Source organism: Mesorhizobium sp. KR9-304, from assembly GCF_040049215.1.
Taxonomy (GTDB): domain Bacteria; phylum Pseudomonadota; class Alphaproteobacteria; order Rhizobiales; family Rhizobiaceae; genus Mesorhizobium_K.
Window position 1 is genome coordinate 731,026 of the sequence record NZ_JBDZDN010000001.1, and the last position, 55,636, is coordinate 786,661.

The following is a 55,636-nucleotide window of genomic DNA, read 5'->3' on the forward strand; positions in this document are numbered from 1 at the left end:
CGACCTTCTGACGGCGCCTGCCCGGCTGCGGCGGGACCTGCGCGGCAAACGGATCGCGATGATCCTGCAGGACCCGAAATATTCGCTGAACCCGGTGATGACAATCGGCAGGCAGATCGTCGAGACCCTGCGCACGCACGAGGCGGTCGGCCAAGCGGAGGCGCGCGAGCGCGCCCTCGTCATGCTCGAAGCCGTGCAGATACGCGACGTGAACCGCGTCTACGACCTCTATCCGCACGAGGTTTCCGGCGGCATGGGCCAGCGCGCCATGATCGCCATGATGCTGATCGCTGGGCCGGAGCTGCTGATCGCCGACGAGCCGACGTCGGCGCTCGACGTGACGGTGCAACTCGACATATTGCGCATCCTGGACAGGCTGGTTGCCGATCGGGGCATGGGGCTGATCTTCATCTCCCACGATTTGAGGCTCGTCTCGTCCTTCTGCAACCGCGTGATCGTCATGTACGCAGGCAAGATCGTCGAGGAACTGCCGGCCACGGAACTGGCGAACGCTGAGCATCCCTACACGCGCGGGCTCTTGAACTGCATGCCGAAGATCGACGAGCCCAGGCACCCGCTGCCGGTGCTGGAGCGCAGGCCGGAGTGGGCGCTGTGACCGCCGCGCTCGCCATCGAGGATTTGAGCGTCGTCTACGACCATCACTATGCGCTGAAGGAAGTCAGCCTTCAGGTCGAACGAGGCGAATCCTTCGGACTGGTCGGCGAATCCGGATCGGGCAAATCGACCCTGCTGCGCGCCATCGCCGGGCTGGCCCCGGTGTCGGCGGGCACGATCACGGTCAATGGCGATGTGCTCGGCCCGCGCCGCGACAAGGCATTCTACCGCGAAGTCCAGATGGTGTTCCAGGATCCCTATGGCTCGCTGCATCCGCGCCAGACGGTGGACCGGCTGCTGCTGGAGCCGCTCGCCATACACGGCTTCGCGGACGCAGAACAACGCATCGTGCGCGCGCTGGACGAGGTCGGACTTGGCTCGGGTTTCCGCTTCCGCTATCCGCACCAGCTGTCGGGAGGCCAGCGGCAGCGCGTGGCGATCGCCCGGGCGCTGATCCTCGAGCCATCCATCCTGCTGCTCGACGAACCCACATCGGCGCTCGACGCCTCCGTGCAGGCGGAAGTGCTCAACCTCCTGGAGGAGGTGCGGCGCGCACGCAAGCTGACATTCCTGATGGTGAGCCACGATCTCGCGATCATCACCCATCTGTGCGGCCGGCTGATGGTCATGCAAACCGGAGCGGAAGTCGAGAAGCTCGATGCGACGAGCCTTGCGAGGAGGCAAGTGGGACAGGACTATACGCGGAGGCTGCTGACGGCGAGCGCCGGCTTCGTCAGAACTGACGAGCCAGCCGGGTAGCGGCACCCGATTGCCCTATGGACGGAAACGCTCCATATCAGGGCCTCGGTGGTAGGCCGAACGAGAGCGGAGAATACGATGAACAAGCTCACCTACGAGATCGTGGAGCATGACGGAGGCTGGGCCTACAAGCTCGGCGGCACCTATTCGGAGACGTTTCCTTCGCATGCCGATGCACTCACCGCCGCGAAGATCGCGGCCGCCGAGCAGCAGGTGGCTGGCAGAACCGAGGGAATCGAGTACGAAGATACCACGGGCAAGTGGCATGGCGAGGTTTCGCAAGGCGACGACCGCCCGCAAACCGAAGTTTCCGACCCCACCAAATCAGACTGACACCAACGCGATCGAGCAAACATGCACGTACTTGTCATCGGCGCCGCCGGAATGGTTGGGCGCAAGCTGGTAGAGGCGCTCGTCGCCAAGGGCGAGATCAACGGCAAGCTGGTGGAAAGGCTGACGCTGGTCGACATCGTCGAGCCGACGGCGCCCGCGCGCTTTGCCGGAAAGGCTCGGACCATTGCCGCCGACCTCTCCGACGATGGCGTGGCGGCCAGGCTGGCCGCCGAACGGCCGGACCTGATCTTCCACCTCGCGGCCATCGTTTCGGGAGAAGCCGAGGCCGACTTCGAGAAGGGCTACCGGGTCAACCTCGACGGCACCCGCGCGCTGCTCGAGGCGATCCGGCTGGAGGGAAAGAAATCGCCTTACAAGCCGAAACTGGTCTTCACTTCATCGATCGCCGTCTTCGGCGAGCCGCTGCCGGATATCATCGGCGACACGCATCACCACACGCCGCTGACCAGCTACGGCACACAGAAAGCAATCGGGGAATTGCTGCTCGCGGACTATTCGCGGCGCGGCTTCCTGGACGGCGTCGGCATAAGGCTGCCGACCATCGTGATCCGGCCGGGCAAGCCCAACAAGGCCGCGTCGGGCTTCTTTTCCAACATCCTGCGCGAACCGCTGGCAGGCCTGGAGGCCGTGCTGCCGGTGAAGGAGAGCGTCAGGCACTGGTTCGCCAGCCCCCGCGCGGCGGTGCGCTTCCTGATGCATGCCGCGGCGCTCGATACATCGGTACTTGGCAGCCGGCGTTCGCTGAGCATGCCCGGGCTGAGCGCCACCGTCGGCGAGGAGATCGAGGCGCTGCGGCGCGTCGCCGGCGACAAGGCGGTGAAGCTGATCCGCCATGAGCCGGACGAAACGATTGCCAAAATGGTCGACGGCTGGCCGCGGAATTTCGATGCGAGCCGGGCGACAGCGCTCGGATTCGAGGCTGAAAAGTCGTTCGACGAGATCATCCGCGCGCATGTCGAGGACGAACTCGGCGGCACCATCCCGGCATAGAGCAATTTCTGGCAAATCCGGATCACTCTGCCGGAGGGCATTTGGCCCGAATCAGCGACAGCCGAAATGCCCGGCCCTCGCCGGCTATTCGGCCGGCGAAGGTTTCTTCTTGAACATGGCGATAAGATTGTCCCACAGCTCGATCTTGGCGCCCTGGCGCTTCATGATCACGCCCTGCTGGATGATCGACAGCGTGTTGTTCCAGGCCCAGTAGATAACGAGACCGGCCGGGAAGGACGCCAGCATGAAGGTGAAGATCACCGGCATCCAGGTGAAGATCATCTGTTGCGTGGGATCGGGCGGCGTCGGGTTCATGCGCATCTGCAGGAACATGGTGACGCCCATGATCAACGGCCAGACGCCGATCATCAGGAAGGCTGGAACGGCGAAGGGCAGCAGGCCGAACAGGTTGAAGACCGAGGTCGGATCGGGCGCGGCAAGGTCCTGAATCCAGCCAAAGAACGGCGCATGCCGCATCTCGATGGTCACGTAAAGCACCTTGTAGAGCGCGAAGAAGACCGGAATCTGGATCAGCACCGGCCAGCAGCCGGCGAGCGGATTGATCTTCTCGGTCTTGTAGAGCTCCATCATCGCCTGCTGCTGCTTCATCTTGTCGTCCGCGTATTTCTCGCGGATCTCCAGCATCTTCGGCTGCACCATCTTCATGTTCGCCATCGACTTGTAGGACTTGTTGGCGAGCGGGAAGAAGATGGCCTTGACGATGACCGTGGTGGCGAGGATCGCCAGCCCGAAATTGCCGAGCGCCTTGTAGAGCCAGTCGATGAGGTAGAACATCGGCTTGGTGATGAAATAGAACCAGCCCCAATCGATCAGCAGGTCGAACTGGCGGATCTTCTGGTTGGTCTCGTAGGCCTGGATCTTGCCGACTTCCTTGGCGCCGGCGAAGACGCGGGTTTCGACAGTCGCCGACGCACCGGGCGCCACCGTGATGGCGTCGGTGACGAAGTCAGCGCGGTAGCGCGGCCGGCCGTTGTCATCGAAATAGGCATAGCCCGGCTGGAACGGCTGCGCGCCCGACGGCACCATGGCGACCGCCCAGTATTTGTCGGTGATGCCGAGCCAGCCGTCGGTCGACTTGCCCGGCTTGATCTGCTTGGATTCCTCGACATCGGAATAGTCGATCTCCTGCAGGCCCTCCTCGCCGGTAACGCCGATCAGGCCTTCGTGAAGCACGTAGATCGACGCGGTCGCCGGCTTGCCGAAGCGCATGACGCGACCGTAATTGTGGAGCGTGACCGGCGCGCCGCCGGCATTCATCACTGAATCGGACACGGTGAACATGTAGTCGGAATCGACTGCGATGGTCCGCCTGAAGGTCAGGCCCTTGTCGTTAGTGAAGGTCAGCACGACGGGGGTGGTTGGCGTCAGCGTCTGGTTGCCTTCGACCGTCCACACGGTCTCGGCGCCCGGCACCGTTCCGGCCTCAGCGCCGCCGACAAAGCCGACCTCGGCGAAATAGCCGTTCGGCAGATTGGACGGGCTGAAAAGCTCGATCATGGGAGAATTGTCGTCGACCGTCTCGCGATAGCGCTTCAGCCTGACATCGTCGAAGCGTGCGCCGGTCAGGTTGATCGAGCCCGAAAGGCTCGGCGTGTCGATCTTGACGCGGGAGCTGGCGGCGATCGCCGCTTCGCGGCTTTCGGCGCTCGGCGCTCCACCGGGCGCTCCCGGCACCTCTGCCCCGGGAACCGCACCGGCCGGCGGCGCCGGCGCATCGACCGCCGCTCCCGGATTTTGCGGCGTCGCCGTCTTCTGCTCGGCGGCGACCCTCTCCTGCTGGATGCGGGCGGCCTCGCGTTCCGTCTCGATCTTCGGATTCATGTAGAAGACCTGCCAGAGCGTCAGGATCAGCACCGAAAGCGCGATGGTGATGAAGAAATTGCGGTTGGTTTCCATCGTAGGCCCTTGGGATCCTATAGCGCCTTGCGCAATCGCCGCGACAGTTCGGTCTTGATCTCGGCAAACGGCGCGGCCAGCAATTCCTCGCGCCCGACGATCACATAGTCGTTGCCGGGCTGCATGTCACGTGCGGCATGAACGCGGACGGCTTCCCTCAGCCGCCTGCGGATGCGGTTGCGCACCACCGCATTGCCAACCTTCTTGGTGACGGTAAAGCCGACGCGGGGTGCGTCCTGGTTACCGCGGTCGAGCACTTCCAGAAGGAAAAACCGCCCGCGGCGCTTCTCACCGCGCCGGACGGCCAAAAATTCCTTCCGCTTACGCAGCCGCACTGGGGTAGCGGGCTGCCGGGGCTTGCCGGTCTCCGGCAACGGAGCGTTTTCGCTCAGGCGGAAAGCCGCTTGCGACCGCGATTGCGGCGGGCTGCTACGACATCGCGGCCGCCCTTGGTGGCCATCCGGGCACGGAAGCCATGCCGGCGCTTGCGGACGAGTTTCGACGGCTGATAGGTACGCTTCATTTGTTTTAATACCGCGGCGTGCGGCCCTTCTTGATTCTGTCACCGATGCAACAGGAGCTTGGCTGGGCGATCTTAGCGCAATCGAAATCGCGCCGGACTGAAGACCCGAGCGTGCGCGGGGCTTATAAAAACAAGGCGGCGCGGAGTCAACCGGACGCGTTTTTGCCAATCCGGGCAGGCGCGGATCATCATTACCCGGCCTCGGGCATCACGCGGGTAGGCATCCGGAATAGCTTCCTATATGAAGCCCATATGGACCCGAACCGCAAACTGGCTAGGCAGCCGGCCGCCGGCGGGCCGGCCAACCCCTTCGCAAGCAAGAGCTATCTCCGTTTCGCGCCGATCGGGGTCATACTCGCCGGGCTGATCCTGGTCTATGCACTGGGTTGGCATGAACGCCTGTCGCTGAATACCCTCGGCGAGAGCAGGGAAACGCTGCAGGAGATGGCCGCCGACAACCCCGTCATGGCGCCCGTCGGGTACATCGCCCTCTACGCGCTCGCAATAGCCTTCTCCCTTCCGGCGGGCGCGGTGCTTACCGTCATCAGCGGCTTCCTGTTCGGCTGGCTCGCCGGCGCACTCTACGCAATAGTCGCCGCCACGATCGGTGGCGCCGCCCTGTTTCTCGCCGCTCGCACGGCGCTTGCCGGATTCTTCAGGAACCGTACCGGGGGCATGGCTGCAAGGCTCGCCGAGGACTTCGAGAGGGGCGCATTTTCTTACATATTGGTGTTGCGACTTGCGCCATTCATCCCTTTCTTCATGGTCAGCGTCGCCCCAGCCCTCTTCAACGTGCGGCTCAAGCCCTTCCTCGCAGCCACCGTGATAGGCGCGCTTCCCGGCGCCCTTGCCTATGCATGGCTCGGACGGGGTGTCGACAGCGTCCTCGTTGCCGCGCAAGCCGCCGGCGAGGATATCGGCATGTCGGATTTGATCACGCCCGAGATAACCGTCGCCTTTCTTGCGCTGACGCTTGTCGCGGCGCTTGCCGCGATTGTAAGGAAGGTCCGGAGGCAGCAAGCGTCCTGACCTTCGCAGCCTGCCGCGAAGACGTCGGGTTGCGGGGAAATTCATGGCAAAGGCACTTACTCCCGACATATGCGTCATCGGGGCCGGCCCCGGCGGCATCGCGCTGGCGACCGGGGCCGCCGCGTATGGCGTCAAGGTCGTCCTGGTCGATAACGGTGCGACCGGCGACCAAAACCCCAACCGGCGCGCCCTCGCCGTCTCGGCATTGATCGCCGCGGCAAAGCAGGCGCAGGCGGTGCGCGGCGACCGAGAGTTCGGCATTGCCGAAGTCGAACCGGAGATCGATTTCAAGGCGGTGATGGCCCGTGCCCGAGAGGTCGCGGCCGACGCCGCACCTGCGTTTTCCCCGGAGCGGCTGGCTACGCTCGGGGTCACAGTGATCAACGCCCAGGCCCGCTTCACAGGCCGACGAAGGCTGGCCGCCGGCGACACCGAGATCCGCGCGCGGCGATTTGTGCTTGCAACCGGCTCGACGCCGGTCGAGCCTGCCATTCCCGGGCTGAACGAGATCGGCTGCCTGACCGCCGACACTGTATTCGAGCTTGGCCGGCGGCCCGGGCACCTCGTGATCATCGGCGGCGAGGCGAGCGGACTGGAACTGGCGCAAGCATTTCGGCGTCTCGGGTCGCAGGTTACCGTAATCGAGGCCTCAACGGTGCTCGCCGACGAGGATCCCGAAATGGCTTCGGTCGTCGCCCGCAGGCTGCGCGCGGAAGGCGTGACCATCCGCGAGGGCGTCAAGGTCACCGGGGTCGAGCGGCGCGGCAAGACCAGCGTCAGGGTCCTCATCGAGACCGGGACCGGCGCCGGCGAGGTCGATGGCAGCCACCTGCTCGTGGCTGTCGGGCGGGCGCCAGACATCGGGACGCTCGACCTCAAGAAGGCGCGCGTCGCGCTCAAGGGCGATGCCGTCGACGTCAGCGCCATGTTGCGCACGACCAACCGCAGAATCTACGCCATCGGAGACGTCGCCGGCGCGTCACCATCCACACAAATGGAAACATACCAGGCCGCCCTCGTGCTCAAGGCGCTGCTCTTCCGCCTGCCGGCCAAGGACCGCGCGATCGTGCCGCGCACCATCCATACCGATCCCGAACTGGCCCGTGCCGGGCTGACCGAGGCACAGGCCCGCAGGCGGCACGGGCGGCTCACCATCCTGCGCTGGCCCTATGCCGAAAACGACCGGGCCCGCGCCGAGCGCCGCCAGGAAGGCCATATCAAGCTTGTCGCCTCGAGAAGGGGCGAAATTCTCGGGGTGACGATCGCGGGTGCAAACGCCTCCGAACTGATCGGCATCTGGGCGCTCGCCCTGTCGAAGGGTCTGTCGCTCAAAGACATGGCTTCTTCCATACCGCCCCACCCGACAATGGGCGAAATTGGCAAAAACGCCGCAATCACCTATTTTGCTAAAAGGGCACGCAGGCCGCTGGTGCGCGGCATGGTGCGCCTGCTGCAACTTTTCGGCTGAGGCGGACGAACGCCCGGTCGAGGACATCTGGATGGGCGAGAGAGTTTCCGAAGCAACGTCAACAGGTCCCGAACCGGCAAGGACCGTGCCGCTGGCGCGCGGCCTGTCGACGAAGCTTCTCGTGCTCACCGTGCTCTTCGTCATGATCGCGGAAGTGCTCATCTTCCTGCCCTCGATCGCCAATTTCAAGCTGCGCTGGCTGGAAGAACGGCTCGGAACAGCCGCAGCCGTGTCGGTCGTGCTGGTGCAGCAGGATTCCGCAAGCCTGCCGAGGACACTGCAGGACGATGTGCTGATGGCGATCGGCGCCAACGCGATCGCGGTGCGCGACGGCGGCGTATCGCGGCTTCTGGTTATCGCGGAGATGCCGCCCGAGGTGGACGAGCATATCGATCTCGCCCGTACCGGGCCGGTCGCCGCCATGTCGGGGGCGCTCGACACGCTGTTTTTCGGCGGCAAACGGATGCTGAGGGTTTTCGGCAAGGTCGGCGAAAGCGCTACCGAGTTCGAACTGGTCATTCCCGACAAGAGGCTGCGCGAAGCGATGTTCGTCTATTCCGGAAACGTGGCGCTGCTGTCGCTCGTGATCTCGCTCTTTACCGCAACGCTGGTCTATGCCGCGATCGACCGCATCATGATCCGGCCGATCCGGGCGATGACGAGTTCGATGCTCGCCTTCGCGCGGGCGCCCGACGATCCAGGGCGGATCATCGCGCCCGAGGACCGCTCCGACGAGATCGGCGTCGCCGAGCGCGAACTTGCGGACATGCAGCAGCGTCTGCAGCGGACCATCGGCGAGCAGAAGCATCTCGCCGATCTCGGGCTGGCGGTCTCCAAGATCAATCACGACATGCGCAACATCCTGGCCTCCGCGCAGCTCTTGAGCGATCGTCTGCGCGGCGTGCGCGATCCTTCGGTCCAGGCATTCGCGCCCAAGCTCCTGCACGCGCTCGACCGCGCGGTCTCCTACTCCGAAGGCGTGCTCGCCTACGGCCGCACGCAGGAGGCGCCGCCCTCACGCCGGCGCCTGAGGCTCCGGCGGCTGGTCGACGAAGTGCAGGATCTGCTCGGCCTGGATGCGAGCGGCGGCATCGACTTCATCAATGCCGTCGATGCCGGTTTCGAGATCGATGCCGATTCCGAGCAACTGTTTCGCGTGCTCACCAACCTGTCACGCAACGCCATCCAGGCGATGACTTCCGACAATGGCGCCGCCGTGGTGCGGCGGCTGACGATCTCGGCCGAGCGCATCGGCAGCGTCAGCCGCATTCTGGTGACCGATACCGGTCCCGGCCTGCCCCGGAAGGCACGCGAGAACCTTTTCGCGGCGTTCCGCGGCTCGGCACGCAGCGGCGGCACGGGACTTGGGCTGGCCATCGCGCACGAACTCGTGCGTGCGCATGGCGGCTCGCTGGAGCTGGTCGAAAGCCTGGGCGGGCGCACCGTCTTTTCGGTAACGATCCCGGACCAGCCGGTGCGCCTCGACGAGGCGCGCAGCGGGCTGCGGCGCCCAGCGTGATGCGGGTGTCCGGCGTGAAAAGCCGGACAACCGGTGCCAGCGCTCCGACACCCCCTTCCGATCACGCGGCAAAAGTTTTGCCGCAATGCGGCTTGCTTTTCGCGCGCGTCGTCGCTAGGTAGCAGCTCACGTCGCGGCCGGACGAGTACCGGCCCGTGGGCTTGTCTGCCCGGTGCGCGCCCGTAGCTCAGCTGGATAGAGCACCAGACTACGAATCTGGGGGTCAGGAGTTCGAATCTCTTCGGGCGCGCCATCTAAACGACTGATTTGGTTGGAAATTCGTAACAACCCTTTACGAGGACGTCCCTCCGAAAATTGCCGGGTCGTCACGGGGTCGTCACCGCCCTTCGAAAGGCGATGCAAGATTCCTTGCGAGCAGGCGGCGATCATTCTGCGTGAAGTATCGGTCAACCTCCACACCGTTGATCGGCGGACTTCATTTGAGTAGCGTTCGTGGATAGATAAGGCTGGGCGACTGACGAATCGGGACCTGATGGCTCTTGTTGTCAGGCCTGTCCCGAATGCCGACATGAGGTGCACGGCCGACAGGCAGCTTTGGGCCGGAACCGGAATGTCCGATCTCAACACGTGCGTAGAGGAAGGCCCCCAGCGTTGCGTCCAGTGACAGCGATCGGCCGCCCCGCCTCGGCAAACGTTTCGGGCGACGCGCCGTGCCGTGTTTCAGCGAAACTGGAATCTGTGTATCTTTCCGGCTCGGCATCGAGATGAGACACTCGCTCGATGCAAGTCAGCCACTAAGCGCGCCTGCCAGAAGCGGCGCAAGTTGCACGACATTCGTCGGATGGCGCACGCTGTCGGTTGAAACGATCCGGGTCGTGCCTGCGTCATACAGCGCCGCTGTGTCCTCTATGGAACTGAGCATGTGCGTGACATAGAGGTCGGCGCGGGTCGCTCCTGCATCGAGCAGAAGACGGGTAGCTTTGCGAATGGTCGAGCCGGTCGACACCATGTCGTCTATGAGCACGACCGTCCTTCCTCTCACAATGTCGAGGCGCTCGATTTCGATCTCTACGGCGCGGTCTGCTCTGCGGACCTTCCGGCCTACGAGTGACGAGCAGGCCGTTATTCTTGCTGCCGCTTCAACCCAAGGACGCGATTCCTCGTCGGGGCCGACAAGAACTGGCTCTTCACCTGGATTGTCGCTGGCGATGGCGGCGCCAAGAAGCGGCGCGGCGCTCAGTTGCATGACAGGAATGCTGAAGACGTCATTCAGGTCATGGGTACGATGCAAATGCGGATCGACTGTCACGATGCGATCGAAGGCGCCGGACAGCAGCCGTGCCACCACCTTCTGACTGACGGCCTCTCCCGGACGAAAAGCGATGTCCTGGCGCATATAGCACAGATACGGTGCTACAAGCACGACCGGCTGGGCGCCGGCGTCGCGCAATGCTGAGGCTGCCAGCAGCAGATCGACCAGCCTTCCATTCGGGTGATCGAGTGGACAGTAGACGACAGCCGTACCTTTCTGGGGCACGATCCGCACCAAGCTTTCCTCATCCGGGAACCGTCGTACGTTTATCGGGCGCCATGGCGAATCCAGTGCTGTTGCAAGCCGCCGCGCCGGTTCCTCGTGATCGCCAAAGGAATGGACTGAAGCGACCATCATTCGGGGATGGCTAAGGACCATTGGTCGCGTCCACCCCAAATCCAGGATTGCGCTCGGCCGCCTCGGTCGCCAGATCGAGATCGCCCGTGCGGGCGGCGTGTATCCGGTAGACCGCTTCCCCCTTTTCGACGAAATCGCCAGTCTTGCGAAGAAGGTCGATTCCGGCACCCCGATCAAGAGGGGCTCCCGCCAGCCGTGCAATCCGGGCCAGCCGATAGCAATCCATGTTTCTCACCCTGCCACTGGCGGGCGTCAGGATATCCTGCGTCAGATCGCCAAGGCGGAAGTCCATCGGCGGGGGGCCTTGCAGCGCCATGATCCTTTCCATTGCGCGCAACGCCGCTCCCGTATCCAGCAACTCTCTCGCACGCGCATAGCCGGTTCCACCCCGACAGGCCGGATCGAGCTCGATGATACGCGCCGCAAGCTGGAGCGACTTCTCGCGCAGGTCCGAAGGGGCCCCGAGCTCGCAGCGCAGCACAGCCATCACGTCGCGCGCCTCGAGCACGGGTCCGATGCCTCGTCCGATCGGCTGGTCTGCCTCGGTCACAGCGACATCGATGTGCAGCCCCAGCTTGTCGCCGACGAATTCAAACAGCTTGCGCAACCGTACCGCGTCTTCCGATCCGCGTACCTTGGCGGTTGGTCCGACCGGGATGTCGACGACGAGATGCGTCGATCCTGCCGCCACTTTTTTCGACAGGATGGAGGCCACCATCTGCTCGCGCGTGTCGATGCCGAGAGGGCGCTGCACCGAGATGATGATGTCATCGGCAGGCGAGAGGTTGACGTTGCCGCCCCAGACTATGCAGCCACCACACTCGTTCACGACATGCCGCATTTCCTCGACGGACAAGTCCACACGTGCCAGCACTTCCATCGTGTCCGCTGTCCCAGCCGGCGATGTGATCGACCGGGACGATGTCTTGGGAATGGTCAAGCCGTGGGCTGACACGATTGGAACGATCACCATCGAGGTGCGATTTCCAGGGATGCCGCCGATGCAATGCTTGTCCACGACGATCGGCTGTCGCCATTCAAGCCTGCTGCCGACCGCAATCATCGCTTCGGTAAGCGCCAGGAGTTCGTCCGTCGTCAGGAAGCTCGCCGAGCCGATCAGGAAGGCCGCCAGCTCCATTTCGCTGTATCGGTGGTGGGCGATGTCGACAACGATGTTGCGGATATCCTCCGACGAAAGCGTGGCGCCCCTGATCTTCGCACGCACGCTTTCGAGGCTCCGGGGCGGCACTGCCGGGGCGATCGCGACGCTGGACCCTTCCGGAAGGCCGAGGTTTGAAAATCCCTGCTCCGAGAGGCCTAGCTCGTCATCCGCCACGATGCCTTCGTCGTCGGCAATCGCGAGCGAGGCGAGAATTTCGTGGCCATCTTCGCCAGTGATACTGACCTTCTTCAGCGCCCGATGCTGATCAGGCCTGAATGCCTGGCAGTGCCTATAGACATAGGCGATGCTTTCGTTGTGTGTATCGATCCCGACGCGCTTTAGCTTCAACAACCCGGTCAATCCCAGCGATGGGCGCTGCGCCTTACGATTAACTGAAAGACGCTTCGAAGCTAGGCTGGTAACACAAATCGCGACCGTCCCCGTCGCTGATTTCAGCGGAAGCTGCACATCGGTTCGATGATGCCCGGCAGAACGACCGGGCCGTCGTGCCTCAAGATCATCCTCCGCTTGCGCATCAGCAGCCGCATGTGTCCAAATGGAAGAACGGTAAGACCCTCCGTTTCCGTGGTCACCGAGGAAGGAAACCATGCACCCGATTCTGCGTTTTCACGGCGCCGCCCACGGCGTTACGGGCTCGTGCTACGAAATCGAGACCGGCGACTGTCGGGTCCTTGTCGACTGCGGCCTGTTCCAGGGTTCGAAATCCGAGAAGGAGCTGAACTACGGCGATTTCCCGTTCGACCCCAAGACGATCGATGCGGTCATCCTCACCCACGCCCATATCGACCATAGCGGCCTGCTCCCCAAATTGGTGAGACTCGGCTTTGAAGGTCCGATCTACGCGACACTCCCCACCATAGACCTCTGCTCGGTCATGCTACCGGATTCGGCGCATATTCAGGAGATGGAGGTCGAGAACCTCAACCGCCGCAACGCGCAGCGGGGCCGCCCGCAGGTGTCCCCGATCTATACGATCGCGGATGCTGCCGCCTGCATGACGCAGTTCCGCCCTGTGCAATATGATAATTGGACGAACGCCGGTACGGGAGTGCGCGCGCGCTACTGGAATGCGGGGCATCTGCTGGGATCGGCCTCGGTGGAGATCGAGATCGATCGTGGCGAAACGAACGCGCCGCTTCGTCTGCTGTTTTCCGGCGACATCGGGCCTGGGCAGAAGCTCCTGCAGACCGAGCCGGAGGGACCAATGGGCGTCGACTACCTGATCTGCGAATCCACGTATGGGGACCGCGATCGGCCGGAGGTTTCGCGCGACCAGCGCCGTGCGATGCTGGGCGAGGAAGTGAGCCGTGCTGCAGCCTCCCAGGGGCCGCTCATCATCCCGTCCTTCGCTGTCGAGCGCACCCAGGAACTGCTGGTCGACCTCTTCCTGCTCACCCGCAGCGGCTCGATCCCACCGGGTCCGGTCTTCGTCGATTCCCCGCTTGCAACTCGCGCCAGCGCCATTTTTGAGCGCCATGCCGGCGAGATAGAAGGCGGCAGCGTGCTGCTCGATGCGCTCAATTCGGGCGACATCCGATTCACCGAGAGCGCCGAACAGAGCAAGGCGATCAACCGGCTTTCGGGCTTCTACATCGTCATCGCGGCCAGCGGCATGTGCGATGCCGGCCGAATCCGCCATCATCTCAAGGCCAATCTCTGGCGACGCAACGCCACCATCATGATGGCCGGCTACCAAGCGCAAGGGTCGCTCGGGCGCATCCTCGTCGACGGCGCCTCGCGGGTGCGCATCCAGGGCGAGGAGGTCGATGTCAAGGCGCGCATCGTCCAGTTCGACCTCTACTCGGGACACGCCGACGCCGCCGAACTCGTTTCCTGGGTGGCAAGCCGCTCGCCGGTGCGCAGCGCCATCTTCCTTACCCACGGCGAGGAAGCGGGCCTTACCGGCCTGCGCGACCGGCTGTCCTCCACTTTTGCGTCCGACCGCATCGTCCTGCCGCTCATCGACGACGCCTATGAGCTCGGGCTTTCGAGCGCACGACAGGTCGACCTCAACAGACCGCGCCGACTGAAGCCCGAAAAGGTCGCGCGGCTGGACTGGCACAACGACCTGTCGAAGCTGCTCATCGAAGTCACCGATCAGGTAAACACCGCGGCCGACGAGCGGAGTCGGGCGGCGATCATCCGGCGCCTTCGCCGCGCGCTAGGCTCTACATCATCTTGATCGTGACCGTTCTGGCCACGCATGTGAACAACTAGCTCCCCCGATTGCTCAATCGCACATCCAATTGTGCCCTCAAGAGCCGAGACGATCGGGTCGGCGCGAGCCTGAGCGGGACAGATCCCAACAGTCGGTCGTCACCGTCGGATGATGATGAATCCCTCAAAGGGGGGCGACCTTGCCGGTACACACCCTCGACCACCGCGTTGATATGCGTCAAAGGCACAGCGTCACAGTCGGTCTAAGTTGGGTCCCTAATCAGCATTGCATCCCGACGAGAGAAATCGAATGCCAGCTTTGAAGCAAGGCACTTTGGCACTCGCCGAAACAATGGCTCCTGCAACGCCGATTTCGCTTGGTCATAAGCGTTCGTCGCCACTCAGAACGTAACGGGGCCCTCCCGCTCAGACAGGAGGACCCCTGGAGATTGTCGTTGGCCTGACGCCTAGGCTGCTGCTTTCTCGCCACCCACTGTTGCGCCGTGCCTGATCTCCGTGCCGAGTACCTTCAGGCATTCGCGCATGAAAGCGGCCAAGCCGGTCCAGCCTTTGGCCGAAACCATCGTGCCGTCGACATAGGCTTCGGTTGGCTTGACGTCGATATAGGTGCCGCCAGCAAGCCGCACCTCCGGCTCGCAGGCGCCGAGCGCGGCGACCTTCTTGCCGCGCACAACGCCATCGACCGCGACGAGGATCTGCACGCCGTGGCAGATGGTGAAGATCGGCTTCTTTGTGTCGTGGAAGTGCTTTACCATCGCCTGGATCCGTTTGTCGGTGCGGATGTATTCCGGGCCGCGGCCGCCGGCGCAGTAGACAGCATCGTATTCATCGAGCTTCACTTCCGAGAATGTCTTGTTGATGTCGGCAAGGTGACCGTAGCGCTCGATATAGGTTTGATGACCTTCGAAGTCGTGCAGCGATGTCTGGATCTTTTCCCCAGCCTTCTTGTCCGGACACACCACGTGCACGGTGTGGCCGACGGCCTCCATCCCCTGCTGGAACACGAAGATCTCGTACTCCTCCGTAAACTCGCCCGTCAGCATCAGAATTTTCTTACCAGCCATTTTCCATTCCTCCGTTTGCGCAGAGCCTGACGCTCCGCATTTCTTCAACTATTCGAAAGCCGGCAGCAACCGGTCGCGCGAACGTTCGATATGATCGTTCATGGCGCGCTTCGCCGCCCTGCCATCTCTTGCCGCGAAAGCGGCGAGCAACGCTTCGTGCTCGTCGAGCGCCTCTTCCGTGACACGAGAGTGAAACATAAGACGGAAAATGTGGAAGTGCGTGTGCTGGTTCGCAAGCGTCTTGCGGATCAACTCGTTGCCTGCATACTCGAGGATGCGGTCGTGAAAGACGGAGTCCTGGCGCGCGAAGGCGGAATAGCGAACCCGCTCGTCGCCACCCTGCCGGCGAGACATGACGCCTGCCACCTCTTTCAGGACTGAAAGCCTGCCTTCATCCATCGTTCGCGCGGCGCGTTGCGCGGCGGCAGGTTCGAGCAGCAGACGCAGGTCGTACAACTCGTCGAAGCGCCGGCGGGTAATCTGCGGCGCCGCACTGTAGCCTATCAGATGCGTCTTGATGACCAGCCCCTCGCCTTCTAGCCGGCCGAGCGCCTCTCGAATAGGCGTCTGCGAAACGTTGAGTTCACGGGCAAGGTTATCGACCGTGATGCGCGACCCAGGCGCAATCCTGAGAGCCATGAGCTGGGCGAAAATCGCCTCATAGGCCTCCTCGGCAAGACCGTGATGGCGATTGATCGCCCGCATGCCGGTGTGAGACCCCGACTCATCCACAAGGTCAGCTGAAAGCAGGCTGTTCATGTTCGCCCCTTGACATGACGCATGCCTAACGCGATGGTCCTCCCAAGTCAATCCTATATCCTATATGATTTCCTATTGGGTTGAAGAGAATTGTTACGTTTTGAGGGACTCTGATGGGCCTTTTTGCAGCGTTGCGGCCACCGAAGGAGATTGTGTTTGGCAAGGGTCAGTCGGACGCGATCGGAGCCATTGTCGCGCGTCACGGCTCGAGAGCGTTGGTCTGCACGGATTCCCGGTTCTCATCGACGGCCGCATTTTCCAGGATCTCCAACACCCTGAAAGCCGCGGGCATCATGGTTCACGTCCACGACCGCGTCGCACCCGATGTCCCCTATGAAAGCGTGGCGATCTGTGTAGAAGAAGCGCGGCCTTTCGCGCCTGACGTTGTGATCGGCGTCGGCGGCGGCAGCTGCCTGGACATGGCAAAATGCGCTTCGCTGATATTGACCCACGGCGGCGCGCTGAGAGACTACTACGGCGAGTTCAAGGTGCCAGGTCCGATCCTGCCGGTGATCGCCGTGCCGACCACGGCAGGCACCGGTTCCGAAGCAACTCCGGTTGCGGTCATCTCCGATTCCAGCCGCACGCTCAAGGTCGGCATTTCCAGCCCTCATCTGATTCCGGCGGCCGCGATCTGCGATCCGAACCTGACCATGAGCTGTCCCCCTTCCCTAACCGCGATCGCCGGCGCGGATGCGCTCACCCACGCCATCGAGGCTTTTACCGCCGCACGTCGCAGCGCGGACGCGGAGCTCGCACAGAGACACGTTTTCGTCGGCAAGAGCGTGCTCACGGATCACTTTGCCTTGCTGGCGATCAGGCTCCTCGGAAGAAGTCTCGAACGGGCTTATCGAGACGGTGCCGACGAAGATGCTCGCGCCGACGTCATGATGGGAGCGCTCGCGGCTGGCTGTGCATTCGGCACCGCGGGTACGGCGGCGGCCCACGCGATACAATATCCTGTCGGAGCGCTGACCCACACGCCGCACGGCTTGGGCGTCGCCACGATGCTTCCCTATGTCATGACGTACAACCGCCAGGCATGCCTCCAGGAAATGGCGGAGATCGCCGACGCGCTGAACCTGGCGATAGGCGGCCACGCGGCGGAAGAAAAAGCCGACGCAGCAATCGCCGAGGTTGCGCGTCTATTCGAAGCGATCGGTATTACACCGACGTTGGCCAAGCTCGGCCTCCCCGAAGACAAGCTCGACTGGACCGCCGAACAGGCGGTCGGCATCGAGCGCCTGATCAAGAACAATCCTCGCACGATCGATCTCGCCGCGATGAAGAGGCTCGTCCGCGCTGCCTATGACGGCGACCTGTCGGCCGCACGCTGAAAAGACGAAGGGAAAATTCCATGAACATCGCCACCCGCCCCAGCGCTCCGGATATCGCCGGACTGGACCTCGAAGCCTGCTCAAGAGGGCTCTTCATCGGTGGAGCATGGCTGGCAGGCCATGGCCCGCACCCCATCCCTGTGGTCGATCCTTCGACTGAGGCAGTTGTCGCGCATGTCGCCAACGCAGACCTCACAGACGCGGCTGCTGCTGTCGATGCCGCATCGAAAGCCGCCCCGGGTTGGGCGGCGACGGCACCCAGGAAGCGCTCCGAAATCCTGCGACGTTGTTTCGAGTTGATAACCGAGCGTGCTGAGATGCTGGCGAAGCTCATCTCGCTGGAGAACGGCAAGGCTCTTCGCGACGCGCGCGGTGAAGTCGCCTACGCCGCCGAGTTTTTCCGCTGGAATGCAGAAGAAGCGGTTCGCATCGTGGGCGACTTCGGCCTCGCGCCGGCAGGCGCCAATCGCATCATCGTGGAACATCATCCGATCGGCATCTGCGTGCTGATCACCCCTTGGAATTTTCCTGCCGCTATGGCGACCCGCAAGATTGCGCCGGCGCTTGCCGCAGGGTGCACCGTGGTGCTCAAACCCGCCACCGAGACGCCCCTGACCGCCTACGCATTGGCGGCGCTTTACAAGGAGGCAGGCGTCCCAGATGGTGTGGTCAACGTCATCACCACGTCGTCGCCGGGGCCGGTTGTGTCCGCGATGCTCGCCGATCGTCGGGTGCGAAAGCTCTCCTTTACTGGCTCAACAAGCGTCGGTCGAACGCTTCTGGCCGAAGCGTCCAAAACCGTCCTGAGCTGCTCCATGGAACTCGGCGGCAACGCGCCCCTGATCGTGTTCGACGACGCAGATCTCGACATCGCGATCGAAGGCGCGATGGTGGCCAAGATGCGTAATGCGGGCGAAGCCTGCACGGCTGCCAACCGTTTGTACGTACAGTCCGGCATCTACGACAGATTCGTTGCCGCCCTGACCGACCGAATGGAGGGACTTGCCATTGGTCCGGGAACTGATCCCGTCACGGAATGCGGGCCCATGATCACGGCAAAGGCCGCCAACAAGATCGACGCGTTGGTGAAGGACGCGGTCGGTCGCGGTGCGAAAGTGCAGTGCGGCGGCGCAAAGCCGGCAGGAATCGGGTTCTTTTATCCGCCGACAGTGCTGACCGGCGTGCCGGCCGATGCCGAAATGACGCATGAAGAGATCTTCGGGCCAGTCGCAGCGATCACGCGATTCGACACCGAGGATGAAGTGATCGCCAAGGCCAACGACACGGAATACGGGCTGGCGGCCTATGTCTTCACCAAGGACATCGGACGGGGCCTGAAGGTTTCGCGCCGGATCGAAGCCGGAATGGTCGCGCTGAACAGAGGACTCGTCTCGGACCCTGCCGCACCCTTCGGGGGAATGAAGCAGAGCGGACTTGGCCGGGAGGGCGGTTCGCACGGCGTACTCGAGTTTACCGAGCCGCAATATGTTGCAGTCACCTTGTAGGACGAGTTCATTGTCGATCGACTTGTTCCGCACGCGCGATCACGTTCCCGATTTCGACGACAAAGTGCTGGAGTACAAGCGTCTCAGCGCCGAGACGCGAAATGAACTCCAGGTGATTGCGGATGTGACCTACGGTCCGGCCCCCGGCCAACGGCTCGATGTGTTCGTGCCGTCGTCAGCATCTTCCGCCAAACGTGCGGGCCTTCCGGTGCACATCTTCATCCACGGAGGCTACTGGCGGATGTTCTCGAAGGATGACTTTTCCTATGTAGCGAGAACAATTGTCGGCGCCGGCGCTATTGCAGTTGTGCTTGACCACGACCTGATGCCCTCCGTCAGGCTGGCCGACGTGGTTCGCCAGGTTCGAGACGCGAAGACATGGGTGCTGGAGAACATCCACTTCTATGGTGGTGACGCCTCGCGGCTTACAGTAAGCGGCCACTCGGCCGGGGCGCATCTCGCAACTTTTCTGTTCACCGAGGACGAAGAAGTCCCACCGCGCGCCGCACTCCTCCTCGGCGGTGTCTACAATATTAGACCGCTGCGCCAATCATTCCTGCAACCGCTCATTCAACTGACCGACGACGAGGTCAGCCAGTTCTCGCCGATCGACAAGCACTTCCAGCCTCGAGTGGAGACGGTGATCTTGTACGGCGAACGAGAAACGGCTCCATTCCATGCGCAGGCAGGCGGGCTCGCATGGCAGATAAAGCAGGCTGGCTGCGATGTCTCGCTATCCGCCCTTACCGACGCGGACCACATGAGCAGCGTGCTTGATCTTGGCTTTCCCGACAGAGAAGCTGGGGCGCGTCTTTCGTCGCTGATAGCATGTTACTGAGAGGCTTAGCCTGGGCATCCCCGACTCATGCCCGAAGCGTTTCGATCGCCGCTCGCAAGCCTTCCGATTTTGGCGACAACACAGTTTTCGTTCATCTGAGCAAAGGCCTCCTTGCCCGGATGGCAGCTTAGCCATTGTCGGTCTCCTCATCCATTTCGTGGATTATGAAACCATCTTCGATCGCGGCAACGGCATCGCAAGCCGCGACGATCTCGCGGTGACCGGCATCGACGACCGCTTTGCTTCGGCACGTGGAATTTGCTACCCACAAGCTGCTCTTCCCGGTCCTGAGCTTGCGCCAGTTGCAGACGTTGTATTTTTGCCTACTGCATTAGCTTTGACGACTTGCCAAGCTAAAGACAACAGTCTGCAGCAATCCGCCGGCCGGCCGATTTGCCAAGGTGATGCTTCCGCCGTAGCGCTCGATGATTTCCTTGGCGATGGCAAGACCGAGACCGGTACCCGGCACCGACTGTCGACGGGCTGGATCGACATGGAAGAACGGCTCGAAGGCTTTGTCGAGAAGGGCGGGCGGAATGCCTGGACCGCTGTCCGTGATCGTGATTGAGTTGACGGAGAACCTCGTTCGCTCTTGGGTGTTCGCTTGGGCCATGCCCGACCGCGCCGGTCATCATTGACCGCATCGTCCACTTCGAACAGATCGGAATTCCGATGAACAGGCGGCTTTTTTTGGCAGGCGGCGCCGGGCTGGCTGTCGCTGGTATCGGAGCGACGTATTTCTCGCTCCGAAGCATGGGGTCAATGGAGGAGTACAACGCGGCAGTTGCAGCGACGCGGGAGGCATTGAAGCAGGCGCCCGAGGCAAGCGATCTTATCCGGTACGCGACGCTTGCCGCTAACAGCCACAACACCCAGCCTTGGCGGTTCAAGATCAGCGACGGCGGCATGGAAATCCTGCCCGACATGACGCGACAGATCACGATCGTCGACCCGGACAATCACCATATGTACGCCAGCCTCGGTTGCGCGGCGGAAAACCTGGCCATCGCCTGCAGTGCGCGCGGAAGGCCGGGCGCACTGCGCTTCAACCCGGCCGATGACGGTTCCATCGCGTTCGCTTTCGGAGGCGGATTGCCAGCCGAGCCCATGTTGTTCGTCGCAATCCCCAAGCGGCAATCGACCCGCGGCATCTATGACGGCAAGCCGGTCAGCACCGTCGATCTGCAAAGCCTCGCTGCGGCGGCGGCCATGCCGGGCGTCGATCTGGTTCTAATCACGGATCGGCCCCGGATCGAGCGTGTCCGCGATCTGGTTGTTGCCGGGAACAGTGCGCAGCTGGCCGATCCGGCCTTCGTGCGTGAACTGAAGGCCTGGCTGCGCTTCAGCCCCCGGCAGGCGATGAGGACCGGCGACGGCCTGTTCAGCGCTTCGTCCGGAAGTCCCGCACTCCCGGCCTGGCTCGGGCCAATGATGTTTGATCTCGCTTTCAAGGCCGAAGCCGAGAACGAGAAGTACGCCGGACAGCTCGCTTCGACCGCCGGGGTTGCGGTATTCGTTGCCCACAAGGACGATCGCGAGCACTGGATCCTGGCTGGTCGCGCCTGTCAGCGCTTCGCGCTGCAAGCCACTGCGCTCGGTCTCAAGCACGCCTTTATCAACCAGCCTTTTGAAGTCGCGAGCCTGCGGCCTGAACTGGCGACCCTGGTCGGCTTGCCTGGGCGACGCCCCGATATCGTCATGCGCTTTGGCTATGGCCCTTCACTTCCATACTCGGCGCGCCGGCCGGTCGAAGCCGTCCTCGCCTGAGCTGGCTCATACGCCATCCGGCGATGGGCTACGTCGCACTGACGTTCGGCATCAGCTGGATCGGTATTCCGATGATCCTCGCGACCCGAGGATTCTGCCGCCGGTTCGGATCTTCCGTTCAGCGGATCTGCTGTGCGCCAAGCGTCAAATCGAAAATCACCTTCACCGAGGAAGCGCCGTCCTTGACCATTTGGATGCCGGATTTGAAGTCCTCCAGCGAGATACGGTGCGTCATGATCTCTTCCATCGGCAAAAGCTGCTGTTCCAGCATGCGGATCGCTATGGGATAGCAATGCGGGCTGAGGTGCGAGCCTTTTATGGTAAGCTCCTTGCGGTCTCCGATAATCGTCCAGTCAACGGAGGCGGATTGCGTGAAGACGCTGAACTCCACGAAAGTGCCGAGCTTGCGGACCATCTCCAGGCCCTGAGTTACGCCCGATGGGCTGCCCGTCGCCTCGATATAGACGTCGCAGCCGTATCCTTCAGTCACCCCTTTGACCTCAGCGACGACATCACATTTTCCCGGGTTCAGGCCGATGTCCGCGCCAACCTTGCGTGCGGCCGCGAGACGGTCGTCATGGAGATCGACGGCGATTATGCGGGCCGCACCCTTGAGTCTGGCGGCAGCGACCATGCCAAGCCCTAAAGGACCACAGCCAGCGATGACGACCGTATCGTCGAGTTGAATGTTGCCCTGTTGAACAGCGTGAATCGCGCAGGCGAGCGGTTCTATGAAGGTGGCATGATCGAGGGGTATCGTATCGGGAACCTTGTAGTTGATCGCATTGGCGGGGAACAGCATGTAATCAGCCCACGCCCCGGGTGTATTCTGGCGGAAGCCGTAGACGTCGTTGATGTCGCACATCCAGTGTTGGCCGTTGCGGCAGAACCTGCATTGACGACAGGGCACGATCTGTTCCGATATGACGCGGTCCCCGATTTCAAAACCGTATTTCAAGCCGGCGCCCTCACCCAGCGAGACGACTTCGGCGATGAATTCATGACCCGCTGTGATAGGCGGTTGGCAGTACCCGCCTGGCGCCTGCCCCGTGCCCCAGAACATGGGCGCACCCAGATAGCACTTAAGGTCGCTTGCGCAGATGCCGGCATACCGGATTCGCGTCAGCACCTCGCCATGTCCCGGAGAGGGGACGGGCAGTCTTTCCAGGCGATAGTCCTGGGGACCGTGGCACACGATGGCGCGCATGGTTTTCGGCAGGTCGGGCCTGTTATTGGTCATTGGATGATTCATCCCAAAGAGCCCGATCCTGAGCATGCATTCACGATCCGGCGATGGTTGCGGTCGATGTTTAGAAATTCCCTTACCAGCAGGTGTAGCCGGCATCGGCCGCGATGATCGAGCCGGTGAGCACGCTGGAGGCATCGGATGCCAGAAACAAGACGACCGACGCGATCTCCTCCGGCTCACCGATTCGATGCATAGGCGTCTGGTCAAGCCATTCGTCGAACATCGGCTTGTCCTCACGAGCGAACTCGAGAAGTGGAGTGTTGACGTAGGTCGGCGCGACCGCATTGACGCGCACGCCGCGCGTCGCCCATTCCGCGGCCATGGACTTGGTCAGATGATGTACGCCGGCTTTCGCGGCGTTGTAGTGGGCCTGTGCCTGGGGTCTGTTGACGATCGTGCCGGACATGGAACCGATGTTGACGATCGAACCGGTGCCCTTCTCCAGCATGTGTCGACCAAACGCGCGGCAGCTGCGGAAGACCCCAGTGAAATTTATGTCGATCATGCGCTGCCAGTCGTTGTCGGTCAGATCCTCGGCGGGCGTGCCGGCCTGGGCGATGCCGGCGTTGCAGACGAGGATGTCGGCGCTTCGCCCTGCGGCCGCCAGGTCGCGAGCAACCGCATCGATCGAGGTGCTTTGCGTGACATCCAGTATCCTTGTCTCGACGTCGTAGCCCCGCGCCTTCAATTCAGCGCGGCCGCTTTCGCAGCGCTGCTCGTTCATATCGGTCAAGACGACTGTTGCGCCTGCCTCGCAAAGGGCGTGCGCGCAGGCAAGGCCGATACCCTGGCCGGCGCCGGTCACCACCGCCACACGGCCAGTGAGATCGAATTTGCTCAGGTACATGCTTCCTCCCTGGCTGAACCGGATCGTCCGGGTAGCTCAGCCTTCTACAGTTCCTGATGGATGCCTATGCGCGCGGCGGCATTGGTCAGATGAGCGTTCATGGCCTGCCGGGCCGCCACGGGATCCTTCTTTCGCAATGCATCCAGGATCGCCGCATGCTCCTCCGTCGTCACTGCATTGACTTCATCGATGCTGCTGAATGCGCGCGTCAGTTCGATGCTCTCGCGCAGATGCTCGGCGATGAAGGAGATGGTGTCGAGCATGAACGGGTTGCCGGTCGCAGCCGCGATCGTCCGGTGGAAGGCAATGTCGTACTCGACGCTGTCCTTGCCCCAGCTCATGGTCTTGACCATGTTGTCGTAGGCGCTTTGGATTTCCTCCATATGCGCTTCCGAGCGTCGCATGGCGGCAAGTTCCGCCGCACGGACCTCCAGCGATGCACGCAGTTCGAACAGGCTTTGGTGACGGGCGAGAGAATTCAGGCTGTTGTTGTTGCCTAGACGAAGAATCGGCCGCGGCCGCAAAGCGACGAAGGCGCCGATGCCTTGTCGGGATTCGACGATGCCCTCGTTGCGCAGGCGAGCGATTGCTTCCCGAACCACATTGCGGCTTACGCCATAGGTTTCCGCCAGAAATTGCTCGGTCGGCAAGCGTTCGCCGGGGCCTAAATGATTCTCGTTGATCTCCTGCTTGATCTGGTCAGCGATGCGGTCGGGGAGATAGGGCGTGCGGCCGATTTGCTCTGGCTTAAACGACATCTGGATTATTCCTTGGAGAAAATCCGCCCTGGACTCATGAGACCCTGCGGGTCGATGACATTCTTAAGCTTGGTCATCAAATCTCTTTGCACGCTGTCGACCCGAGCCCTGAACGCACTGCGCTTGGCAATCCCGATGCCGTGTTCGGCGCTGATGCTGCCGTCATACTTGTCGACCAGTTCGAACAGCGCAGCTTCGATGCGATGGATGTGCGGCTGGAAATCGCTTGGCGTCATATCGAGCGGACGCAGAACGTTGAAATGCAGATTGCCGTCGCCGACATGGCCATAAGGGTGCACCTGCGCGCCCGGTACAAGGCGCCCGACCAACTCCGTGCCCTTTGCGATGAAATCCGCCACGGCGGATATCGGCGTCGAGACATCGGTCCTCAAATATACGCCAAGTCGAGCCTGACTTTCAACGATGCCCTCCCGCAGGTTCCAGATGTTGGCCACCTGCTCGCCGCTCTCGGCAATCACGCCGTCGAGTAGCTGTCCTTCCTCCAGATGCTGCGCCAGATATGATTCCAGCCAGGCGCGCAAGGGCGGTCCACCCGTCGCCGACACTTCGACGATGGCGTAGGCGGGATAGAGCTGGGGTAACGGGTTGCGTATGCCCTGTTCGGTCTCGCATACGCGCTGGATCGATGTGCCCAGCATCAGTTCGAACGCCGAGATCAGGTCACCGGCGTCCTGCCTTATCCGGTGGAACAGGCGTATAGTATCTTCGATTGATGCGGTCGCCAGAAACATCGTCTCGCATTGGGACGGCTTCGGCTGGATCTTTACCGCGGCCGCCGTGACAATTCCGAGCGTACCTTCCGCGCCGATGAACATCTGTTTCAGGTCGTAGCCGGTATTGTTCTTGTGAAGACCGCGCAGGTCGCGGAAAATGCGGCCGTCCGGCAGCACCACTTCGAGACCCATCACGAGCGAACGCGCCATTCCGTAGCGAACGACATTGATTCCGCCGGCATTGGTCGAGATTGTGCCGCCGATCTGGCAACTTCCCTGCGAACCGATCGACAGGGGAAAGAATGCACCCTTCTCTTCGACGGCCGCCTTTAGGTCGGCCAGGACGCAGCCGGCCTCGACGACCGCAACCCCATCGGCCGGATCGATCGATCGAATTGAGTTCATGAGTTCCAGGCTGATGATCAGTTCGCGGCCATCACCGGATGGCGTCGCCGCGGCGACGAGACCGGTATTGCCGCCCTGTGGCACCGCGGGAACGTTGTTTGCGCCGCACCAGCGGACGACCGCGGCAACCTCCTCGACATTGCGCGGCCGCACCACGGCGAGCGAACGCCCGACATGATCCCCGGTCCAGTCCTGGTCATACTTCGCCGTCAGTTCCAAGCTCACGATCTGCCGCGGGTCGATTGCCCGCGACAACGACCCGATCAAAGCCTCCGGACTTCGATCTCCAGCGCTCGAACCACCCAGCATCGTTCCTCCCGGCGGACGGTTGACACAACCGAACTGATCCGCATATGTTGAGTTGTCCAACATTATGATGACCCAACAATATTGGCAAGTCTCAAAGTTGGGAAGGCGGTCCGAAGGCCGCCGCTCTGGGAGGAGGCAAACCGATGTACGTCACGGAGAAGGGCGAAAAGGTCTTCGTCATCGACGCGCATGTCCATGTATGGGATGCGCGGCCGGAGAACCGCCGCAACCGGTACGGCCAGACCTTCATCGACACGTTCTACGGGGCTCATGTCGGGCTGACGCCGCCGAACCAGCGCTGGGACAAGGAGCGCTTCGACTATTACGGCGCGAAAGGGGCCGCAAAGGATCTCTTCGAGGACGGCTATTGCGACATGGCCGTCATGCTGCCGGTCTATCTCCGCGACTTTTACGTCAACGGCTTCAATACGACCAAGCTCTGTGCGACCCTCAAGGATCTGCATCCCGAAAAAGTGGTGCTGAACGGGCGCTGCGACCCGCGCGACGGCGCGATGGGCCTCGATCAGTTGGAAGAGGATTTCGAGACCTACAAGTTTCAGGGCGTGAAGCTCTACACAGCCGAATGGAACGGCGTCTCGCGCGGTTATTCACTGAAGGACGGCTTCGTCGAGCCGTACATGGAGAAGTGCCGCTCACTCGGTATCCGCAACATCCATGTGCACAAGGGACCGACCACGCATCCGCTCGACTACGATGCGTTCGACGTGCGCGACGTCGATGTGATCGCCACGAACTTTCCCGACCTCAACTTCATCGTCGACCATTGCGGTATGCCGCGCATCGACGATTTCTGCTTCGTGGCGGGGCAGGAGCCTAACGTCTATGGCGGCCTGGCGCTGATCCCGTCCTACATCCATGCCCGTCCGAAATTTTTCGCCAGGATGATGAGCGACCTGCTGTTCTGGGTGGGTCCGGACAGGCTCCTGTTCGGCTCGGACTACGCGATCACCAGCCCAAAGTGGATCATCGAGAAGTTCATGAACTTCGAGTTCGATGACGAAACAGCGCAGGAGGCTGGCACGCAGCTGACGCTTGACGTCAAGCGCAAGATCATGGGGCTGAACGCCGCCAAGCTCTACGACATCGAAGTCCCCGAGATGTTCCAGCTCGACAGGGCAGCCTGAAATGGCATCAGGAACATCACTCCAGGCGGCGAGCCCGCCAATGCATGACCGCGAAGCCGAAGTGCGGGCCGCGATCTCGTCGGTGCGCGATCCCGAAATCGACGAGACGATCGCCGCGCTCGATTTCATCATCGATGTGCGCATCGACGATGGTGCCGTCGAAATCGCCCTGCGGCTGCCGACCTTCTGGTGTCCCGCGAACTTCGTCTATCTCATGGGCGGCGAAATGCGCGCGGCGGTTCTGGCGCTGCATTGGGTCCGCAGTTTCCGGATGCAACTGGTGGATCATTTCGCCGCCGATGAGATGAATCGCGGGATCACCGAGGGGCTCGAATTCGCCGACGTATTTCCTGCCCAGGCGCGCGGCGACCTTTCGGATCTTCGCCGGACCTTTGCCGAGAAGGCATTCCTGATGCGGCAAGGGGAACTGATCTCCTTCATGACCCGCCAGGGTTTTTCTGGCGCATTCCTGCTGCAGACGAGGATCGATGAGTTCGAACGTCTCGCCGATGGGCAGGGAGGGCGCCTTCGCGAGCTTTGGGACGCTTACCTTGAGAAGCGCGCGGAGATCGGACTGCCCATGACCGCCGATGCCGTCGCCCTGACCGGCGCCGAAGGCATCGCCATCCCGGTCGACGGACTGACGGACCACATGCGCGAACTCCGCAAGGTGACAACTAGCGCACGCGCCAATGGCGAGATGTGCCGCATCCTCATGGCATCCAGGAAAGCGGGCTTCGGCTGCGGCGCAATGCAAGTGGCCCGCGACGAAGGCATTTCAACAAAAGGGAACCGCTGATGGACGGATCGAAATTCCACCTCATGCACACGATGCTTCGTGTGAAAGACCTCGACAAGTCGATCGACTTCTACACGCGGCTGCTCGGTATGAAGCTGTTGCGGCGCAATGAGTTTCCGGATGGAAAATTCACCCTGGCCTTCGTCGGCTATGGGCCGGAAGAGAGCACCGCCGTCATCGAGCTGACCTACAATTGGGACAAGCCCGAGGGCTACGAACTCGGCACCGCCTACGGCCACATCGCGCTTGGCGTTCGTGACATCCATGGCATCTGCAAGCAGCTGGAAGCCGAGGGCGCCAAGATCCCGCGCAAACCGGGGCCGATGATGCACGGCACCACCCACATCGCCTTCATCGAGGATCCTGACGGATACAAGGTCGAGCTGATCGACCTCGATACCATGACCTACGCGTAACTACGGCCAACTGTTTTTGGGAGGAAGACTATGAACCGCGATACAAAACAGATGATGAATGCCTTCGGGAAATCCCTTGCGAACCGCATGGGTTTTCTGGAGGAGGTTTCGACCAGCCGCCGCGAATTCCTGAAGAACTCCAGCATGCTGGCGGCGGGCTTCGCCGCGGCGGGCGTCGGCGGCGGCATCCTGCGGCCGCGCATGGCGCATGCCGAAGGCTGGACCCTTGCCGAGGCCGCCAAGCCCTATTCCGGCGCCACGGTGCGCGTCTCGAACCTTGCCGGCTATCCGCACAATGACTTCATGCGTGCGCTCATCCCCGAGTTCGAGTCCACGACGGGCATCAAGATCCAGCTCGATTCCGTGCAGTATGGCGAAGCCGTCGGCAAGCATATGCAGCTCCTCGCGACCGGATCGGACGAGTACGACCTCTACAACATCGATTCCATCTGGTTCCCCGGCTATGCGCCCTACATGGAGCCGATGACCGATTTCATGGCCGATCCCAAGCTGATGGATCCGACCTTCGACTATGCCGATCTTTCCGTCGAGTGCCAGCGCACCAATAGCTTCCTCGACCAAGTCTACATGTTCTCCAACATGAATACCTTCCCGATCCTGGCCTATCGCAAGGACTGGTATGGCGAGGCAGGCCTCAAGGCGCCGGTGACCTGGAAGGAGCTCTACGACCAGGCGGCGCATTTCAGCAAGGACGGCAAATACGGCTACACCATCCACGGCCAGCGCACGGCCATGATGGAAATGGTGACCATTCCATTCCTGTCGATGGGCGGCACCGTCTTCGACGATTATCTGCATCCGACCTTCTCGCAGCCAGCCGAGAATTTCGAGAATGCGAAGCTGGCGATGCAGCTCATCCGCGACATCTACCAGAACAAGCTTACGCCTCCCGGCTCGCTCGACTTCGAGCTGGGTGAAGCGTCGGCCGCCTATGCTCAGGGCAACATCGCCATGAACCTGAACTGGGCGATGATCTTCGCGGTCCAGGAAGACCCGGCGCAGTCGAAGGTGGCCGGCAAGAATGGCTATGCCTGGGCGCCCACGGGCTACGATAAACCGGCGCCGAACGGAGAGGTCGTCGGCGGCTACACCCGCCTCGCCAGCTTCGGCCTCGGCATGGCGAAGTCGTCGGCCAACAAGGAGGCAGCCTATCTGTTCTCGCAGTGGCTGTCCTCGCCAGGCACGCAGGAGAAGCTCGTCCAGGCCGGCGACGCCGGACCGTCGCGCATCAAGCTCCTGGAGAAGTACTCCGAACGTTACGGCCACTTCCCGATCCTGCTGGAATCCACCAAGCTGGTCGGCAAGAAGCTCTGGGATGCGCCGAAGATCGCCAACGAGCGGCAGTGGGAAGACACGGTCGCCATTGCTTTCCAGGACTGCATGATCGGCAAGATCAGCGTCGAGGAAGCCGTCGTGAAGGCGGACAAGGACGTCGGCAAGCTGATGCGCCAGTACGGCTTCTACAAGGGCGACAAGGAATATCCGAAGTCGGTCACGTCGAACTACAAGGGCACGCCCAAGGTCGAGCTGCTCTGATCGACCGCCCACGCTTCAGGAACTCCGGCGCGTGCAGCGCCGGGGTTCCACCCGTCCGATCCCAATCCGACCCTTGCCGACGGAACCGCGTCCATGCCCGGTGAAAAGATCTATCGCGCGCCGTTGCACCGCCGCCTGAGGCCGCTGTTCTTCCTGTCGCCGACCCTCATCATCCTCTTGTCGATCACCTTCTTCCCGCTGCTCTATTCGCTCTATCTGGCGAGCCACACGGTGATCCTGACCAACCCGATGCTGGAGGGATGGTCGCTGCAGGACAATCTGCGCGAGGTGTTCCTCGAAAGTCCCGAATATTGGGACTCGTTCGTCACCACGCTCATTCTCGTCATATCCGTCGTCGCGATCGAATTCGTGCTCGGCCTGATGTTGGCCTATTTCTTCTTCAACAGCTTCCGGGGCCGCGACCTTCTGTTCCCCTTCTTCCTGATGCCGATGATGCTGACGCCCGTCGTGGTCGGTACGATCTGGCGCTTTCTCTTCAATGGAGAGTTCGGCCTTATCGCCGGCCTGCTGAAGGCGCTGGGGGTGGTCAACTACTCGATCCTGAACGAACCATCGACCGCGCTGATCGGCGTGGTCATCGCCGATGTCTGGCAATGGACGCCCTTCATGCTGCTGCTGCTGCTCGCCGGCATGCGGGCGCTGCCGCAGTCGCCGTTCGAAGCGGCCCAGGTGGACGGCGCAAACAGCTTCCAGATCTTCCGCGACATCATGCTGCCGATGATGAAGCCGATCATCGTCATCGCGCTGCTGATCCGCACCATCGATGCGTTCAACCGTATGTTCGACATCATCTACATCATGACCAATGGCGGGCCGGGGCGGGTGACAGAAACGCTTGCCGTGATGGCCTTCCGGTCGTCGTTCGAATATTTCTTCATGCATCAGGGCGCCATCATCGCGCTGTCCATGCTGGTCCTCATCACCATCATGACGAAGCTGCTCAGCCGATTCATGAACGTCCAGAAGGGGGACTGAGGATGGCCCCGAAAAGCCGCGCCTACTGGATCGCCTGCTACGCCATCCTGGCCGTCTATGGCGTCTTCACCCTGCTACCGATCGCCTATCTGATCGTCTCATCCTTCAAGACGCAGCAGCAGATCTACGACGGGGTCGCCTCGACCTTCTGGTTCACGCCGACGCTCGATTCCTACCGCTTCATCTTCGAAACGAAGCCGATCCTGCAGATGCTCACCAACACGGCGATCGTGTCGGTGGGCAGCACGCTGTTCTCGCTGGTGTTCGGGACCATCGCGGCCTACGGCCTTGCCCGCTACAAGTTTCGCGGACGCGACGATCTCGCCTTCTACATCCTGTCGATCCGGATGTTCCCGCCCATCGTGGCGGCGCTGCCGATCTTCATGATCTTCAACAGCCTGGACCTGCTCGACAGCAAGATCGGCCTGATCATCGCCTATACCTCGTTCAACCTGCCCTTCGTCGTCTGGATGATGACCGGCTTCATCAAGTCGGTTCCGGTCCAGCTCGAGGAGGCGGCGATGGTCGACGGGCAGTCGCAGCTTGGCGCGATCCGCGACATCCTCATCCCGGTGCTGCGGCCGAGCATCCTCGCGGTGGGCATATTCTGCATCATCTTCTCGTGGAACGAGTTCCTCTTCGCGCTGATCCTGACCAAGTCGCAGGCCAAGACGCTGCCGGTGGCGATTCCTGAATTCATCACCTGGACGGAAGTCGGCTGGAACTACGTGGCGGCGGCCGGAATGGTCCTTGTCGCGCCGGTCCTGGTCTTCTCGTTCCTCGCGCAACGATACATGGTCCGCGGCATGTCCATGGGCGCCATCAAGGATTAGGGAGCCGTCGCATGGCCAACATCGAAATCAAGCATCTGAAGAAGAAGTTCGGCGCGCTCGAAGTCATCGGCGACTTCTCGCTGCAGGTAGATGATCGCGAGTTCATCAGCCTGCTTGGGCCATCGGGCTGCGGCAAGTCGACGATCCTGCGCATCGTCGCCGGGCTCGAGGAGCTGACGAGCGGTGAGATCGTCATCAACGACAAGGTCGTCACGCCGCTGGAGCCCAAGGATCGCGACATTGCTATGGTGTTCCAGAACTACGCGCTCTATCCGCACAAGACGGTGTTCGAGAATCTCGCCTACGGATTGCGCATCCGCAAGACACCGGCAGAGCGGATCAAGAAGCGCGTCGGCGAGGTTTCGCAGCTCCTGCAGATCGACCAATTGCTGGAACGCCGGCCGGCGCAGCTCTCCGGCGGTCAGCAGCAGCGTGTGGCGATGGGACGTGCGATCATGCGCGAGCCGGCGGCCTTTCTGTTCGACGAGCCGCTGTCCAACCTCGACGCGAAACTGCGCAACCACATGCGCGTGGAGATCCGGGAGCTGCAGCAGCGGCTGGGGATCACGACGCTCTACGTCACCCATGACCAGGTCGAGGCCATGACAATGTCGGACCGCATCGTCGTGCTCAACCATGGTGCGATCGAGCAGATCGGCAAGCCGCTGGAAATCTACGAGAAGCCGGCAAGCCTCTTCGTCGCGACGTTCATCGGCTCGCCGTCGATGAACCTGATCCGGCTGAAATCCGACGGGAAGGCGCTGGAACTGCCCTCGGGCGATCGGCTTGCGGTCGAGCGCGCGCCTGGCGGCGAGGTCATCCTCGGCATCCGGCCCGAGCGCATCAAGCTGAGCGGCACAAGGAGTGGAAACAGCCTTCCCTATGCGATCTCTCTTGTGGAAGAACTCGGCTCGCAGAAGATCATCCATGGCCGCGTCGGCGACACGGAACTGACTGTTGCATTCCCTGAGGATGTTCCGTTGCCCGCTGACGGCGCCTTCGTCAGTTTCCCCGAGGGCCATCTGCATTTCTTCGATACCGGAGAGGGCAAGCGGCTAAATAGAGGCTTGTAGCCCGGGCGCTCCTGTGGCGGCGGTCCTAAGCCCTTGGACCGCGGCGGTTACCCTTCGGCCGCCGCAGCCTTGCGCTTCACGATTTGGTCAGCGCGCGCAGCCGGGCCTGCTGGTCGGAATCGCGCTGCTTTGGCTTTTGCCATCTCAGGCCGCTGCGCGCTTCAGGGCCTGCGCCATGCAGTGAATGCCGCCGCCGGTCTTGGAGATCTCGCTCATGTCGACGGCGGCGACCTCGAAGCCGCGCGCCTTCAACTGGCCGATCAGCGCCTTCGATACCGTTGGCGCAATCACGCGATCCTTGCCGAGCGACATGAAGTTGCAGCCGAGCGCCATCGTGTCCTGGAACGGCACGTCGATGATCTCGTGTCCCTTGCCCTTCAGCCAGTCGACGATCGCCGGCTCGGTGCAAGCGAGGCAGACGGCGGTCAGCTTCTCGGCGATCGGCACGACCATCAGGTCGATATGCACGTAATATTCGTCGATGAAGGCAAGCCGGGTCTCCCAGCCCTCCTTCTCGAACCACGCCTGCACCTGGCGGGCGCCCTCCTCCTGCGTCCGGGCGCCGCCACAGCCGATCAGGACAACGCCTTCCTCGATCACGTTGAAATCGCCACCCTCGAAGGTGCCGGATGTCACCATGTCGTAGATCGGGATACCGAGCTTCTCGTAGGTGCGGATGGCGGCGTAGTTCTCACCGCGCCGCCACCAGTTGGCCATCGCGGTGATGATCGCGCCGTAGGGGGTCATCACACTGGAGTCGCGGGCATAGACCTGCATCGGCAGTTCCGGCGTCGGGTCGTGCCAATGGATCTTGACGCCGAAATTCTCGTAGGCGGCCACCAGGTCCTTGTGCTGCGCCTGGGCGGTCTGGATGTTGCAGGGCGCCTCGCGCAGATGCTTCCTCGACAGCGAACTGGTCGCGAGATGGCGCAGGAAGGCCGGCGAGCCGAGCAGCACGTCGGTCAGGGGATCTGTCTCGTTGCGAAAACCCCAGCCGGCGAGAGGCGCGGTCCCTCCGGCCGGGTTGCGGCGTTGAAGGGAGAAATGTTCCGCTGCCGTGATGCTTTCATGCCGTGTCATAATGAGTCTCCTCGTTTCATGTGTTCGATACGGTCGGAATCCACCAGTCGCGGCCGCGCGGCGTAGTGACATATTCCGGCCAGCGGAAATGGATGGGCGGTTCGTAGTCGCAGAGCGGCGCGGTCCAGCGCGAGCCGCCTATGCCGCCGCCGGTGCGCTCGACGAATTCGTTGCGGGAAGCCTTGCGGGCGGACGGATCCTCGAAAAGGCGCAGCGCCGATAGCGCCACCGCCTTTGCCGCGCAGACCACCATGGGGTCGATGGTCTCGGCAATGCCGCCGAGCGCATTCATCACCCAGGAAGGATAAGAAAAGCCGGAGGGAGCCTTCAGGGCGGGACGGGCGACGTAGAGGCGCGCGGTGGGCGCATGCCAGGACATGTCGGTGTAGTCGTCGGATGTCGAGTTGACCTGGGAGGGCGGCAGGTCGCGGCGCAGGATCGTCTCGGCCTCCTGCGGCGCAATCAGACGCTCGCATTCGTCGAGGATTGGGGCTGCCATGGGATCGACGCCGGCGTTCTTCTGGATCTCGCGTGCGACAACCCTTGCTGCCTCGTCCCAGCGCGGCGGCCCGACTGCCTGGAGCGCTTCGTAGGCGACCTGCGCCATGGCGTGGTTGGCAAGGCCCGGCCTCGACTTGGAGACCCAATGGCGCTCGAAGCGGCATCCCGCCATGCGCGCGGCGGCGTCGGCATTGGCGTCGAGAACGGCGCTCGCCCGCTCGGCCATCGCCACGGTCGGCGTGCGGATCATGTACTGGATCTCGGCCAGCCCCGCCGGCAGATTGTCGGCGGTCGCCTGCCCCGCGGTCAGTATCGCCTCGCTGATCGACCAGCCACCCTGATGCGGCAGCATCGAATCGCGAAGCGCCTTAGATGCCATGTACATCATCATCAGCGCGTCGTTGGCGCCCGGCGCACGCACCGCCGAATGCGACTGCGGGATCGGCGCGCCATCATCCGCGGAGCGTGCCCATCGTTCGGGCTCGTCGCAGACGAAACGATAGATCATCGCGTAGGCAGCGCCGCAATGCGTGTCCCAGCGCGCGGTGTTGCAGAGCGGCAGCATGTAGAAAGGATGGAAGGAGATCATACCGTCCAGGCCGTCATAGTATCCCTTCGCAGCGTGGATCGGCTTCGACCCCCGCACCTTCTCGGCCGGCTCGCCGGTAAAGCGAAGCGTGCCCGAGAGGCCGTGACGCTGCATGGCAGCCTTGGTCGCCAGCAGCGCGCCGAGACTGGAAATGCCCAGCCCCGAATGCGGGTCGGTGTGACCGCCGGCATGGACGCTGAGCCCGGGTCGCGGGCGTTGTTCCGTCGCAGCATCCTGGCAGTTTCCCGGTACAGCGTCGTATTCCGCGTACATTCCGATCGTCGGCCCGGGACCGTTCGACCAATGCGCGCAGAAGGCGGTGGGCATTCCGCCTGACCCTTCCTCGACCGAGAAACCCTCGCGTTTCAGGAGATCGACATACCACGCCGCCGACTGGTACTCGCGCCATGCGGTTTCGCCGAAATCGAAGATGGTCCTGGTCCAGGCGGACAGGAGGCGCCGGGTCTCGTCGACAAAAGTGAGCGCGGTCGCCTGTGCAGGCGTCATTGCGATTTTCCTCCGTCGGCGAAGGAAAGCAGTGAACTGCCGGATCAAAAAGTGATATGTTTTCCGCTCTTGCGCAAATTCCATTCACCTCAGGGGACACCACTGCGGGTACCGTCGACACAGGCCTTGCGCGCGCTGGACAGTTTCGCCCGCCACGGCAGCGTTTGGCGCGCGGCTGACGAACTCAACCTGACGCGCAGCGCCGTCAGCCACCAGTTGCGGCTCCTCGAGCGCGAGCTCGGCTTCGTGCTTCTGCAGCGGGTCGGCAAGGGCGTGGCGCTGACGCCCCAGGGCCGCCGCTACGCGCTCGACGTTCGCAAGGCGCTGACGGTCATCGGCGAGGCCGGCCAGCGCCACGACAGCTCTGTCATCGGCGGCTCGCTTCACGTCAGCAGCACGCCGGGTTTCGCCTCGCTCTGGCTCTGCACGCACATCGCGAGCTTCCAGGAAATGTATCCGGACGTGGCGCTGAACATCGTGACGCCGCGACGGCTCGATGACGTCAGCAACACCGAGGCCGACGTCTTCATTTCCTTCGGCATCGGGAACTGGCCGAATCATGCGGTCGATCTGCTCTGCGAGATCGAGTTCACCCCTCTTTGCAGCCCGAGCCTTCTCAACAGGCTCGGCGGCCTGACCAAGCCGCAGGACCTGTTGCGCGCCAACCTGCTCCATCTTGTCGATTTCGAGGACTGGTCGCGCTGGTTCGCCGCGACAGGCGTGGAGAATCCCGACCCGGAATGCGGCATCGTCTTCTCCGACATGAACCTCGTCTTCTCCTCCGCGATCGCCGGCCAAGGCGTCGCGATGGGCGACGAACTGACCAGCCGCAAGGCGCTTGACGAAGGCCGGCTGGTGCGCCCCTTCGACATCGCGATCAAGTCGCCGCGCTCCTATTTCCTGGTCACCGAGCGAACGAAGGCCGATCACCCCATCACCAAGGCGTTCAGCGGATGGCTCAAGTCCCGGCTGGCCGAGGCGGCGCCCGGCCGCACCTAGCTCTGCCCGAGGTCGGTAATAGTGAATAGAATTTGCCTGTAAGGCGAAAACTATTCGATTGCGGCGCGCCCAAACCCTGCCTACGATTTTGACAGGACAGTCAGGGATGGCGGTATGCATCAGCCTGGACGGGCCGCGCAAATCGAGGCGATCGGGATCGGCAAGAGCTTCGGCCAGTTCCGTGCGCTGAACGACCTGACGCTGGACATCGGTCGCGGCGAGTTCCTGGCGCTGCTCGGGCCGTCCGGTTCCGGCAAGACGACCTTCCTCATGATCCTCGCCGGCTTCCTCGCTCCCACCGAGGGCAGGCTCTTCAGCGACGGCGCCGACATCACGGAAATGCCGGCTGAACTGCGCGCGGCCGGCATGGTGTTCCAGGGCTACGCGCTCTTTCCCCACATGAGCGTGGAAGCCAACATCGCCTTCCCGCTCAAGGTGCGCAAACGCCCGGCCGCCGACATCAAGGCGCGGGTCGCCGAGATGATCGAGCGCGTCGGCCTGAAAGGCCACGAGCGTAAGCTCCCCTCGCAGCTGTCAGGTGGCCAGCAACAGCGCGTGGCGCTGGCCCGCGCGCTGGTCTTCGATCCCGGCGTGCTGCTTCTCGACGAGCCGTTCTCCGCCCTCGACAAGGGCCTGCGCGGCCAGATGCAGGCTGAGATGAAGCGCCTTCACGAGGAGACGGGAACGACCTTCGTCTTCGTGACGCACGACCAGACCGAGGCGCTGGCGCTGGCCTCGCGGATTGCCATCTTCAATCATGGCGAACTGCTTCAGGTCGGAACGCCGCAGGAAGTATACGACCGACCGGCAAATCGCTTCGTGGCCGAGTTCCTGGGCGAGATCAACATGTTGCCGCTGAAGGACGTCCGGCAGGAGAACGGAGCTGCGACGGGCCTCTGCGAGGAAAGCGCCGTGACGGTGCGCGGCGCCACTGGAGTCACCGGCGATGCCTTGCTGGCGATCCGCCCGGAATACATGTCGATAGGCGCGCAAGCCTCGCCCGGACAGAACGCGATAGCCGCGCGCGCCACGTCGTCAACCTATCTCGGCTCGGCCACCAGGCTGGATCTGCTGACGAAGCAGGGCACCCGGCTTTCGGTTTCCGTGCCCAACGAAATCGCCGCGACCGCATTGGGCGGCGACGGTTCGGTCTGGCTCACCTGGCCGGCGGAAAGGGGCATCCTCCTCGCGAACGGCGCGTAGCGAATGTCCTTCACGATCAACAGCAAACAAAATGGGGAACGAACATGACGAACGAGACAAAGAAGCAGGCAGTGGAATCGTTGGTCGGCCGCGCCGCGCGAGGCGAGATCTCGCGGCGGCAGTTCACGCAGCTGTCGGCGCTAGTGCTGGCCGGCGGTCCGATGCTGCTGCGCCCGACCGGCGCCTTCGCGCAGGCCAAGGAACTGGTGCTGGTCAACTGGGGCGGCGACGCCATCACGGCCTATGACGCTGCCTACGGTCAGCCCTTCACCAAGGACACCGGCATTGTCGTCAAGATGGATGGGTCGGGACCGACCGAGGGCGCCATCGAGGCTCAGTTCAAGAGCGGCAGCCCGTCCTGGGACCTGGTTGATGTCGATCCGTTCTCGGCGATCACGCTCGGCGCAAAGGGCATGCTCGAGCCGATCGACTACGCGGTCGTCGACAAGAACAAGATGCGGCCGGGCTTCGGCTGGGACTACGCCGCCTCGACCTATTTCTTCTCCTATGTGATCGCCTACGATTCCGAGAAATTCGGCGACACGGCGCCGACCGGAATGGCCGACTTCTTCGACGTTGCGAAGTTCCCCGGCAAGCGTTCGCTCTACAAGTGGGGCGTCTCGAGCTGGGAAGCGGCGCTGCTTGCCGACGGCGTCGCGCCGGCGGAACTCTATCCGCTCGACCTCAAGCGCGCGCACGACAAGATCGCCGCCTTCAAGGAGAACGTCGTCGCCTATTGGGGCGGCGGCGCGGAGAGCCAGAGCGTGCTGCTCGACGGCGAGGCCTCGATGGCGATCGTCTGGTCGACGCGTGCTTCGCTGATCGAGCAGGACTCCGGCGGCAAGATCAAATTCATCTGGGACCAGGGCCTGATCTCGCCGGGCGCGCTGGCCGTTCTGAAGGGCAATCCCGGCGGCAAGGACGCGGCGATGAAATTCATCGCCAGCGCCCAGGACCCCGCGAAGCAGTTGGTGATGTTCGACAAGCTCGGCCAGGGACCGGCCAACCCTGCCGCCGATGCGCTGATTCCCGAGGACAAGAAGCGCATCAACCCGGTCGATCCAGCCAACATGTCCAAGCAGATTGCGCTCGACATGGAGTGGTACGCCGCAAACTACGGCGCCGCGCTCGACGAATACACCAAGATCATCTCCGCCTGACCTGCGGCGGACGATGCGGCACCTCTCGAACAAGGGGGGCGCGGCGCTGCTCACGGCGCCGCTCCTCGTCTTTCTGGCAATCGCCTACCTCTGGCCGTTCCTGGGTGTAGTCTCCTGGAGTTTCACGTTGCCCGAGCCCGGTCTCGGGCAGTATGGCGCGCTGCTGACCGATCCGCTGGTGCAGTCGGTGTTCGTACGCACGCTCCGCATCTGCATCGTCGTCACCATCGCCTCGGTGGTCGCGGCCTATGCGATCACGGTGGTTTGGGTGCGCGGCACGCCGACCCAGCGCATGATCGCGGAGTTCTGCATCCTGATCCCGTTCTGGATCTCGGTGCTGACGCGCGCCTTCGGCTGGGTAGCGCTTCTGTCCAACCGCGGCCTCATCAATACCTGGCTGCAATCGATCGGCTTCATCTCGGAGCCGCTCGCGCTGGTGCGCAACGAACTCGGCGTCATCATCGGCATGACGCATTTCCTCACGCCATTCGCGGTATTCCCCTTGGCCTCGGCGATGCGCAACCTCGACGACCGCGTGCTGCTTGCCGCGCGCGGCCTCGGCGCAAGCCGGACTCGGACGTTCTGGACGATCTTCGTGCCGATGACCGCATCGGGCGTCATCGGCGCGGCGCTGATCGTCTTCGTCTTCGCGCTTGGGTTCTTCGTGACGCCGGCCATACTCGGCGGGGGCCGCAGCGTGTTGGTGGCGGAACTCGTCTACCTGCGCATCTTCCAGAGCCCCGACTGGGGTCTGGGGGCGGCGATCAGCGTCGTGCTCGTTCTCTTCGTCGGTCTGCTCATGGCGCTGCTCTTCCGCTATGTGCGGCCAAAGCAGATGGTTTAGGAAGCGCCGCGATGCCGACCTATCGCCCCGGTCCCGTTTCGCTGATCGCCGCCACGCTGGTGGCGCTGTTCCTGTTGATGCCGTTGCTCGCCGTCGTGCCGGTCTCTTTCACGCCGTCGCGCATGCTGGCGATGCCGTCGGGCGAGCTTTCGCTCAGGCACTACCGGACGTTGGTCGAAGACCCGCGCTGGATCGACAGCATCCTGTTATCGATCCGCATCGGCATCGCAAGCAGCGTCTTCTCGACGCTTCTGGCGCTCTGCTTCAGCCTCGGCGTGTGGATGTTCCAGCCGCGCTTCACGGCGCTGCTCGTCGGCTTCGTGCTCCTGCCCATGGTGGTGCCGCCGGTCGTGTCGGCGATCACGATCTATTTCCTGCTGACCTCGCTGACGGGCCTGATTCCGGGCTTCGGCTACGATACCTGGCTCGGCGTCGCCATGGCGCATTCGATCATGACCGTGCCCTTCGCCACCGTCCTCATCCTGGTAGCGCTCTCCCAGGTCGACCGGCGCATCGACCTCGCCGCGCGGGGCCTTGGCGCCAGCACATGGGAACGCGCGACGCAGATCATCATCCCCAACATCAAGTTCGGCATCGCCGCCGCGGCGCTGTTGTCCTTCGTGCTGTCCTGGGAAGAGATCGGCGTGACGCTGTTCATTACGAGCGTCAATGCCATCACGCTGCCCCGCCTGATGTGGATGGGACTGCGCGACAACATCGATCCGGCGATCGCCGCGATCTCAGTCATCCTGATCCTGGTGACGGTCACGGTGCTCGTCCTGCGCCGCGTGAGGCTCCGCCGCGAGGAGCCGGCCGGCTAGTCCTTGCCGAACCTCGCCCGCGCCATCAGGAAGCGAAGCGTGGGCCACAGCCAGAATGAGATCAGGCCGATGACGATCGACCGCGTGTAGGACGACGCGTTGATCGAAGGTGCTGGTTCACTCCTTCGGGCAGCAGGAGGATTCGGCGATGTTGGTTGTCGGGGGCAACCGACCGTCGTTTCCGCAGGCGCCAAAGGGGAGCCTATACGGAGGTTTACGCGGAGCGCTACGACAGGATGGGTGTCGAGACGACCGTATGATTGGCGTCGCCGGTCCTGGGAATATCCTTCTCCATGTCATCGGGCGGAACATCCGCTGATCCAGCGCCGCCGACCAATTCATCGGCGGCCAGTTGTTGGAAGCCCGCCTGAAGCAAAAGGATTTCCGACATGGTCATTCGTACCACCGACCACATCCGAACCCGCAACCTGCCGATCGGCCTTCTCGCCGCGAATGAGATACGCCGGATCGATGTTTTGAAAGCCTTTTCGTGGGATGCCGAGGGCACGCCGCCGGCTGCATTCGACATGCCGCTTGACCTGATCTCCGAGACCTTGTCGGAAGATCCGGTGGCGCGGCGTCTGCTCGACGGGCTTGGGCGCGCGGGCGACGAGGATGACGATGGCGCCTACGAGACCGCGTTGCGGCTGGCGCTGGTTGCGCGTCTGTTGAGCTCTCGTCCCGGGAAAGCGGAAAATCAAGCTGATGAATTGCAGAAGTGGCGTCTGAAGCGCGTCACAGCCTATGTCGAGGAACACATCGGCCGAGCGCTGCCCTTGTCCGAACTGGCAAGGATAGCCGGGCTGAGCCGTATGTATTTTGCCGCGCGCTTTCGCGCGGCGACCGGTATGCGGCCGCATGACTATGTGGTGCGGCGGCGCATAGAACGGGCCAAGGATCTCCTCGTCCGGACCGACGACACATTGGCCTTCATTGCGATGGACGTCGGATTCCAGACGCAGGCCCACTTCACCACCGTATTCAAGAAAGTCGTCGGGCATACGCCGGGCCGCTGGCGTTCGATCAATCGACCAATGGTTTAGCAAAAGTCCGCGAAACCGGCCTGACCTCGCCTGAACGGCGCCGGAGTACGACCCATCGAAACGCATGGAGCGACACATGAACGTCGTGATTCACCCCGCAAGCCTGAAAGCGGACGCAGCTCAACCCGCCCCGGCGCAGACGGAGCAATCGAAGCTGTCGATCCTCAAGCGGGCTGCCTTGGGGGCCGCCGCCATCGCCCTGCTTGGAGCGGGAGCCTATCTGGGTTGGCAATTCTGGACGGTCTGGCGCTTTGAAGAGGCGACCGACGACGCCTATGTACAGGCCGACATAGTCGCCATTGCGCCGCAGGTTGCAGGATATCTTGCGAGCGTCGCTGTTTCCGACAACCAGCATGTCAAGGCTGGTGACATCCTGGCGACGATCGACCCTCGCGACTATCAGGCGGCCGTCGACCAGGCCAAAGCCGATGTCGCCGGCGCTCAGGCAGCGATCGAAAGCGCCGAGGCGCAGCTCGGGGAGCAGCAGGCCCTGATCGAGGAGGCGAGCGCCACGCTCGATGCCGACCGGGCGACCGAGACCTATGCCCGGCAGAACAACAAGCGCTTCGGTACGCTTGCCGACACCGGTTACGGCTCGGTGCAGAACGCGCAGCAGGCGGCTTCCCAGATCGCCGCCGCATCGGCGATAGTCGCCAAGGACAAGGCAGCACTCGACGCCGCGCAGGCGCAGGTCGCCACGTTGAATGCACAACTCGCGGGCGCCAGAGCAGCGCTGCAGCACAACAAGGCGGTACAGGAACAGGCTGAGCTCAACCTCGGTTATTCGGTGCTGCGCGCGCCGGTCGACGGCGTGGTCGGCATGCGCCAGTTGAGAGTCGGCCTCTACGTGCAGCCCGGCACGCAGTTGCTCGCGATCGTACCGCTCGCCAACACCTATATCGTCGCCAACTACAAGGAAACGCAACTCGCCGATGTCGAGCCCGGCCAGCCCGTTCGGATCGATGTCGACACGTTCGCGGGCACTCCGGTGCGAGGCACGGTCGAAAGCATCGCACCGGCGAGCGGACAGGAATTCTCGCTGCTGCCGCCTGACAACGCAACGGGCAACTTCACCAAGATCGTCCAGCGCATACCGGTCAAGATCGCGATCGACCGGACGGACCCTCTGGCGGGACGGCTGCTGCCGGGCATGTCCGTAACCACCACGATCGAAATCGGCCACTCTCCTTCGGCCAAGTAGGGGCGCAGGTTTCATGTCCGGCCCCGACCAGCCCAGCGCGCCGCCGGAACAACGGAACGCCAGCTTCCGGGAATGGGTATCCGTCTTCGGATGCATGCTCGGCGCGCTGATCGCCGTCCTCGACATCCAGATCACCAACTCTTCGCTGCCGGAGATCGAAGGCGGCATCGGAACGGGCGCCGACAACGGGACCTGGATTTCCACCGCCTACCTGATCGGCGAGATCATCATGATCCCGCTGACCGACTATTTCAGCCGCGTCTTCACCGTGCGCCGCTTCCTGCTCACCAGCGTCTGGCTGTTCCTTCTCTTTTCTGTCGCCTGCGCCTTCGCGACCAGTCTTCCCGAGATGATCGTGCTGCGCGGCATGCAGGGCTTCTGGGGCGGCGTGTTCATCCCTCTGGCGTTTGCACGCGTGCTGACCACATTACCCAGGCGCCAGCAGCCGGTGGGCCTCGCTGTCTTCGCGATGACCGCGACCTTCGGACCCTCCATCGGTCCCACGATCGGCGGCTATCTGACCGAGAACTACGGATGGCAGTACATCTTTCTCGTCAATCTGGTCCCGGGCGCCGTGATGCTGACGCTGCTCTATCCAACGCTCGAACGGCAGAGAATGAATCTCGGGCTGCTGAGGCAGGGCGACTGGTGGGGCATAGCCTTCATGGCGATCGGACTTGCCTGCCTCCAGACGGTTCTGGACGAGGGCAACACCGACGACTGGTTCGGTTCGCCGCTCATCGTGCGCCTTTCCATCATCGCGGGTGTCGCACTCGGGATCTTCGTCGCCATCGAGCTCAGGAGCCCGAACCCGGCGGTTCACCTCAGGCTTCTCGGCCATCGCAACTTCGCGCTAGGCACGGTGGCCAACATCGCGGTAGGCGTCGCGCTGTACGGTTCGGTCTATGTCCTGCCGGCCTATCTGCAGGAGATCCAGGGCTATAACGCCGAGCAGGTTGGCCTGGTGCTGGCGTGGGTCGGGTTGCCACAACTCCTGATCATACCGTTCGTACCCTTGCTGCAGAAGCGCTTCGACGCGCGCGCCATCGTCGTTGCCGGCCTTTTGGTCTTCGCCGCCAGTTGCTTCATGAACACTCATCTCAGCGCCGACAGCGGGGCCGACCAGTTCATGTCGTCCAACATCGTTCGCGCGCTCGGTCAGGCGGTCGTGCTTGCGCCGCTTGCGGGCATCGCCCTCATCGGCATCCCGAAGGAGATGTCGGGCGCGGCGTCGGGCGTATTCAACATGATGCGCAACCTGGGAGGCGCGGTCGGCACGGCGGCGCTCGCCACAGTCATCACCAAGCGCGAACAGTTCCATTCCAACATCGTTGGACAGTCAGTCACGGCCTATGACGCCAACGTCGAGCAATTCCTCGCGGAAGCGCAACACAGGTTCCTGCAGCAAGGAACCGGTGACCCCGAACTTGCCCGACATCAGGCCGAGGTTCTGCTGGGCACGTTGGTCGAGCAGCAATCCCTCGTCATGGCCTTTTCGGACACGTTCCTGGTGCTGGGATGCATTCTGCTCACGGCTGCGGTCGCCGTGGTCTTCACCCGGGGGCGCGCCGCGGGCACGGCGTGACCAGCCGGTCGTGCCAACGACTTCACACCGGCGATCAGATCGAAGCGCTCGACTGGGACTTCAGATGGCGTCGGCATGTCTCACCGGCTCGTCTTCGCCTTCAAGGCGCCGCTTCCATCCAGCGGCGCAGCCCGGCGACGGAGCGGAAATCGGCGGCGCTGCGTGCCGGTATACCGGGCTCGAACTCGGTCATCATCCGGGCCAATGCATCGCCGGGCCCCAGTTCGAGCACGCGGGACGGCCGGGAGGCACGGCACGCATCCATGCAGGCCGCCCAATCAATGGTCGTCGAGACCTGTGCGGCGAGCTTGACTAAACCATCGGCAACGCTGCGAACCGGCCTTCCGTCAATCCCGCTGATCAGCCGCACGTCGCGCGGCAAAGCGGCTTCCGCGTCGATTTCCGTCAGCAGCTCGCCGAAGCGTTCGCTCGCGCCCTTGAGAGCAGGCGTATGCGAGGCAACGTGGACGGGCAGCATCGTCGCTCGGGTGGCGCCGTGTGCCGTGGCGTCCGTCAGTGCCCGCTGGAGATCCGCCGCTCGTCCCCCGACGATGAAGTGGAGCAGGCCGTTGACGATAGCGACGTCGAGCCCGTGGGCGCGGCAAAGTCCATCGACCACATCGCGCCGCAGGCCGACGATGGCGGCGAGCCCGGAGGGCTCGCGCGTCGCCCCGTCCATGACGGCAGCGCGGCGCACCACGAGGTCGAAGGCGCTCGACGCGTCGATGACGCCGGCGACCGCCCAGGCCGGCACTTCGCCCGCGCTGTAGCCGGCGACGATCAGCGGGCGCGGAACTGATGGGCCGACTACGACCCAAACGGCAAGCGCCGCCGCGCAGCAGAGCACCTGGGCAACGTCGTTGCGGTGTATGATGTCGCCACCCTGCCGGACAAGATCGCGCGGATCACGGTTGCCGAGCACGCGGCCGGCGGCCGCGAAGACAGGAGCCGCCGCAGGCTCGGAGGCGACAAGGTCGAACATACCCGACCTTTGGTTGCCTTGCCCCGAGCAAAGAATAGCGATGCCGCTCACAGCCCGTTCTCAAGGCGGTCGAGGAAGATCGTCACCGCCAGCAGATCGGCCGAGCCGCCCGGGCTGAGGCGCCGCGCCACGAACCTGCGGTGCACGGTCGTGGCATGGGCGAGCCAGTCCGCGCCGCCGACGCCTCCGGCAAGAAGGAAATCGCTGGCCGCGCGGCGTGCGTCGCGCAGCCCCTCCACCCCGCCGCGGTGGAGCAAGTTGGTATCCTCCATCGCCGCCAGCAATGCGAAGAAGGCGTGCACGCGCGCGGGCTCCTCCTTGCCCGCAAGCGCCCGTCCGGCCCGCAGTGCGGGCAGGCCGATCCGCAGGGCATGCGGAAATCCGCTCGCCGCCTCGGCCCGGGCGCCGCCTGAGCCGAAGCGCCGCAGCGCGGCGCTGCCGTGGCTGTTCAGCGGGATCGGGCCGCGCATGATGTCACGGCCCCAGCGCTCCGCGACTGTCCGTGCCAGCCACTCTGCCGAAAGGCAGGACCGCTCGGCGCGTGCTGCGCCAGCGGCCGCACAGAGCAGCCCCAACGCGAAGATTGCGCCTCGATGCGTGTTTGCGCCGCCGGTGACGGCCAGCATGGCGTCTTCCGCGAGCCGTCCGATTCGCCGCAACTCATCCATGTCGGCCCCGGCCCCGCCGGCATCGGCAAGCTCGGCATAGAAGGGCCGAAGCACGTCGATGCTGCGAAGGAAGGTGCCGTAGTCCATGTCGTCATGGCTGCCATTGTCGAACGGGCTGACGAGCCCCGGCTTGGGCCATGTGTCGAGCTCGGCGAGCAGCGCGTCCGCCGCCATGCCGCCGAACCGATCGGCGTCGACAGGCGCTAACGATGCCCGCCCGTGCGCCGGGGGGCGCTTCGCCAAACCTTCAGTCAGACGAAGAGATGTCGTGCGCATCTTAGCTCCGTTCCATGCATTGATTTGACCAGGACCGTGCCGCCGGGGCGGGCGAGTTCGCCGCGCAGTTCGCGCCAGTTCACCGCTTCGCCGTTGTTGAGGATGATCTCCCCATCGAGCCGGGCCGGGCCGGCGTCGTCGAGCGCCGCGAGACTGTCGAGCAACTCATCCAGCCCCTCACGGCACGGCGCCTGCCAGATGAGGTCGATGTCGGAGTCGGATCGCACATAGGCGAGCCCGGTCAGATGCTGCCAGAGCAGCGCGCCGAAGACGGCCGGCCGTAGCCCTAACCGCCTCCCAAGATCGGCAGCGGCCTCCAATTGTGGGCACAGCTGCGCGGGGGCCGACCGAGCTGTCTCGGCAGGGGACACGGACGCGACGTTGGTAGCTGTGCACCCGGCTGAGAGGAGGAAGCCAAGCCTCATCTTGCCGAGCGCGGGCGGCAGGGGGAGTCCGACGGCGATCGCGCACTCATCGTCGCCCGTCGTGCCCCCGCGCACGATCACCGGCCAGCCGCGCCGGGCCCAACCTTCGACCAGCCGACGGGACTCGTCGGCCAGACAGTGGAGGCTACCGGAGGCGAGGAGCATGTCCCTCCAAGCCCCGGGCTCTACGCGCAGCAGATCATGGCGGCGATACCCATGGCTAGGCATGGTGGTCGCCAGACGCTTGCCACGCCACGCGCCGTGCGATCTGCGCGGCGATCGGCCGGCCGCCGCGCTCGGCGCCGAGCGTGTCCCTCATATCGCGCGCGGGAAAGGCCGCCAGCGTGGCTTCGAGTTGATCGGCGAGCGGCTTCGCGGGATCCCAGACCTCGGCAACCGCGCCGACCGCGGTCATGGAGGCAAGGCCCGGCGAGAAGACCGGCGTTGTCTTCGACATATGCTTCAGCTTGTCCTCCGGAAGCTTGGTCACGCGCGCCATGGAGGGCAGGTCCATGACCGCCGGCTCGGCTCCCGGCAGAGCGATAAGCACGTCTGTGGCGAGCGCTGTTGCCAGGAAGGCGCCGGCGACGGCCTTGCCGTAGTTCAGCCCGATGGTGGAATGGCCGCCGCGGCTCGCAAGCAGAAGGCATTTGGCGAGATGGGCAAGATATTCGTTGAGCCCGAGCATCTCGTCGCGACGGGACATGAGCTGGCCCTGCGTGTCGACAAGGACGAGAATCGGCGCCGTGCCGCCCCCTGCAAGAATGTCGAGCACGCGCGCGGCCAGCGGCAGGACGCCGGCAATGCCGAGCGCCTCGCCGTCGGCGATGCCGATCAATTCGACGGGACGTCCGTCCGCACGGCGGCCGGTTCCGAGGATCAGATGATCCGGGCGGGTGACGACGTCGTGGCCGGCGGGGAACAGGCCGGCGAGAATCTCAGCGAGCGTCATGATCGGCTCCTTCCACACCGGCGACGAGCGCCGTGAAGGCCTCGTCGTCCATGTTCCGCACGGATTGGGAATCGGGAATCGCGAGAGCGCTCCACATCTGCGCGGCGCTCTCGCAAGCACCGAGGCGCTTCACGCGCGCCGCAAGCCGGACCTGCTCGGCCTGGAGCGTCGCGAGGTCGAAGGCGGGCACCCTGTCCATGACGGCGAGCGCGGCCTGGCGGAAGGCAGCGACGGTGTCCCCGCAATAGGCGTCGGCGCCGCCGATCAGGCGGCGGCTGCGTCCGCCGGTCACGCTCCACACCAGCGCCTTGTCCTGCGAGTCGAACTCCTCGACCCCCTTATTGGTCTCGATCACCTCGGGACCCGTCACGCCGGTGCGCCCCTGTTCGGAAAGGACGATCCGCGAGCAGGTCGCCGCGGTCAGCCCCGCCCCGCCGAAGGCGCCGGCCCGCCCTCCCACCAGGGCGATAACCGTGACACCGGCTGCCCGCGCCTCGACGATGGCACGCATGACCTCGGCCACTGCGAGCTCGCCGGCATTGGCCTCCTGCAGGCGCACCCCGCCGCTGTCGAGCAGCAGGAGGACCGTGCGCGGCAGCTTCGCATCGTCGCGCACGGCGCGCAGCAGGCCGACGAGCTTGGCCCCGCTCACCTCGGCGAAGGTGCCACCCATGAACTGGCCCTCCTGAGCGGCGACGAGCACCTCGTGGCCCTCCAGTTCGCCGCGTCCGACGATCATGCCGTCGTCGAAGGCCGCCGGCAGGTCGAACAGCGCGAGATGCGGGCTCATTGCCCGCTCCGTGGGCGGCAGGAACTCGGTGAAGCTGCCCGAATCGAGCAGTCCCGCGAGACGCTCGCGGGCGGTCGAGAGGAACCAACTCGCGGTATCGGAAGCGGAATGCTTGGTGTCACTCATGGCCAGCCTCCATGGTCCGAACGCCCTGCAGCAGCCGCAGCATCACCGTGTCGGGCCGCGCCCCCCCATCATTGATGGAAATGCGCAGGCCGCCGGGGGAGGCCCGCTCCACGAAATCCGCGACGACCGCCTTCCACACCTCGCCATAGCCACGCACCGGGGTTGCGATCTCCACCGTGCACTCGGTATCGGGCAACGTGCGCTCGAGAAGGACTTCGAGATTGCCGGAGCCGACGACGCCGACGATGACGCTGCCCGCCGTGCCGGCGGCGGGAGCACGGGTCACGTGGCGGAACTTGATGGTTTCCATAGGCCTGCCTCCTCACCAGTTGCGGAATTTGCGCGGCGGGTCATAGAGATTGCCCGACCAGCGCATCAGCTCCTTGATCGAGCGCGCGGCGAGCAGGCTCCGGTTGGCGTCGAGCGGGTCGATTCCGAGATCTTCGGGCCGCTGGATCACCTTGCGCGCGCGCAGTCCCTCCACCGTCTTGGCGTCGCGTGCGCGGCCGACATCGGTATAGCCGGCGACGCCGCGGATCGCCTGCTCGCGCTCATAGGCGCCGCGGCAGAGCAAGAGGTTGGCGATGCCTTCCTCGGTAACGATGTGGCTGACGTCGTCGCCATAGATCATCACCGGTGGAAGCGCGAGGTCGAGCGACTTGGCGAGCTCGATGCTGTCCAGGCTCTCAACGAAAGCGGGCACGAGTTTCTCGCCGAAGGTCTCGACGATCTGGACGACGAGCTTGCGTCCGCGCGGCAGCACCGTCCCCTCTCCCGCCGCCTCGCGCCCGGCTTTGAGCCAGGGTGGGCTTGCATGGCGGCGCCCGCGCGGGTCCGAGCCCATGTTCGGCGCTCCGCCGAAGCCGGCGATGCGATCCTTGGTGAAGGTCGAGGAATTGCCGGCGAGGTCGATCTGCAGGGTCGAGCCAATGAACAGATCGGTCGCATAGAGCCCGGCCGACTGGCAATACATGCGGTTCGAGGCCATCGAACCGTCGCGGCCGGTGAAAAAGACGTCCGGCCGGGCGCGCATGTAGTCGTCCATGCCGACTTCCGAGCCGAAGCTGTGGACCTGTTCGACCCAGCCCGACTCTATGGCGGGAATGAGGGTTGGATGCGGGTTGAGGGCGAAGTGGGTGGCGATCTTCCCCTTGAGTCCCAGCCGCTCGGCATAGGTCGGCAGGATCAGCTCGATCGCGGCTGTATTGAACCCGATGCCATGGTTCAGCCGCTTCACGCCGTATGGTTCGTAGATGCCCTTTATCGCCAGCATGGCGCCAAGGATCTGCGTCTCGGTGATCTGCGCCGGATCACGCGTGAACAGCGGCTCGACATAGAAGGGCTCGGGCGCGACCACGACGAAATCCACCCGGTCGCCCGGCACATCGACGCGCGGCACCTTGTCGACCAGCTCGTTGACCTGGGCGATGACGATGCCCTGCTTGAAAGCAGTTGCCTCGATGACGACGGGCGAGTCCTCTGTGTTGGGACCCATATAGAGGTTGCCGTCGCGATCCGCGCATCGCGCCACGGTGAGCGCCACATGCGGGGTAAGATCGACGAAATAGCGCGAGAACAGTTCGAGATAGGTATGCACGGCGCCGAGTTCGATCTTGCCGGCCTTGAGCGCCCGCGCGATCGCCGCGCCCTGCGGGCCGGAATAGGAGAAATCGAGCTTCCTCGCAATGCCGGCCTCGAACAGTTCGAGATGTTCGGCCAGCACCACGCCGGACTGCACGATGTGCAGGTCCTTCACCACAGAGGGGTCGACCTCCGCGAGGCGGGCGGCGAGGAAGTCCGCCTGCTTCTGGTTGTCGCCCTCGAGGCAGACTCGGTCGCCGGGTCGGACCACCGCCTCCAGCAGCTTCGTTGTATCTCCGGGTGCGACCTGCTTGCCGCGAGCATGGGCGCTGCCGGCGGCGATGCGCTGCTCGCGTGACTGGCGCAAAGCGTCCCAGATTCTGGTCGACGAGATGGTCGAAAGGACGGTCATGGCGGAACCTCGTGCACCGACGGAAGCCGTCGCATGGCTGACGCCGTGCGACGGCTTGGACTGCGTTCAGTTCGTCTTCTCTCCGACCTGCCGCGCTGCTTCCTCGATCACACCGGCGACGGGCTGCGGGTGGGATTCGTAGACCGAATGGCTGGCGCCGTCGACAACGATGAAAGGCGCCTTGGCGCGTTCATAGTAGAAGCGCTCAAGGTCGGGATTGATGATCTGGTCATTGCCGGCGACGATGCCCCAGCTCGGCTTGGTCTTCCAGGCGGCGGCGGTCAGCGGGGTGTTGAACACCTCCGCCTTGGCGAGGACCTGAGAGCGGGACTCGAACTCGGCCTGTTCGCGCTGAAGATCAGGGGCGAACAGCTTGGGGAACAGTTCGGGGTCGAGGTAGGTGTAGCCGTCCGGCGTCACCTTGATGGCGCCTTCGGTCTTGGCCAGCACGCTCGGCGTCTTCTTGCCAAGCTCGCCTTCATCCTCGCCTACGTCGGGGGCATGAGCAGCGACATAAACAAGGCCCACGACCTTCGGGTGCACGCCGGCCTCGGTGATGATCGAGCCGCCGTAGGAGTGACCGACCAGGATGGTCGGACCATCCTGCATGTCGAGCACGCGCTTGGCGGCGGCAACGTCGTCCTGGAACGACGTTTCCGGCTCCTGAACCATCGAAACTTGGAAGCCCTTCTTCGTCAGAATCTCGTAGACCGGCTTCCAGCCGGACCCATCGACCCAGGCGCCGTGCACCAGGACGATGTTCTTGATCGGTTCGGCCACCGCCGCAGCGGGAGCGATGAGGGCAAGAGAAGACGCCACTATGGCGGCGGAACAGATATGGCGAAATGACATGGCAGCACCTCGGCGGTTGGGTTGACGTTCAGAAACTGCGAACGTCCCGGATGCTGTCATGCTGACGAACGGAGTGCGCGTTAAGATGGGTAAATAGTTGCATGCCGACGCCATGAGCTTGCTCGCCGCTCCAAAGCAGAAACAGCGCCCTTGTCTTGCCTGCTCCATCTTCGAGGCGCTCGGCTGTCGGTCCTCAACAACACTTTCCAACAATTTACAGGCAGCAGGCGTCGGCCTGTGCGAGCCTGTGCTTCCGATCACGAATTGATGTCGTCGCGACGCTGAGGACTTATCCAGATGCAGCTCTCGAACAGCATTCTGTTTGATATGGACAAGGCTGGCTGCGTGTCCGGTCCAAACGAAGTCACCCACGACCGGCACTGCAGAGCGCAGAGCGCCACGGATTGCGCGCGATCTCAGATAGCCGACGCCCTCACGGCAATCCTTTTCCAAGCCGAGGCAATCCGGTTGGGAATTGCGGTTGGAGGCTTGGCCGAGGGCGAGCTGGATCTGTCGGTTCGACACATCATCAAGAGCGCAAAGCGCGTGTGGAGCATCCTGGGGGATATCCAGGAGGCGACCTGCATCTGCAGGAAGCCGCCGTCATGACTGCCAATACAATCCTGCTCGCGCTCGCCCCGATCTTTTTCGTCACTCTTGTTGGCTACGGCGCCGGAAGACTCCGGATCGCCGAAAACCATCATGTGGACGGCCTGAACGCGCTCGTAATGAGCGTCGCCCTGCCCGCCTCACTGTTCGTGGCGACAGCATCCGCACCGCGAAGCGAGATGCTGGAGCAAGCACCACTTTTCCTGATCCTCGGCTTCGTGATGCTGCTCGTTCATCTCGCCTGGTATTTTTTTGTCCGTGCGTCTTCGGACGTTTCGAAGGCTGACGCGGCCCTTCAGGCCCTGACTGTCTCTTTCCCGAATTTGGCCGGCGTTGGTCTCCCCATAGCAGCTGCCGTTGTCGGACCCGGCGGCACAGTTCCCGTCGCTGTCGCGCTTGCCGCCGGCTCGATCATCGTCAGCCCGCTGTCTTTGATCTTGGTCGAACTGACTACCAGGAAATCGAAGGAGGAAATGCCGGCCGGCTCCGTGGGCCAGGTTTGGCGGGCATTCCTGCGTTCGGTGACGAAGCCGGTCATTCTGGCTCCCGCAGCCGGCGTTCTGTATTCCCTTGCGGGGCTTGAGCTGGCTTCCGTCGCCAAGGCGAGCCTCATGCTCGTCGGAGTCGCCGCCCCTGGCGTGGCACTGTTCCTGACCGGCCTCATACTCTCGTCGCAACCCTTTCGCCTGAACTGGAAGGTGGTTGCCGCGACGGGGCTTGCCGATATCGGCCGGCCTATCTTGGCTGCGGCAGTCGTGTCGGCTTTGCCGATCTCCACCGAAACTGCGAAGATAGCCATTCTGATCTGCGCTGTGCCGTCGGGCTTCTTCGGCATTCTCTTTGCCGTGAACTATCGCCTCGACTACGCTGCAATCGGTTCGATGGTCATCGCGAGCACTCTTTTCAGCATCGTCACGCTGGCAACCGTCATAGCGCTGCTTTTTCCCACTTTAGGCAGCTGACATCTGTTCGCGCACCATCTCAACGGGACCAGCATGCCGGCGGCGGTGAGATCTCGCCTCCAGGGAGGTTGGCCACGTTGATCTCGATCAATCCGGCTGCGCGCTCGATATCGTAGCTTGCGGCGAGCCTTGAAGATACTCGGCGTTGATCGCAAAATCAGGACCACGAGCATGACATCATCCAGTGAACTCGGCCCAGCCTTTCGTCACGTGCGGCTGTTGCTGGCGCGTGAGGCGGGACATCCCGCGGGTGACAGAGAAGAAGGATATGACCTCCTCATCCCCCTCGGCGCCGACGGAAAACTGGACGCGGACGAATGGAAGAAGCATCAGGACCACTGCCGGGTGCGCGGATTCCAGGCGGGCACTGAAGAACGCATCGGACGGTTGCGCCGCAAACCCGGCGGAAGCTGGTATATTGATTACGAGAAAGGCGAGCAGGACGACGAAACGGGCTTCCGCTTCGGTGAGGAACGCTTCGTGATGGGCGAATACATATCCATCGCAAAAGACGGAAAAATGCATACCTATCAGGTCGCCAGGGTGGAAAAGCCCTGACACTCCGCCAGGTAGCGGTCACATCCGAACAAGGAGTCGCGATCTTGTACAAGCACATCCTCATTTCAACCGACGGGTCGGACGTTGCCCAAAAAGGCGTCGACCATGGCCTTTCGCTGGCCAAGAGCCTCGGCGCCAGGGTCACCATCATCACGGTGACCGAACCGTTTCCTTTTCATGCCAGCGCCGCGGGCGCGGGCTGGGTGCCTGGTCCCACCGACATTGCAGGGTATGAGGAGGGGCAAAAGCGGTTTGCCGACAAGGTCATTGCGGCGGTGAAGGAAGCTGCCGGCAAGCTCGGCCTCGAAGCCAAGACCCTGCATGTGCCGGACGCCCGGCCGGCGGAGGCAATCGTCGATGCCGCGAAGTCAGAAGGCTGCAGCCTGATCGTGATGGCATCGCATGGCCGGCGGGGCCTTGGGCGCCTGTTGCTCGGCAGCCAGACCGCGGAGGTGCTCGCGCATAGTCCAGTGCCGGTGCTCGTGGTACGCTGATCCGCCAGCGGGATCGCCTCAAAGTACAGGAGCCGTCGTCATGAAGCTGCAGACATTCTTGCCTCTGGTCACATATCCGGACGCCAGTTCCGATGCGGCAATCGCCAATGCGGCGGCGGTGTCCAGGTTGCTGAGCGCCGAGCTAAACGTGCTTGCCCTCGAAGTGGACATACCGGAGGTGTCGAATGCGCTGTCGCGCATGCTTCTTGACCTGCCCACAATGATCCGCGAAGCCGAAAAGCTCAGCGCGCAGCAGGGCTCCAGACTGTTGGCGCTCGCCAAGACGAAGGCCGATGGAGCCGCGATCGTCGCAAGGACCGGAGCAGTCGCATGCCAATTGCACTTGCTCGGCGAGACGGCGGCGGACCATGCACGATATTCGGATCTGGCGCTGGTCGGCCTGGAAGCGGAAAATCCAGGCACTCGCATGGTTGCGGAGGCCGTCATATTCGGGTCTGGCCGCCCGACCATGCTGATGCCGGCCGGCAAACCGGTGGAAAAGCTGGATCGCATTGCGATCGCGTGGGACGGCAGCCGTGTCGCGGCCCGCGCAGTGGCGGACGCACGGCATATGCTGGAGCGCGCTTCCGCGGTCAGCGTCATCACGGTCACGGATGAAAAGCCGCTCAAGGATCAGGATGCCGGAAAGCGCCTTGCGGCAAGTTTGCGGCAAGGCGGGCTCAAGGCGGAGTTCTCGGCAATTCTCGCGGAGGACTGCCCCATCGCCGAGACGCTGCAACAACATGCGATTGGCACGGGCGCCGATCTGCTCGTCATGGGCGGGTATGGCCATTCGCGTTTGCGAGACTTCGTGCTCGGCGGAGCCACAGAGGGCGTGCTCACCGATTTACGGCTTCCGGTCCTGCTGTCCCATTGACCGCTATCGGGCCAAGCCGTTGGCCATATCGGCCGCCTGCCGATACCGGATAGAAATTTCGGCCGCCGGATCATGCTTGGCGCCATTAGCAATTTGCGGCGTTGCGTCCCTACCCGGCGGATCGGAGCCGTCGTGGCGGAGAGCCGAGTCACACGCACCTGAAGCCTGATCCGTATATTCCGCGTTGTGTCTCCTGCGTGGCCGCCATACGCAGTCCATATCTAATTGGCCGCTTGTGAACATTTCGCTTGATCGAAAGACATATGTTCACTAGGGATTGGCGGCCGAGCGAGGAGGAGTTCGCGCATGAGCATAAACATTTCACCGACCGGCCTGGCGCGCGACCTCAGGGAGCGCGGCAAATCCGGAAAGCCTATCCGTATCGGCCTGATCGGGTCCGGCGAGATGGGCACCGACATCGTCACCCGCGTCGCGCATATGGACGGCATCGAGATCGGCGCGATCGCCGAACTCAACCTCCCGAACGCCGTCAAGGCCGTCGACATCGCCTACCAGGAAAAGGGCCACTCGGCCGAGGCCGGCAGCGCGTCGGCCCTGACCAAGGCCATGGAATCGGGCAAGATCGCCGTCACCGGCGACCCCAGCCTCGTCATCGGCAGCGACCTCATCGACGTCGTCATCGACGCGACCGGCGTGCCGGCGGTCGGCGCTGAGATCGGCCTGCGCGCCATGGAGCACGGCAAACATCTGGTGATGATGAATGTCGAGGCCGACGTCACCATCGGCGCCTACCTGAAGAGCGAGGCCGACCGGCTTGGCGTCACCTATTCGCTCGGCGCCGGCGACGAACCCTCCTCCTGCATGGAACTGATCGAATTCGTCTCCGCCATGGGCCATCCGATCGTGGCGGCCGGCAAGGGCAAGAACAACCCACTCAATGTCGACGCGACGCCGCCGGACTACGAGGAAGAAGCCGCGCGCCGGCACATGAACGTGCGCATGCTGGTCGAGTTCGTCGATGG

54 protein-coding genes, 1 tRNA gene and 1 pseudogene (2 of these 56 running past the window's edge) are annotated in these 55,636 nt (G+C 63.4%); 33 read left to right on the plus strand and 23 right to left on the minus strand.

Going from position 1 to position 55,636, the window contains the following annotated elements; translation table 11 throughout:
• From ABLE71_RS03490 to denD, 4 genes are all read left to right on the plus strand, one after another.
• On the plus strand, positions 1–616 hold the 3' portion of the coding sequence (locus ABLE71_RS03490) for an ABC transporter ATP-binding protein (protein ID WP_348781964.1). 218 nt of this gene lie to the left of the window's left edge; 616 of the gene's 834 nt are visible here — the last part of the coding sequence; its start codon lies off the left edge, out of view; the stop codon is at positions 614–616.
• Positions 613–1,374 carry an ABC transporter ATP-binding protein gene (locus ABLE71_RS03495; RefSeq protein WP_348783654.1) on the plus strand — a complete coding sequence of 254 codons (762 nt, stop codon included), beginning with the start codon at positions 613–615 and terminating at the stop codon, positions 1,372–1,374. The genes ABLE71_RS03490 and ABLE71_RS03495 overlap by 4 nt, the downstream gene beginning before the upstream one ends.
• 78 nt (positions 1,375–1,452) lie before the next feature.
• Positions 1,453–1,707, plus strand: coding sequence for a DUF2188 domain-containing protein (locus tag ABLE71_RS03500; RefSeq protein WP_348781965.1), 255 nt, complete (start codon positions 1,453–1,455; stop codon positions 1,705–1,707).
• A 21-nt stretch (positions 1,708–1,728) separates the two neighbouring features.
• Positions 1,729–2,718 carry a D-erythronate dehydrogenase gene (denD, locus tag ABLE71_RS03505; protein ID WP_348781966.1) on the plus strand — a complete coding sequence of 330 codons (990 nt, stop codon included), beginning with the start codon at positions 1,729–1,731 and terminating at the stop codon, positions 2,716–2,718.
• An 84-nt stretch (positions 2,719–2,802) separates the two neighbouring features.
• Here the strand turns inward: denD and yidC are convergent, their stop codons facing one another.
• From yidC to rpmH, 3 genes are read right to left on the minus strand one after another with little or no spacing between them, the layout of a single operon-like run.
• Positions 2,803–4,635 (minus strand): membrane protein insertase YidC, encoded by a 1,833-nt coding sequence (gene yidC, locus ABLE71_RS03510; protein WP_348781967.1) that lies wholly within the window; start codon positions 4,633–4,635, stop codon positions 2,803–2,805.
• Between the two features lie 17 nt (positions 4,636–4,652).
• On the minus strand, positions 4,653–5,009 hold the full coding sequence (gene rnpA, locus ABLE71_RS03515) for a ribonuclease P protein component (RefSeq protein WP_348781968.1): 357 nt from the start codon (positions 5,007–5,009) through the stop codon (positions 4,653–4,655).
• A 14-nt stretch (positions 5,010–5,023) separates the two neighbouring features.
• A complete protein-coding gene (rpmH, locus tag ABLE71_RS03520) occupies positions 5,024–5,158 on the minus strand; it encodes a 50S ribosomal protein L34 (RefSeq protein ID WP_287093473.1) in 135 nt (44 codons plus the stop codon).
• Positions 5,159–5,410: 252 nt separating this feature from the next.
• On the opposite strand from rpmH, the gene ABLE71_RS03525 reads away from it, so the two are divergent.
• From ABLE71_RS03525 to ABLE71_RS03540, 4 genes are all read left to right on the plus strand, one after another.
• Positions 5,411–6,187 (plus strand): TVP38/TMEM64 family protein, encoded by a 777-nt coding sequence (locus tag ABLE71_RS03525; protein ID WP_348781969.1) that lies wholly within the window; start codon positions 5,411–5,413, stop codon positions 6,185–6,187.
• 43 nt (positions 6,188–6,230) lie between these two features.
• Positions 6,231–7,655 (plus strand): FAD-dependent oxidoreductase, encoded by a 1,425-nt coding sequence (locus ABLE71_RS03530; RefSeq protein ID WP_348781970.1) that lies wholly within the window; start codon positions 6,231–6,233, stop codon positions 7,653–7,655.
• Between the two features lie 31 nt (positions 7,656–7,686).
• On the plus strand, positions 7,687–9,174 hold the full coding sequence (locus tag ABLE71_RS03535; RefSeq protein ID WP_348781971.1) for a HAMP domain-containing sensor histidine kinase: 1,488 nt from the start codon (positions 7,687–7,689) through the stop codon (positions 9,172–9,174).
• 176 nt (positions 9,175–9,350) lie between these two features.
• Positions 9,351–9,427, plus strand: a tRNA-Arg gene (locus tag ABLE71_RS03540).
• A 495-nt stretch (positions 9,428–9,922) separates the two neighbouring features.
• On the opposite strand, the gene ABLE71_RS03545 is transcribed toward ABLE71_RS03540, so the two are convergent.
• Together ABLE71_RS03545 and ABLE71_RS03550 are read right to left on the minus strand one after the other, a co-directional pair.
• Positions 9,923–10,825 carry a ribose-phosphate diphosphokinase gene (locus tag ABLE71_RS03545; protein ID WP_348781972.1) on the minus strand — a complete coding sequence of 301 codons (903 nt, stop codon included), beginning with the start codon at positions 10,823–10,825 and terminating at the stop codon, positions 9,923–9,925.
• Entirely contained in the window at positions 10,815–12,575 is a 1,761-nt protein-coding gene (locus ABLE71_RS03550) for a thymidine phosphorylase family protein (RefSeq protein WP_348781973.1), read from the minus strand. The genes ABLE71_RS03545 and ABLE71_RS03550 overlap by 11 nt, the downstream gene beginning before the upstream one ends.
• Here ABLE71_RS03550 and ABLE71_RS03555 point away from each other — a divergent pair.
• Positions 12,574–14,169, plus strand: a complete 1,596-nt coding sequence (locus ABLE71_RS03555) for an MBL fold metallo-hydrolase (protein ID WP_348781974.1) — start codon at positions 12,574–12,576, stop codon at positions 14,167–14,169. The genes ABLE71_RS03550 and ABLE71_RS03555 overlap by 2 nt on opposite strands.
• A gap of 442 nt (positions 14,170–14,611) precedes the next feature.
• Here ABLE71_RS03555 and ABLE71_RS03560 read toward each other — a convergent pair whose 3' ends face one another.
• The gene (locus ABLE71_RS03560; protein ID WP_348781975.1) at positions 14,612–15,229 is read right to left on the minus strand and encodes a DJ-1/PfpI family protein; all 618 of its coding nucleotides are present in this window, start codon (positions 15,227–15,229) and stop codon (positions 14,612–14,614) included.
• A gap of 48 nt (positions 15,230–15,277) precedes the next feature.
• The gene (locus ABLE71_RS03565; protein ID WP_348783655.1) at positions 15,278–15,934 is read right to left on the minus strand and encodes a GntR family transcriptional regulator; all 657 of its coding nucleotides are present in this window, start codon (positions 15,932–15,934) and stop codon (positions 15,278–15,280) included.
• A gap of 167 nt (positions 15,935–16,101) precedes the next feature.
• Here ABLE71_RS03565 and ABLE71_RS03570 point away from each other — a divergent pair, with 167 nt between their 5' ends.
• From ABLE71_RS03570 to ABLE71_RS03580, 3 genes are read left to right on the plus strand one after another with little or no spacing between them, the layout of a single operon-like run.
• On the plus strand, positions 16,102–17,325 hold the full coding sequence (locus tag ABLE71_RS03570) for an iron-containing alcohol dehydrogenase (RefSeq protein ID WP_348781976.1): 1,224 nt from the start codon (positions 16,102–16,104) through the stop codon (positions 17,323–17,325).
• Positions 17,326–17,345: 20 nt separating this feature from the next.
• Complete coding sequence (locus tag ABLE71_RS03575) at positions 17,346–18,830, plus strand: NAD-dependent succinate-semialdehyde dehydrogenase (protein WP_348781977.1); 1,485 nt, start codon at positions 17,346–17,348, stop codon at positions 18,828–18,830.
• Positions 18,831–18,840: 10 nt separating this feature from the next.
• Complete coding sequence (locus ABLE71_RS03580) at positions 18,841–19,668, plus strand: alpha/beta hydrolase (RefSeq protein ID WP_348781978.1); 828 nt, start codon at positions 18,841–18,843, stop codon at positions 19,666–19,668.
• A gap of 331 nt (positions 19,669–19,999) precedes the next feature.
• Here ABLE71_RS03580 and ABLE71_RS03585 read toward each other — a convergent pair.
• Positions 20,000–20,233: pseudogene (locus tag ABLE71_RS03585) on the minus strand (ATP-binding protein); the annotation flags it as partial.
• A gap of 107 nt (positions 20,234–20,340) precedes the next feature.
• On the opposite strand from ABLE71_RS03585, the gene ABLE71_RS03590 reads away from it, so the two are divergent.
• Positions 20,341–21,435, plus strand: coding sequence for a nitroreductase family protein (locus ABLE71_RS03590; protein ID WP_348781979.1), 1,095 nt, complete (start codon positions 20,341–20,343; stop codon positions 21,433–21,435).
• A gap of 118 nt (positions 21,436–21,553) precedes the next feature.
• Here ABLE71_RS03590 and ABLE71_RS03595 read toward each other — a convergent pair whose 3' ends face one another.
• The 4 genes from ABLE71_RS03595 to ABLE71_RS03610 form a co-directional block, all read right to left on the minus strand.
• The gene (locus tag ABLE71_RS03595) at positions 21,554–22,675 is read right to left on the minus strand and encodes a zinc-binding dehydrogenase (protein ID WP_348781980.1); all 1,122 of its coding nucleotides are present in this window, start codon (positions 22,673–22,675) and stop codon (positions 21,554–21,556) included.
• 82 nt (positions 22,676–22,757) lie between these two features.
• Complete coding sequence (locus tag ABLE71_RS03600; protein WP_348781981.1) at positions 22,758–23,531, minus strand: SDR family oxidoreductase; 774 nt, start codon at positions 23,529–23,531, stop codon at positions 22,758–22,760.
• Positions 23,532–23,575: 44 nt separating this feature from the next.
• Positions 23,576–24,289 (minus strand): FadR/GntR family transcriptional regulator, encoded by a 714-nt coding sequence (locus ABLE71_RS03605; RefSeq protein ID WP_348781982.1) that lies wholly within the window; start codon positions 24,287–24,289, stop codon positions 23,576–23,578.
• A 5-nt stretch (positions 24,290–24,294) separates the two neighbouring features.
• On the minus strand, positions 24,295–25,653 hold the full coding sequence (locus ABLE71_RS03610) for an FAD-binding oxidoreductase (RefSeq protein WP_348781983.1): 1,359 nt from the start codon (positions 25,651–25,653) through the stop codon (positions 24,295–24,297).
• Between the two features lie 227 nt (positions 25,654–25,880).
• Here ABLE71_RS03610 and ABLE71_RS03615 point away from each other — a divergent pair, with 227 nt between their 5' ends.
• From ABLE71_RS03615 to ugpC, 7 genes are all read left to right on the plus strand, one after another.
• Positions 25,881–26,882 (plus strand): amidohydrolase family protein, encoded by a 1,002-nt coding sequence (locus ABLE71_RS03615; protein ID WP_348781984.1) that lies wholly within the window; start codon positions 25,881–25,883, stop codon positions 26,880–26,882.
• A 40-nt stretch (positions 26,883–26,922) separates the two neighbouring features.
• Positions 26,923–27,681 (plus strand): iron-sulfur cluster assembly protein, encoded by a 759-nt coding sequence (locus tag ABLE71_RS03620; protein WP_348781985.1) that lies wholly within the window; start codon positions 26,923–26,925, stop codon positions 27,679–27,681.
• Positions 27,681–28,097 carry a lactoylglutathione lyase gene (gene gloA / locus ABLE71_RS03625; protein ID WP_348781986.1) on the plus strand — a complete coding sequence of 139 codons (417 nt, stop codon included), beginning with the start codon at positions 27,681–27,683 and terminating at the stop codon, positions 28,095–28,097. The genes ABLE71_RS03620 and gloA overlap by 1 nt, the downstream gene beginning before the upstream one ends.
• Before the next feature lie 30 nt (positions 28,098–28,127).
• Positions 28,128–29,654 (plus strand): extracellular solute-binding protein, encoded by a 1,527-nt coding sequence (locus ABLE71_RS03630; protein ID WP_348781987.1) that lies wholly within the window; start codon positions 28,128–28,130, stop codon positions 29,652–29,654.
• A gap of 93 nt (positions 29,655–29,747) precedes the next feature.
• A complete protein-coding gene (locus ABLE71_RS03635; protein WP_348781988.1) occupies positions 29,748–30,650 on the plus strand; it encodes a sugar ABC transporter permease in 903 nt (300 codons plus the stop codon).
• A gap of 2 nt (positions 30,651–30,652) precedes the next feature.
• A complete protein-coding gene (locus tag ABLE71_RS03640; RefSeq protein ID WP_348781989.1) occupies positions 30,653–31,483 on the plus strand; it encodes a carbohydrate ABC transporter permease in 831 nt (276 codons plus the stop codon).
• Between the two features lie 11 nt (positions 31,484–31,494).
• Positions 31,495–32,556 carry a sn-glycerol-3-phosphate ABC transporter ATP-binding protein UgpC gene (gene ugpC / locus ABLE71_RS03645; RefSeq protein ID WP_348781990.1) on the plus strand — a complete coding sequence of 354 codons (1,062 nt, stop codon included), beginning with the start codon at positions 31,495–31,497 and terminating at the stop codon, positions 32,554–32,556.
• A gap of 144 nt (positions 32,557–32,700) precedes the next feature.
• Here the strand turns inward: ugpC and ABLE71_RS03650 are convergent, their stop codons facing one another.
• The gene (locus tag ABLE71_RS03650) at positions 32,701–33,636 is read right to left on the minus strand and encodes a dimethylarginine dimethylaminohydrolase family protein (protein WP_348781991.1); all 936 of its coding nucleotides are present in this window, start codon (positions 33,634–33,636) and stop codon (positions 32,701–32,703) included.
• 16 nt (positions 33,637–33,652) lie between these two features.
• A complete protein-coding gene (locus ABLE71_RS03655; protein ID WP_348781992.1) occupies positions 33,653–35,233 on the minus strand; it encodes an amidohydrolase in 1,581 nt (526 codons plus the stop codon).
• 102 nt (positions 35,234–35,335) lie between these two features.
• On the opposite strand from ABLE71_RS03655, the gene ABLE71_RS03660 reads away from it, so the two are divergent.
• The 5 genes from ABLE71_RS03660 (at position 35,336) to ABLE71_RS03680 (ending at position 40,260) form a co-directional block, all read left to right on the plus strand.
• Entirely contained in the window at positions 35,336–36,232 is an 897-nt protein-coding gene (locus tag ABLE71_RS03660; protein ID WP_348783656.1) for a LysR substrate-binding domain-containing protein, read from the plus strand.
• A gap of 114 nt (positions 36,233–36,346) precedes the next feature.
• On the plus strand, positions 36,347–37,435 hold the full coding sequence (locus tag ABLE71_RS03665) for an ABC transporter ATP-binding protein (RefSeq protein ID WP_348781993.1): 1,089 nt from the start codon (positions 36,347–36,349) through the stop codon (positions 37,433–37,435).
• Positions 37,436–37,479: 44 nt separating this feature from the next.
• Positions 37,480–38,595 carry an ABC transporter substrate-binding protein gene (locus ABLE71_RS03670; protein ID WP_348781994.1) on the plus strand — a complete coding sequence of 372 codons (1,116 nt, stop codon included), beginning with the start codon at positions 37,480–37,482 and terminating at the stop codon, positions 38,593–38,595.
• Positions 38,596–38,608: 13 nt separating this feature from the next.
• Complete coding sequence (locus ABLE71_RS03675; RefSeq protein WP_348781995.1) at positions 38,609–39,439, plus strand: ABC transporter permease; 831 nt, start codon at positions 38,609–38,611, stop codon at positions 39,437–39,439.
• An 11-nt stretch (positions 39,440–39,450) separates the two neighbouring features.
• On the plus strand, positions 39,451–40,260 hold the full coding sequence (locus ABLE71_RS03680) for an ABC transporter permease (protein WP_348781996.1): 810 nt from the start codon (positions 39,451–39,453) through the stop codon (positions 40,258–40,260).
• A gap of 226 nt (positions 40,261–40,486) precedes the next feature.
• Here ABLE71_RS03680 and ABLE71_RS03685 read toward each other — a convergent pair whose 3' ends face one another.
• Positions 40,487–40,657, minus strand: a complete 171-nt coding sequence (locus ABLE71_RS03685; RefSeq protein ID WP_348781997.1) for a hypothetical protein — start codon at positions 40,655–40,657, stop codon at positions 40,487–40,489.
• A 130-nt stretch (positions 40,658–40,787) separates the two neighbouring features.
• On the opposite strand from ABLE71_RS03685, the gene ABLE71_RS03690 reads away from it, so the two are divergent.
• The 3 genes from ABLE71_RS03690 (at position 40,788) to ABLE71_RS03700 (ending at position 44,089) form a co-directional block, all read left to right on the plus strand.
• Positions 40,788–41,303 carry an AraC family transcriptional regulator gene (locus ABLE71_RS03690; RefSeq protein ID WP_348781998.1) on the plus strand — a complete coding sequence of 172 codons (516 nt, stop codon included), beginning with the start codon at positions 40,788–40,790 and terminating at the stop codon, positions 41,301–41,303.
• Between the two features lie 76 nt (positions 41,304–41,379).
• On the plus strand, positions 41,380–42,504 hold the full coding sequence (locus tag ABLE71_RS03695; protein WP_348781999.1) for an HlyD family secretion protein: 1,125 nt from the start codon (positions 41,380–41,382) through the stop codon (positions 42,502–42,504).
• Between the two features lie 13 nt (positions 42,505–42,517).
• Positions 42,518–44,089 carry a DHA2 family efflux MFS transporter permease subunit gene (locus tag ABLE71_RS03700; RefSeq protein ID WP_348782000.1) on the plus strand — a complete coding sequence of 524 codons (1,572 nt, stop codon included), beginning with the start codon at positions 42,518–42,520 and terminating at the stop codon, positions 44,087–44,089.
• Between the two features lie 100 nt (positions 44,090–44,189).
• On the opposite strand, the gene ABLE71_RS03705 is transcribed toward ABLE71_RS03700, so the two are convergent.
• The 8 genes from ABLE71_RS03705 to ABLE71_RS03740 form a co-directional block, all read right to left on the minus strand.
• Positions 44,190–45,122, minus strand: coding sequence for an acyltransferase domain-containing protein (locus ABLE71_RS03705; RefSeq protein ID WP_348782001.1), 933 nt, complete (start codon positions 45,120–45,122; stop codon positions 44,190–44,192).
• Positions 45,119–46,015, minus strand: a complete 897-nt coding sequence (gene mdcB / locus ABLE71_RS03710; protein WP_348782002.1) for a triphosphoribosyl-dephospho-CoA synthase MdcB — start codon at positions 46,013–46,015, stop codon at positions 45,119–45,121. Before mdcB ends, ABLE71_RS03705 begins: the two co-directional genes overlap by 4 nt.
• Positions 45,991–46,668, minus strand: a complete 678-nt coding sequence (mdcG, locus tag ABLE71_RS03715) for a malonate decarboxylase holo-[acyl-carrier-protein] synthase (protein WP_348782003.1) — start codon at positions 46,666–46,668, stop codon at positions 45,991–45,993. The genes mdcB and mdcG overlap by 25 nt, the downstream gene beginning before the upstream one ends.
• A complete protein-coding gene (locus ABLE71_RS03720) occupies positions 46,661–47,392 on the minus strand; it encodes a biotin-independent malonate decarboxylase subunit gamma (protein WP_348782004.1) in 732 nt (243 codons plus the stop codon). The genes mdcG and ABLE71_RS03720 overlap by 8 nt, the downstream gene beginning before the upstream one ends.
• Positions 47,379–48,308, minus strand: coding sequence for a biotin-independent malonate decarboxylase subunit beta (locus ABLE71_RS03725; protein ID WP_348782005.1), 930 nt, complete (start codon positions 48,306–48,308; stop codon positions 47,379–47,381). The genes ABLE71_RS03720 and ABLE71_RS03725 overlap by 14 nt, the downstream gene beginning before the upstream one ends.
• The gene (gene mdcC, locus ABLE71_RS03730; RefSeq protein ID WP_348782006.1) at positions 48,301–48,618 is read right to left on the minus strand and encodes a malonate decarboxylase acyl carrier protein; all 318 of its coding nucleotides are present in this window, start codon (positions 48,616–48,618) and stop codon (positions 48,301–48,303) included. Before mdcC ends, ABLE71_RS03725 begins: the two co-directional genes overlap by 8 nt.
• Before the next feature lie 12 nt (positions 48,619–48,630).
• Positions 48,631–50,301, minus strand: coding sequence for a malonate decarboxylase subunit alpha (gene mdcA / locus ABLE71_RS03735; RefSeq protein ID WP_348782007.1), 1,671 nt, complete (start codon positions 50,299–50,301; stop codon positions 48,631–48,633).
• Positions 50,302–50,367: 66 nt separating this feature from the next.
• Positions 50,368–51,153 (minus strand): alpha/beta hydrolase, encoded by a 786-nt coding sequence (locus ABLE71_RS03740; protein ID WP_348782008.1) that lies wholly within the window; start codon positions 51,151–51,153, stop codon positions 50,368–50,370.
• Between the two features lie 404 nt (positions 51,154–51,557).
• Here ABLE71_RS03740 and ABLE71_RS03745 point away from each other — a divergent pair, with 404 nt between their 5' ends.
• The 5 genes from ABLE71_RS03745 to ABLE71_RS03765 form a co-directional block, all read left to right on the plus strand.
• Complete coding sequence (locus ABLE71_RS03745; RefSeq protein ID WP_348782009.1) at positions 51,558–52,724, plus strand: AEC family transporter; 1,167 nt, start codon at positions 51,558–51,560, stop codon at positions 52,722–52,724.
• Positions 52,725–52,853: 129 nt separating this feature from the next.
• A complete protein-coding gene (locus ABLE71_RS03750) occupies positions 52,854–53,282 on the plus strand; it encodes a hypothetical protein (protein ID WP_348782010.1) in 429 nt (142 codons plus the stop codon).
• A 44-nt stretch (positions 53,283–53,326) separates the two neighbouring features.
• The gene (locus ABLE71_RS03755) at positions 53,327–53,776 is read left to right on the plus strand and encodes a universal stress protein (RefSeq protein WP_348782011.1); all 450 of its coding nucleotides are present in this window, start codon (positions 53,327–53,329) and stop codon (positions 53,774–53,776) included.
• Positions 53,777–53,816: 40 nt separating this feature from the next.
• Positions 53,817–54,653, plus strand: coding sequence for a universal stress protein (locus ABLE71_RS03760; RefSeq protein ID WP_348782012.1), 837 nt, complete (start codon positions 53,817–53,819; stop codon positions 54,651–54,653).
• A 306-nt stretch (positions 54,654–54,959) separates the two neighbouring features.
• Positions 54,960–55,636, plus strand: the 5' portion of a protein-coding gene (locus ABLE71_RS03765; RefSeq protein ID WP_348782013.1) for an NAD(P)H-dependent oxidoreductase. 643 nt of this gene lie beyond the right edge of the window; 677 of the gene's 1,320 nt are visible here — the first part of the coding sequence; the start codon lies at positions 54,960–54,962; its stop codon lies beyond the right edge, outside the window.

Excerpts from the sequence above, each read along its gene's own strand:
- ABLE71_RS03595 (WP_348781980.1), bottom strand. The coding sequence starts at position 22,675 with ATGACCAATAACAGGCCCGACCTGCCGAAAACCATGCGCGCCATCGTG.
- rpmH (WP_287093473.1), bottom strand. The coding sequence starts at position 5,158 with ATGAAGCGTACCTATCAGCCGTCGAAACTCGTCCGCAAGCGCCGGCAT.
- ABLE71_RS03635 (WP_348781988.1), top strand. The coding sequence starts at position 29,748 with ATGCCCGGTGAAAAGATCTATCGCGCGCCGTTGCACCGCCGCCTGAGG.
- ABLE71_RS03700 (WP_348782000.1), top strand. The coding sequence starts at position 42,518 with ATGTCCGGCCCCGACCAGCCCAGCGCGCCGCCGGAACAACGGAACGCC.
- denD (WP_348781966.1), top strand. The coding sequence starts at position 1,729 with ATGCACGTACTTGTCATCGGCGCCGCCGGAATGGTTGGGCGCAAGCTG.
- mdcA (WP_348782007.1), bottom strand. The coding sequence starts at position 50,301 with ATGACCGTCCTTTCGACCATCTCGTCGACCAGAATCTGGGACGCTTTG.
- ABLE71_RS03650 (WP_348781991.1), bottom strand. The coding sequence starts at position 33,636 with ATGACACGGCATGAAAGCATCACGGCAGCGGAACATTTCTCCCTTCAA.
- mdcB (WP_348782002.1), bottom strand. The coding sequence starts at position 46,015 with ATGCGCACGACATCTCTTCGTCTGACTGAAGGTTTGGCGAAGCGCCCC.
- ABLE71_RS03545 (WP_348781972.1), bottom strand. The coding sequence starts at position 10,825 with ATGGTCCTTAGCCATCCCCGAATGATGGTCGCTTCAGTCCATTCCTTT.
- ABLE71_RS03570 (WP_348781976.1), top strand. The coding sequence starts at position 16,102 with ATGGGCCTTTTTGCAGCGTTGCGGCCACCGAAGGAGATTGTGTTTGGC.
- ABLE71_RS03535 (WP_348781971.1), top strand. The coding sequence starts at position 7,687 with ATGGGCGAGAGAGTTTCCGAAGCAACGTCAACAGGTCCCGAACCGGCA.
- ABLE71_RS03760 (WP_348782012.1), top strand. The coding sequence starts at position 53,817 with ATGAAGCTGCAGACATTCTTGCCTCTGGTCACATATCCGGACGCCAGT.
- ABLE71_RS03620 (WP_348781985.1), top strand. The coding sequence starts at position 26,923 with ATGCATGACCGCGAAGCCGAAGTGCGGGCCGCGATCTCGTCGGTGCGC.
- mdcC (WP_348782006.1), bottom strand. The coding sequence starts at position 48,618 with ATGGAAACCATCAAGTTCCGCCACGTGACCCGTGCTCCCGCCGCCGGC.
- ABLE71_RS03630 (WP_348781987.1), top strand. The coding sequence starts at position 28,128 with ATGAACCGCGATACAAAACAGATGATGAATGCCTTCGGGAAATCCCTT.
- ABLE71_RS03655 (WP_348781992.1), bottom strand. The coding sequence starts at position 35,233 with ATGACGCCTGCACAGGCGACCGCGCTCACTTTTGTCGACGAGACCCGG.
- ABLE71_RS03590 (WP_348781979.1), top strand. The coding sequence starts at position 20,341 with ATGAACAGGCGGCTTTTTTTGGCAGGCGGCGCCGGGCTGGCTGTCGCT.
- ugpC (WP_348781990.1), top strand. The coding sequence starts at position 31,495 with ATGGCCAACATCGAAATCAAGCATCTGAAGAAGAAGTTCGGCGCGCTC.
- ABLE71_RS03525 (WP_348781969.1), top strand. The coding sequence starts at position 5,411 with ATGGACCCGAACCGCAAACTGGCTAGGCAGCCGGCCGCCGGCGGGCCG.
- ABLE71_RS03670 (WP_348781994.1), top strand. The coding sequence starts at position 37,480 with ATGACGAACGAGACAAAGAAGCAGGCAGTGGAATCGTTGGTCGGCCGC.
- yidC (WP_348781967.1), bottom strand. The coding sequence starts at position 4,635 with ATGGAAACCAACCGCAATTTCTTCATCACCATCGCGCTTTCGGTGCTG.
- ABLE71_RS03550 (WP_348781973.1), bottom strand. The coding sequence starts at position 12,575 with ATGGTTTCCTTCCTCGGTGACCACGGAAACGGAGGGTCTTACCGTTCT.
- gloA (WP_348781986.1), top strand. The coding sequence starts at position 27,681 with ATGGACGGATCGAAATTCCACCTCATGCACACGATGCTTCGTGTGAAA.
- ABLE71_RS03560 (WP_348781975.1), bottom strand. The coding sequence starts at position 15,229 with ATGGCTGGTAAGAAAATTCTGATGCTGACGGGCGAGTTTACGGAGGAG.
- ABLE71_RS03500 (WP_348781965.1), top strand. The coding sequence starts at position 1,453 with ATGAACAAGCTCACCTACGAGATCGTGGAGCATGACGGAGGCTGGGCC.
- ABLE71_RS03600 (WP_348781981.1), bottom strand. The coding sequence starts at position 23,531 with ATGTACCTGAGCAAATTCGATCTCACTGGCCGTGTGGCGGTGGTGACC.
- ABLE71_RS03680 (WP_348781996.1), top strand. The coding sequence starts at position 39,451 with ATGCCGACCTATCGCCCCGGTCCCGTTTCGCTGATCGCCGCCACGCTG.
- ABLE71_RS03720 (WP_348782004.1), bottom strand. The coding sequence starts at position 47,392 with ATGACGCTCGCTGAGATTCTCGCCGGCCTGTTCCCCGCCGGCCACGAC.
- ABLE71_RS03725 (WP_348782005.1), bottom strand. The coding sequence starts at position 48,308 with ATGAGTGACACCAAGCATTCCGCTTCCGATACCGCGAGTTGGTTCCTC.
- ABLE71_RS03675 (WP_348781995.1), top strand. The coding sequence starts at position 38,609 with ATGCGGCACCTCTCGAACAAGGGGGGCGCGGCGCTGCTCACGGCGCCG.
- ABLE71_RS03740 (WP_348782008.1), bottom strand. The coding sequence starts at position 51,153 with ATGTCATTTCGCCATATCTGTTCCGCCGCCATAGTGGCGTCTTCTCTT.
- ABLE71_RS03695 (WP_348781999.1), top strand. The coding sequence starts at position 41,380 with ATGAACGTCGTGATTCACCCCGCAAGCCTGAAAGCGGACGCAGCTCAA.
- ABLE71_RS03615 (WP_348781984.1), top strand. The coding sequence starts at position 25,881 with ATGTACGTCACGGAGAAGGGCGAAAAGGTCTTCGTCATCGACGCGCAT.
- ABLE71_RS03555 (WP_348781974.1), top strand. The coding sequence starts at position 12,574 with ATGCACCCGATTCTGCGTTTTCACGGCGCCGCCCACGGCGTTACGGGC.
- ABLE71_RS03665 (WP_348781993.1), top strand. The coding sequence starts at position 36,347 with ATGCATCAGCCTGGACGGGCCGCGCAAATCGAGGCGATCGGGATCGGC.
- ABLE71_RS03605 (WP_348781982.1), bottom strand. The coding sequence starts at position 24,289 with ATGTCGTTTAAGCCAGAGCAAATCGGCCGCACGCCCTATCTCCCCGAC.
- ABLE71_RS03575 (WP_348781977.1), top strand. The coding sequence starts at position 17,346 with ATGAACATCGCCACCCGCCCCAGCGCTCCGGATATCGCCGGACTGGAC.
- mdcG (WP_348782003.1), bottom strand. The coding sequence starts at position 46,668 with ATGCCTAGCCATGGGTATCGCCGCCATGATCTGCTGCGCGTAGAGCCC.
- ABLE71_RS03565 (WP_348783655.1), bottom strand. The coding sequence starts at position 15,934 with ATGCGGGCGATCAATCGCCATCACGGTCTTGCCGAGGAGGCCTATGAG.
- ABLE71_RS03640 (WP_348781989.1), top strand. The coding sequence starts at position 30,653 with ATGGCCCCGAAAAGCCGCGCCTACTGGATCGCCTGCTACGCCATCCTG.
- ABLE71_RS03685 (WP_348781997.1), bottom strand. The coding sequence starts at position 40,657 with ATGACCATGTCGGAAATCCTTTTGCTTCAGGCGGGCTTCCAACAACTG.
- ABLE71_RS03530 (WP_348781970.1), top strand. The coding sequence starts at position 6,231 with ATGGCAAAGGCACTTACTCCCGACATATGCGTCATCGGGGCCGGCCCC.
- ABLE71_RS03690 (WP_348781998.1), top strand. The coding sequence starts at position 40,788 with ATGCCGCTTGACCTGATCTCCGAGACCTTGTCGGAAGATCCGGTGGCG.